Annotated in this window: 40 protein-coding genes; 20 read left to right on the forward strand and 20 right to left on the reverse strand. The window is 57.5% G+C overall.

Going from position 1 to position 44,263, the window contains the following annotated elements; all coding sequences use genetic code 11:
- Both VEG30_14585 and VEG30_14590 read right to left on the reverse strand, forming a co-directional pair.
- Positions 1 to 461: YceI family protein (locus VEG30_14585; protein HXZ81153.1), on the reverse strand; the 461-nt coding region annotated here is incomplete at its 3' end.
- The gene (locus VEG30_14590) at positions 461 to 1,300 is read right to left on the reverse strand and encodes a hypothetical protein (protein ID HXZ81154.1); all 840 of its coding nucleotides are present in this window, start codon (positions 1,298 to 1,300) and stop codon (positions 461 to 463) included. The genes VEG30_14590 and VEG30_14585, both read right to left, overlap by 1 nt.
- 168 nt (positions 1,301 to 1,468) lie before the next feature.
- On the opposite strand from VEG30_14590, the gene VEG30_14595 reads away from it, so the two are divergent.
- Complete coding sequence (locus tag VEG30_14595; GenBank protein HXZ81155.1) at positions 1,469 to 1,858, forward strand: MGMT family protein; 390 nt, start codon at positions 1,469 to 1,471, stop codon at positions 1,856 to 1,858.
- Here the strand turns inward: VEG30_14595 and VEG30_14600 are convergent.
- Both VEG30_14600 and VEG30_14605 read right to left on the reverse strand, forming a co-directional pair.
- Positions 1,835 to 2,266 (reverse strand): ribonuclease HI family protein, encoded by a 432-nt coding sequence (locus VEG30_14600; protein HXZ81156.1) that lies wholly within the window; start codon positions 2,264 to 2,266, stop codon positions 1,835 to 1,837. The genes VEG30_14595 and VEG30_14600 overlap by 24 nt on opposite strands.
- Before the next feature lie 560 nt (positions 2,267 to 2,826).
- Entirely contained in the window at positions 2,827 to 4,212 is a 1,386-nt protein-coding gene (locus tag VEG30_14605) for an ABC transporter permease (GenBank protein HXZ81157.1), read from the reverse strand.
- Positions 4,213 to 4,655: 443 nt separating this feature from the next.
- Between VEG30_14605 and VEG30_14610 the strand changes: the two genes are divergently transcribed.
- From VEG30_14610 to VEG30_14625, 4 genes are read left to right on the forward strand one after another with little or no spacing between them, the layout of a single operon-like run.
- The gene (locus tag VEG30_14610) at positions 4,656 to 5,807 is read left to right on the forward strand and encodes an FtsX-like permease family protein (GenBank protein ID HXZ81158.1); all 1,152 of its coding nucleotides are present in this window, start codon (positions 4,656 to 4,658) and stop codon (positions 5,805 to 5,807) included.
- A gap of 34 nt (positions 5,808 to 5,841) precedes the next feature.
- Positions 5,842 to 7,002, forward strand: coding sequence for an ABC transporter permease (locus tag VEG30_14615; protein ID HXZ81159.1), 1,161 nt, complete (start codon positions 5,842 to 5,844; stop codon positions 7,000 to 7,002).
- A gap of 22 nt (positions 7,003 to 7,024) precedes the next feature.
- Complete coding sequence (locus VEG30_14620; protein HXZ81160.1) at positions 7,025 to 8,374, forward strand: efflux RND transporter periplasmic adaptor subunit; 1,350 nt, start codon at positions 7,025 to 7,027, stop codon at positions 8,372 to 8,374.
- 21 nt (positions 8,375 to 8,395) lie between these two features.
- Complete coding sequence (locus VEG30_14625) at positions 8,396 to 9,103, forward strand: ABC transporter ATP-binding protein (GenBank protein HXZ81161.1); 708 nt, start codon at positions 8,396 to 8,398, stop codon at positions 9,101 to 9,103.
- Positions 9,104 to 9,147: 44 nt separating this feature from the next.
- Here VEG30_14625 and VEG30_14630 read toward each other — a convergent pair whose 3' ends face one another.
- Positions 9,148 to 10,281 (reverse strand): potassium channel family protein, encoded by a 1,134-nt coding sequence (locus tag VEG30_14630; protein HXZ81162.1) that lies wholly within the window; start codon positions 10,279 to 10,281, stop codon positions 9,148 to 9,150.
- Between the two features lie 147 nt (positions 10,282 to 10,428).
- On the opposite strand from VEG30_14630, the gene VEG30_14635 reads away from it, so the two are divergent.
- Positions 10,429 to 10,746 carry a YtxH domain-containing protein gene (locus VEG30_14635; GenBank protein HXZ81163.1) on the forward strand — a complete coding sequence of 106 codons (318 nt, stop codon included), beginning with the start codon at positions 10,429 to 10,431 and terminating at the stop codon, positions 10,744 to 10,746.
- Positions 10,747 to 10,779: 33 nt separating this feature from the next.
- Here VEG30_14635 and VEG30_14640 read toward each other — a convergent pair whose 3' ends face one another.
- From VEG30_14640 to trpE, 6 genes are all read right to left on the reverse strand, one after another.
- Positions 10,780 to 11,601 carry an energy transducer TonB gene (locus tag VEG30_14640; protein ID HXZ81164.1) on the reverse strand — a complete coding sequence of 274 codons (822 nt, stop codon included), beginning with the start codon at positions 11,599 to 11,601 and terminating at the stop codon, positions 10,780 to 10,782.
- A 335-nt stretch (positions 11,602 to 11,936) separates the two neighbouring features.
- Positions 11,937 to 12,785, reverse strand: a complete 849-nt coding sequence (locus tag VEG30_14645) for an energy transducer TonB (GenBank protein ID HXZ81165.1) — start codon at positions 12,783 to 12,785, stop codon at positions 11,937 to 11,939.
- A gap of 141 nt (positions 12,786 to 12,926) precedes the next feature.
- Positions 12,927 to 13,859, reverse strand: coding sequence for a hypothetical protein (locus VEG30_14650; GenBank protein HXZ81166.1), 933 nt, complete (start codon positions 13,857 to 13,859; stop codon positions 12,927 to 12,929).
- A gap of 96 nt (positions 13,860 to 13,955) precedes the next feature.
- Positions 13,956 to 14,276 (reverse strand): PilZ domain-containing protein, encoded by a 321-nt coding sequence (locus VEG30_14655; protein ID HXZ81167.1) that lies wholly within the window; start codon positions 14,274 to 14,276, stop codon positions 13,956 to 13,958.
- A 255-nt stretch (positions 14,277 to 14,531) separates the two neighbouring features.
- Entirely contained in the window at positions 14,532 to 15,107 is a 576-nt protein-coding gene (locus VEG30_14660) for an aminodeoxychorismate/anthranilate synthase component II (protein HXZ81168.1), read from the reverse strand.
- Between the two features lie 6 nt (positions 15,108 to 15,113).
- On the reverse strand, positions 15,114 to 16,595 hold the full coding sequence (gene trpE / locus VEG30_14665) for an anthranilate synthase component I (protein HXZ81169.1): 1,482 nt from the start codon (positions 16,593 to 16,595) through the stop codon (positions 15,114 to 15,116).
- A gap of 235 nt (positions 16,596 to 16,830) precedes the next feature.
- Between trpE and VEG30_14670 the strand changes: the two genes are divergently transcribed.
- From VEG30_14670 to VEG30_14685, 4 genes are all read left to right on the forward strand, one after another.
- The gene (locus VEG30_14670; GenBank protein HXZ81170.1) at positions 16,831 to 17,655 is read left to right on the forward strand and encodes an MBL fold metallo-hydrolase; all 825 of its coding nucleotides are present in this window, start codon (positions 16,831 to 16,833) and stop codon (positions 17,653 to 17,655) included.
- 200 nt (positions 17,656 to 17,855) lie between these two features.
- Positions 17,856 to 19,130 carry a Glu/Leu/Phe/Val dehydrogenase gene (locus VEG30_14675; protein HXZ81171.1) on the forward strand — a complete coding sequence of 425 codons (1,275 nt, stop codon included), beginning with the start codon at positions 17,856 to 17,858 and terminating at the stop codon, positions 19,128 to 19,130.
- Positions 19,131 to 19,260: 130 nt separating this feature from the next.
- Positions 19,261 to 21,849: a SpoIIE family protein phosphatase gene (locus VEG30_14680; GenBank protein HXZ81172.1), complete on the forward strand. Its 2,589-nt coding sequence runs from the start codon at positions 19,261 to 19,263 to the stop codon at positions 21,847 to 21,849.
- Positions 21,850 to 21,973: 124 nt separating this feature from the next.
- Entirely contained in the window at positions 21,974 to 23,803 is a 1,830-nt protein-coding gene (locus tag VEG30_14685) for a DUF885 domain-containing protein (GenBank protein ID HXZ81173.1), read from the forward strand.
- Between the two features lie 597 nt (positions 23,804 to 24,400).
- On the opposite strand, the gene VEG30_14690 is transcribed toward VEG30_14685, so the two are convergent.
- Positions 24,401 to 24,622 (reverse strand): hypothetical protein, encoded by a 222-nt coding sequence (locus VEG30_14690; protein HXZ81174.1) that lies wholly within the window; start codon positions 24,620 to 24,622, stop codon positions 24,401 to 24,403.
- Positions 24,623 to 25,121: 499 nt separating this feature from the next.
- On the opposite strand from VEG30_14690, the gene VEG30_14695 reads away from it, so the two are divergent.
- From VEG30_14695 to VEG30_14705, 3 genes are all read left to right on the forward strand, one after another.
- Positions 25,122 to 25,412: an energy transducer TonB gene (locus tag VEG30_14695; protein ID HXZ81175.1), complete on the forward strand. Its 291-nt coding sequence runs from the start codon at positions 25,122 to 25,124 to the stop codon at positions 25,410 to 25,412.
- Between the two features lie 58 nt (positions 25,413 to 25,470).
- Positions 25,471 to 26,289, forward strand: a complete 819-nt coding sequence (locus tag VEG30_14700; GenBank protein ID HXZ81176.1) for an alpha/beta fold hydrolase — start codon at positions 25,471 to 25,473, stop codon at positions 26,287 to 26,289.
- A 63-nt stretch (positions 26,290 to 26,352) separates the two neighbouring features.
- Positions 26,353 to 26,547: a hypothetical protein gene (locus tag VEG30_14705; protein ID HXZ81177.1), complete on the forward strand. Its 195-nt coding sequence runs from the start codon at positions 26,353 to 26,355 to the stop codon at positions 26,545 to 26,547.
- A 22-nt stretch (positions 26,548 to 26,569) separates the two neighbouring features.
- Here the strand turns inward: VEG30_14705 and VEG30_14710 are convergent, their stop codons facing one another.
- Together VEG30_14710 and VEG30_14715 are read right to left on the reverse strand one after the other, a co-directional pair.
- On the reverse strand, positions 26,570 to 28,366 hold the full coding sequence (locus tag VEG30_14710) for a CHASE3 domain-containing protein (protein ID HXZ81178.1): 1,797 nt from the start codon (positions 28,364 to 28,366) through the stop codon (positions 26,570 to 26,572).
- 203 nt (positions 28,367 to 28,569) lie between these two features.
- Positions 28,570 to 29,061 (reverse strand): response regulator transcription factor, encoded by a 492-nt coding sequence (locus tag VEG30_14715; protein ID HXZ81179.1) that lies wholly within the window; start codon positions 29,059 to 29,061, stop codon positions 28,570 to 28,572.
- Positions 29,062 to 29,272: 211 nt separating this feature from the next.
- Here VEG30_14715 and VEG30_14720 point away from each other — a divergent pair, with 211 nt between their 5' ends.
- The gene (locus tag VEG30_14720) at positions 29,273 to 30,016 is read left to right on the forward strand and encodes a Crp/Fnr family transcriptional regulator (protein HXZ81180.1); all 744 of its coding nucleotides are present in this window, start codon (positions 29,273 to 29,275) and stop codon (positions 30,014 to 30,016) included.
- 93 nt (positions 30,017 to 30,109) lie between these two features.
- On the opposite strand, the gene VEG30_14725 is transcribed toward VEG30_14720, so the two are convergent.
- The 3 genes from VEG30_14725 to VEG30_14735 form a co-directional block, all read right to left on the reverse strand.
- Positions 30,110 to 30,367, reverse strand: coding sequence for a hypothetical protein (locus VEG30_14725; protein HXZ81181.1), 258 nt, complete (start codon positions 30,365 to 30,367; stop codon positions 30,110 to 30,112).
- A 286-nt stretch (positions 30,368 to 30,653) separates the two neighbouring features.
- Entirely contained in the window at positions 30,654 to 31,598 is a 945-nt protein-coding gene (locus VEG30_14730) for a branched-chain amino acid transaminase (GenBank protein ID HXZ81182.1), read from the reverse strand.
- 283 nt (positions 31,599 to 31,881) lie between these two features.
- Complete coding sequence (locus VEG30_14735) at positions 31,882 to 33,381, reverse strand: putative glycoside hydrolase (protein HXZ81183.1); 1,500 nt, start codon at positions 33,379 to 33,381, stop codon at positions 31,882 to 31,884.
- A 318-nt stretch (positions 33,382 to 33,699) separates the two neighbouring features.
- On the opposite strand from VEG30_14735, the gene VEG30_14740 reads away from it, so the two are divergent.
- On the forward strand, positions 33,700 to 35,106 hold the full coding sequence (locus tag VEG30_14740) for a M48 family metallopeptidase (GenBank protein ID HXZ81184.1): 1,407 nt from the start codon (positions 33,700 to 33,702) through the stop codon (positions 35,104 to 35,106).
- Between the two features lie 59 nt (positions 35,107 to 35,165).
- On the opposite strand, the gene VEG30_14745 is transcribed toward VEG30_14740, so the two are convergent.
- On the reverse strand, positions 35,166 to 35,708 hold the full coding sequence (locus VEG30_14745; GenBank protein HXZ81185.1) for a hypothetical protein: 543 nt from the start codon (positions 35,706 to 35,708) through the stop codon (positions 35,166 to 35,168).
- 256 nt (positions 35,709 to 35,964) lie between these two features.
- Here VEG30_14745 and VEG30_14750 point away from each other — a divergent pair, with 256 nt between their 5' ends.
- Positions 35,965 to 36,840 (forward strand): DUF3365 domain-containing protein, encoded by an 876-nt coding sequence (locus VEG30_14750; GenBank protein ID HXZ81186.1) that lies wholly within the window; start codon positions 35,965 to 35,967, stop codon positions 36,838 to 36,840.
- An 8-nt stretch (positions 36,841 to 36,848) separates the two neighbouring features.
- On the opposite strand, the gene VEG30_14755 is transcribed toward VEG30_14750, so the two are convergent.
- Both VEG30_14755 and VEG30_14760 read right to left on the reverse strand, forming a co-directional pair.
- Positions 36,849 to 37,952, reverse strand: a complete 1,104-nt coding sequence (locus VEG30_14755) for a serine/threonine-protein kinase (protein HXZ81187.1) — start codon at positions 37,950 to 37,952, stop codon at positions 36,849 to 36,851.
- A 365-nt stretch (positions 37,953 to 38,317) separates the two neighbouring features.
- The gene (locus tag VEG30_14760; protein ID HXZ81188.1) at positions 38,318 to 39,991 is read right to left on the reverse strand and encodes an alpha/beta hydrolase-fold protein; all 1,674 of its coding nucleotides are present in this window, start codon (positions 39,989 to 39,991) and stop codon (positions 38,318 to 38,320) included.
- Between the two features lie 129 nt (positions 39,992 to 40,120).
- Here VEG30_14760 and cdd point away from each other — a divergent pair, with 129 nt between their 5' ends.
- Genes cdd through VEG30_14780 form a run of 4 tightly spaced genes read left to right on the forward strand, consistent with a single transcriptional unit; the run spans position 40,121 to position 44,004 of the window.
- Entirely contained in the window at positions 40,121 to 40,528 is a 408-nt protein-coding gene (cdd, locus tag VEG30_14765; protein ID HXZ81189.1) for a cytidine deaminase, read from the forward strand.
- 13 nt (positions 40,529 to 40,541) lie between these two features.
- Positions 40,542 to 41,849, forward strand: coding sequence for a thymidine phosphorylase (locus tag VEG30_14770; protein ID HXZ81190.1), 1,308 nt, complete (start codon positions 40,542 to 40,544; stop codon positions 41,847 to 41,849).
- A 23-nt stretch (positions 41,850 to 41,872) separates the two neighbouring features.
- On the forward strand, positions 41,873 to 43,135 hold the full coding sequence (locus VEG30_14775) for a nucleoside transporter C-terminal domain-containing protein (protein ID HXZ81191.1): 1,263 nt from the start codon (positions 41,873 to 41,875) through the stop codon (positions 43,133 to 43,135).
- Positions 43,132 to 44,004 (forward strand): purine-nucleoside phosphorylase, encoded by an 873-nt coding sequence (locus VEG30_14780; GenBank protein HXZ81192.1) that lies wholly within the window; start codon positions 43,132 to 43,134, stop codon positions 44,002 to 44,004. The genes VEG30_14775 and VEG30_14780 overlap by 4 nt, the downstream gene beginning before the upstream one ends.
- The last annotated feature ends 259 nt before the right edge of the window (positions 44,005 to 44,263 follow it).

Here is a 44,263-nt window from a genome sequence, read left to right on the forward strand (position 1 = left end):
CTCTCGGTGACATGAAGGGACAAAGGCCGGGTCTGCCCATGGAGAGTCAACTCCCCCTGCACCAGCCACTCTCGTTTGTCTCCGCTGTCCCCACGTGGCTCCACGGATCGGGAAGTAAAGCGGATTTCAGGATAGTGCTCAACGTCCAGGACCTCGGGGCCCACCATTCTGGTCTGCACTTCTTGGCGCTTGGCCGGATCCAGACTCAAGTCAATGACCTTGAGGTCCGCGGAACGAATGGTCAGTTCGACCTTTCTGGCATCCTGATCCAGGCGGCCCGAAGCAATCGTGCCCGAAATGTCATGATTGTCTGCAAACGCAGAGAACAAGCCTGACTTGAAGACGCGAATAGTGATGGTAGAACGCTCGGTATCAATAGCTCGAGGCGCAGCGAAGAGGGAATTCGCCGCCAACAGCAAAACAACTACAAAAGGCAGTTGGGGCCTGCGCCAGAATGTCATTACTGGCCGGAATCGAGGCGTGCCAGTTCGCGTGCGAACAGGGGATTTCCGGGAAAGTCGTCTCGCAAGCTTGCAAGCAACACTCGCGCGGATTGGGGTTGCTTATCCCGTAAATAAGCGATGGCAAGAAGTATGCGCGCAAACGGAGCCAGGTAGTGACCTTTTTCTGCCGCCAGCCGCAACTCTGAAATTCCCTGCTGCTTATCGCCGGCAAAGCCACCCAGCCGCAACATCCACCGGAAAGGCGCCGAGAGGCTGCCGATCAGATACTGACTGATACCAGTCGCGACGTATGCGTCGTAGCAGTCCGGGCATACTTTCAGCAGACGCTGTGCAGACTCAGTGGCCTGCTTGGTGTAAGTCAGCGATGCCGTATTTTTCTTTTCGATGAGTGCCGAGTAATCGGCATTCAGCCCCGAAGTCAAGGTAGAGGCGAATAATGCACCCTGATCATTAGCGTTGGTCTTTAGCCGCTGGTCAGCCAGGGTCTGAGCGCGTTGCAGAGCCGCATGGAATCGCTCACGGATCATTGGATCCGGAGTCAGTTTGCTCCTTGAGCTAAAGCTGGAATCCTTGACGAACATCTGCGCCTGCAAAATCCCCAGGCGATTCATCTCGGAGAACAAGCAGCCTGCGGCTTCGGAAACTGGACCTAGCGGGTCATCGGGATGTTGATGCTGATAATCACTGAATTGCTGTTGCGCCGAGTCGAAATCCAGGTTGTACAGAAGGCGAAAGCCCTGGTCCAGGAGCGGGACATAGGTATCGACCGCCAGCGCGGGCAGGGCCGCCATCAGCATGCCAAGCAAGGAAAGGAGAAAGATTCGTTTTGCGGCCATAAAGTAAGAATCCAGCGTCACCCTGGACTTCTCAGGATCCCCACGTTACATACTTAAACCCGGCCAACGGTACAGAGACTCTAAGCTATCTCTGACCTCTGCGCAACTAGCTTCTCGTATCGGTTAGGCACCGTCGTACTGGCGGGGGTGCTGCTAAAGTAATCTGCAATGTTTGATGCGTTTCGACGCACGATCCGTCAGATCCCCAAGGGAAAAGTGTCCAGTTACGGCGCCATTGCCCATGCAGCAGGATATCCCGGTTCCGCGCGGCAGGTTGCTTGGGCGCTCCATGTCTCCGATGGCCTGCCCTGGCATCGCGTTGTCGGGTCGGGTGGAAAAATTTTGCTTACCGGCCATTCCGCACAGGAACAACGCCTGCGGCTGGAGATGGAAGGCGTAGTTTTTGCTGGTGCCCGTATCCCTATGAAAATGTATGAGTTCAAATTCCTCAGCGGGCAGCAACAGAAGAAGAAGAGGAAGAGGAAATCCAAGGGGAAGAAACAAGGGTCAATCGGGAGTGGGCCTGGGCGAAGCTTACGGTCCGGCCGGAGCCTCTAGAAGTCCTGCCCCTTGGCGGGATCGAACGGCATGATTCGCCAGAAGATTGGCTTCCCGGTTCAACTCGCGGGGAATATGAGTTATGTAGAACTCCAGGAACCGAGCCAGCCTGCGGCAGGTCCAATTCAGGGAATATAGGCGTGGGCTGTTGCAGGCGTACTCGCCGGTCATTTGCTTTACTACCAGTTCCGAATCCGAAAACACCCGCAGGACGGTTGCTCTAAGCACAAGGGCGTGCTGCAAAACCTCCAGCAGCGCTACGTATTCAGCGACGTTGTTGTCCTGGTGACCAATCCACTTGGAGATGCGGAGGCGCTCGCCGCCGGGATGCTCAATGACGATTCCGATACCGGAAGGCCCCGGGCTCCCGTGCGAACCGCCATCGATGTACGCCGTTAAATCTGACATACGGCTCGTTCTGCACACAATGCAGTAAGCGCGTCGCTGGGTCAAGAGATTCGTTTGTTGATATCTGGGTTTCATGATTGTGCAAATCGTTGTGGATAATCAGGTAAATACAATTTCCCATTCTGGCAAGCCTGTATTTTTGTGTGAATTGCACAGCACGGATGGCATCCACAAACAATTGCCATTTGCACAAATCTTGGGTCTTGACATCGCGTCACGATGAATTAGGATTCGGCGCGTCGACGGTCGAAAGGGTCAGCTTCAATAAACAGTAGCTGGTCCGAAGTAGACTGAGTGATTCGGTGCGGTGGAGCAATCCACTGGACGCCCAAACCCGAAAAAACCGACGGCTCTGCGAGGAGACCGTTGGGGTTGGGGACTGCGAAAGCGGTGATCGCATCAGGGGCTGTGACGGTACATGTCTCCACGTTGTTGACTCCCTCGCAGGAGTTGGCGGCTAGAGCATAACCAATGTCACAGCCTTTCTAATTTTTCCCGCCTTTTTCTGATCCTGACCGCTTACGACTACGATTTAACCCGATTATCAGTTCCCTCTGATGCTACTCGTAGCGAAGAGCCTGTATTGGATCCAGCCTCGCCGCCCGCGCCGCCGGATACACTCCCGCCACCAGGCTCACAATGATCGCGAAACCTATTGCACCCGCAACCAGCCACCACGGTACCGCCCAGAAGGTGTCGCCAGTGAGATCGCGGCTGCGCAAATAGGCATTGGTTCCAGCATTGATGAGCCGGCCAATTGCCCATCCGAAGGCTACCCCGATCACCCCGCCAATGAATCCCATGGCTCCTGCCTCGGCAAAGAACAAGCGACGCACGTCGGCCTGGCTGGCGCCCACGGCTTTCATCACGCCGATCTCATGGCGTCTCTCGAGGATCGCCATAACCAGCGTGTTGACAATCCCCAACGAAGCTACCGCCAGCGCCAGGCTTCCGAAAATGCCTAGAAACAGGTCTACTACGGTAAAGAAGCGCCGCAAGCTGCGGCTCGCGTCCAGCATGGAGAAGGCGGAAAAGCCCATCTTCTTGACCGCGTCTTCCACCGCTTCCACTTGAGAGGGTTTGCCAACTCGCGCGGTGAGCGCGAGAAACGTCATGCCACTGGAGGTTGAGCGTGCGATCTCTCGCAAGTCCGATCCCAGCATAATGTTCATGCTTTGGGCGAGCTGAGTCGGTATGAAGACCCGCGCGCGATTTGTGCCTCGCAGGGCTGGCTCGGGTTCCCCTTCCATCACACCTACGATCTTCAACCGCTGCTGCTTTCTGACAATGGAGAACCCGGACGAGAACAACTGCTCCGTTGCCTCACCCGAGCCACTATTCTTCGAACCCGGGGAATCGCCGGCGGTCATTCGCTGCGCATAATTCAGAACCAATTCTTTGCCGATCAGCGCTGATGTGTCCTTACCCAGTTGCTTGGCGAAATCGTTATGCAGGATGACCTCTTCAGCCTGCGGCCCGGAAAAGAATTTCCCCTTCAGGTTGTCGAATACCTCGCGTTCCCGCGAAGACTGAGGAAGCGCCGCGACGGGAGCAAAATGTGATTGCTCTCCGAATCGCATTTCAGCCATAAAACGGATCTCGGGATAGACCTCAGTGACATTAGGAAGCGTTGCGATCTCCTGCTGCGCCTTGATATCCAGCGCCCTGACTTCTTTTGGCTGCGTGTCGGGCCGGCTGCCCATGCTGTTGAACTGATCCCACTCCCGGGATGTAATGATCACGGAGTCGAACAGACCGGAGCGGTTCAGGCGTTTCGTGGCTAGCTGCTGCAGTCCAATTCCCAGCGACAGCATCGCCACCAGCGAAGCCACACCCACCGAAACCCCGAGGGTGGTTAAAGAGTTTCGCAGAAGCGAATCGCGCAGATGTTGGACCGCGAAACCCAGGAGATCGCCAATTCGCAGGACTGGCTTGCCGTTAGCCATACGAGTAGGACTTTCAGTCTATACTGAGCATTAACAGCTTAGACTTTCGAGCCAGACCAGGGTTCACCTCAAACGGGTTGTAACCAGCTAGCACGTGTGTACCTCTTCGTGTACGTAACCGTTCCTTCCCACGGCAGTTTCTAAATAGGAGGGATGTGTCCTTCCAACGCTTTACCGACACCGACCAGGGCCGAAAATGGCTAACCCAGCCCTGGATTCGGAGTCTAATTCGGGAGGGAGGCGTACAAGCTGATATGAAAGTTCTGTTAAAAGGGCTGACGTTAGTCGAGTAGGGCGATAATCTCCAGTAGTTCGGTTAAACCCTGTGTAACTGGTCGCTTGGCTCTTCCCATGTTTGACACGAGGCGATTCTCCTTATTGGGGAACCTTCAGCACGGGACCCTCGTAGCTATTGCAGGGCTGGCCCGTAATTTGGAGTCGCGATGACCCTCACGCAGTTCGTTGCCAAGAACACGTTTCGGAATCGCCGCCGCAGCATTCTCACGATTATCAGTATCAGTGTTTCCCTCCTGCTGCTTACGCTGATGATGACCATCTGGCGAGCCTTTTACATAGACAGCGGCCCACCGGAATCGGCCCTGCGCCTGATCACGCGCCATCGGGTGTCGCTGACTTTCGCTCTGCCCATGGCCTACCGTGAGAAGATTCGCGCCATTCCTGGTGTGGTCAACGTCGCTCCCGAGAACTGGTTTGGCGGCAGGTGGAAGGACGACAAGCCAGAAAACTTCTTTCCTCAGTTCGGAACCGATCCGGAAGAGATCACCAAGGTCTACACCGAATGGAGAATTCCCCCTGATCAGTTTCAGACCTGGATCCACGATCGGACCGGCGCGCTGGTCGGCCGCACGTTGGCGAATAAACATGGCTGGAAGCTTGGCGACCGCATCGTGCTGCAGGGAACGATTTTCCCGACCAACCTGGAACTTAGCATTCGCGCCATCTATGACACCGACGACCCCGACGCTGCAAATGTTGTGTATTTCAATCAGAAGTATGTTTATGAATCGGTCAAATACATGAAAGATCAGGTCGGAGTCTTCGCCATTCGCGTGGATTCTCCAGAAGCCGTTCCCAGGGTGGCCAAAGCCGTCGACGATATGTTCCGCAACTCGCCCCAGCCTACGAAGACCGAAACCGAGAAGGCATTCGGTCTGAGTTTTGTTGCCATGCTGGGAAATGTAAAGGCGTTCATCCTGGGGATTTCGCTGGCGGTGGTGTTCGCGATTCTGCTGGTTTCCGCCAATACTATGGCGATGTCAATCCGCGAGCGGGTACGCGAAGTGGCGGTGCTTAAGACACTCGGATTCACGCGTGGCGGCATCCTGGCATTGTTTGTGGGTGAGGCGATCTCGCTGGCGCTGGTGGGCGGTATTTTAGGAGCGCTGCTCGCCACATTTCTAGTGAGAGCAATTGCCGAGAGTGGACAGTTTTTCGGCCCTGGTCTTAGGGTGACATTTCCCACAATGGTGGTCGCCCTGCTGGTCGCCGCTTTTGTGGGCTTCGCCAGCGCGTTTCTGCCTTCTTACCGGGCGTCTTCGCTGAATATTGCCGAGGGACTGCGGCATTTGGGCTAGAACACTGAGAACAGAGGAACGGGAGCAATTTTGCATGGCGATTCCGATTTCCTACAACATCCGTAATCTGCGTTTGCGGCTGGGAGCAACTGTGATGACCGCGCTCGGCATTGCCCTGACGGTCGCGATTGCCATCTTCATCATGGCGCTGCTGAGCGGACTCAAGCAGGCGTTTGCGAGTACCGGCAATGCGCTGAACGTCATGGCGATGCGCAAGGGATCCGACTCCGAACTCTCCAGCATTATCAGCCGCGAGCAGTTTGGCGTGATCAAGGATCTACCCGGAATCGCGAAGGATTCCCACGGTGATCCCCTGGCTTCAGGCGAGATGATGGTGGCGATCGTGCTGCCGCGCTCGGACGGAACCGGCGAAACCAACGTCAGCGTTCGAGGCATGAATCCTGTGGGCTTTGAGATGCGCCCCGAAATCAAACTCGTCGAGGGTCGCTGGTTCGCAACCGGACAACGCGAAGTCGTCGTCAGCAGGTCGATCAGCAAACGCTTCGCGAATGCCAACATTGGCAATACTCTGCAGTTTGGTAAAGGATTGTGGACGGTGGTAGGGGTCTTTGACGGTGCCGGCTCTGCCCACGATTCTGAAATTTGGGCTGACGTCAATCAGATGGCTTCCGATTTTGATCGCCCAGTCTTTTCCTCGGTCGTCTTGCAGGCTAGTGATGCGGTCGCGGCCGATGCGCTCGCCAATCGCTTGAGCGATGACCAGCGGCTTAAGCTGGACGGCATGTCAGAGAACAGCTACTTCGACAAGCAAACCCGGAGCGGCGCCGCGATCAAATTTGTAGGGACGCTGGTGGCCATCATCATGGCGATTGGCTCCTGCTTCGCAGCTATGAACACGATGTATGCGGCGGTGGCCTATCGGGGGCGGGAAATTGCCACGCTGCGTGTTCTTGGTTTCTCGCGGCCAAGCATCCTCACGTCTTTTGTCTTCGAAGCGTTGTTAATTTCGCTGGTCGGGGCCGTAATAGCGGTGATTCTGATGCTCCCATTCAACGGCCTGACCACCGGCACCTCGAACCAGGTGACCTTCAGCGAGGTAATTTTTCAGATGAGGATGACTCCGGCCGTGATTGCGACGGCCATTCTGTTTGCAGCCCTTATGGGAGTGCTGGGCGGTCTGGCGCCGGCCTGGCATGCGGCAAGGCAGAATATTCTGGCAGCCTTGCGAGGATAAGCACGGCTAGAATTGAAAGGCAATGTCCACCAAGCTTGACGAACTCAAATCGCTGCGGATCGAAGACTCGCACCGCACGGGGGCGAGCGAGCCGAAGTGGTCCAAGCGTTGGATCCTTACCGGCATCGGCATACTCGTGCTCCTCGGAATCGCCGCCACCGTCTACCGCATTACCGCCTCTACCGCGCCGGAAGTGGAAGTCACGCGTGCCGTTGCCGAGAGCAGTTCGGCGCCCGGGGTAATCTTGAATGCCTCCGGCTACATCGTGGCCCACCACAAAATCAACGTGAACTCCAAAGTCACCGGCCGCGTAGCCTGGGTGGGGGTAGAGAAGGGCGACAAAGTCAAGGAGGGCCAGGTAGTTGTCCGGCTCGAAGACCAGGAATTTCGCGCTCAATATGAGCAGGCGCGGGGTAATTTGGAGTACGCCAAGGCCCGGCTGGCGGAGCTTGAGGCGGGCTCTCGTCCGCAGGAAATTGAGCGTGCCCGGCACGATCTCGAACAAGCCAAGGCCACGCTGATCGATGACAAAGCCAATCTGGACCGCACGCGCCCGCTGGTGGCTGAGGGCGTCATGTCCCGCCAGGCGCTCGACGATGCCCTGGCCCGCTACGAAGCGTCCGCGCAGCGGGTGAACTCGCTGCAGCGCACCTATGATCTGGCCAAAATTGGTCCGCGGATCGAGCAGATCGATCAGGCCCGGGCCCAGGTCATCCAGGCGCGGGGGCAACTCGACTACGCACAATCTCAGCTGGACGCCACCCAGATCCGGGCTCCTGTCACTGGAACAATCCTGGAGCGTACAGCCGAGAAGGGGGAACTGATCACGGCACAATTCGCCAGCACCGCCGAAGGCGGACCGCAAGGGTCGGTAGTCGCTCTGGCTGACTTGAACGATCTCCAGGTCGAACTCGACATCGCTCAGCAGGATTTTGCCAAGCTTGGCCCCAAGCAGAAGGGAATCGTGACTACCGACGCGTTTCCCGATCGCAAGTACGACGGCGTCATTGCCGAGATTTCTCCCGAAGCCAACCGCCAGAAGGCGACGGTGCAAGTCAAAGTGCAGGTCTTGAATCCCGATGGCTTCCTGCGCCCGGACATGAACGCCAATGTGCAGTTCCTGTCTGAGGAAAAACCCGGAGAAGTCACGACCGGCAGCGTGGTGCCTACGAATGCGCTGCGCGATCGGTCAGGCAAGAAGGTGGTTTTCGTGGCCTACAACGGCAAGGCTGTAGTTCGGGAAGTGAAAGTTCTCGGCCAGCGCAGCAACGGCTATTTGGTGGATGGACTCACCGGAGGCGAGCTGTTGCTGTCCAACCCGCCGGCCGATTTGAAAGATGGCGACAGAATTCGCATCAAGAGCAGCAAGTAATTTATTGCATTCGAGGTGAGGATGAGCTCCCAGGAAACCGCAACCGCAACCCGCACCAAGGTAGTGGAGACCCGGCACGTCAGCAAAATCTTTCGCCGCGACAGCTTCGAGGTCAAAGCCCTGGACGATGTCTCCATCGACATCATGGAAGGCGAGTTCATTGCCTTGATGGGGCCCTCCGGCTCCGGCAAGACCACCCTGCTTAATATGATTGCCGCCATCGACCGGCCCAGCTCCGGCCAGATGCTGGTCATGAACGAGGATGTTTTCAAGTTGAACGATCAGCAGGCCGCGCAGTGGCGCAACCACAAGATCGGGTACGTCTTCCAGACGTTCAATCTAATCCCCGTGCTCACCGCTTTCGAGAATGTGGAACTGCCGCTCTTGCTCACCAAACTGAACAAGCAGCAGCGGCGCGATCACGTGATGACCGCACTAAAGCTGGTTGGGCTCGAAGACCGGGTGAATCATCTCCCCAAACAGCTTTCGGGCGGACAGGAACAGCGCGTCGCCATTGCTCGCGCCATCGTGACCGATCCCAAGATCATTCTAGCCGACGAGCCCACCGGCGACCTCGACAGCCACTCGGCCACCGAGATTCTGGAGATTCTCAAGAAGTTGAATGAAGAAGACAGCAAGACCATCGTGATGGTTACTCACGATCCGCACGCCGCGGCCTACTCACACGTGACACGCCACCTGGAGAAGGGCATGCTATTGCCGTTGTGAGCGAAATTACGATTTCTTTCAGTCCGATGCCCACTGCAGACTGCTTACACCTCATCCGGCAGCCTAGCCAGTACCTTGCGCGAAGTTTCCGGCAACGCCACCTTCCCCCACTGACTGGTCTGCCAGTTGTCAGCCTTAAGTTTGTCCGGTAACCACTGCGGCAGCGGGAAAAGCAGCCTTTCCGACAGCGCATTCACATACGGTTCATACATGCTGCGCAATTTATTCAATTTGTCTGTTACCTCCGGTCCACGCTTAGAGGCCAAGCCGGCAGCGGACAACACATTCTGGAAGTGCTCCAGTTCCGCCGGTGGAAGCCGGTCTTGTGGGGGTGAACTGGGCGTGGTCCGAAACACTGCTGCGAGATCGACCGCCGCATGCCGGCCTAGGGCAAACGTCAACTCCGCCTGATATGTGCACTCTTCCGAAAGCGCTGCCATGGCAAATGCGCTCGCATCCAACACTGTGGTCAGCGCCGCCAGCCACGACTGGTTGTCGTGCTGCGAGCGGAAGAATGCCAACACCGGATAAGACAAATGGCTCTCCAGCAGCCTCGCTGACCAGCTTTCCCAGTCAGCGAACAATTGGCGCAGTTGTCCGCTGGGTGCTTGGCGTCGCAGGAATTCTCCCGCAGTCGGCGGTGAACCGGCGCGCGCATCCAGCAGTGTGATATTTGCTTCCCGGATGGAAAATGCGTTGTACAGCACCGGCAGGTATCCCAAAATCAGCGCCAGGAACCCGAATCCCATTCCTCCCTCCATGACCGTCAGGAAACGCGACAGGCCGCTGGCGGGGCTTATATCTCCCAGGCCGAGCGTAAAGAACGTGGTGCCGGAAAAGTAAAGCACGATGGAAAAATCCAGGGCGTGGTCGGATACATGTATCTGCTCACCTGCCGCCCACTGCAGGAGAGCAAACGCGAAGACCAGCCCCAGGGCCCACAGGGTCAACAGCATCGGCAACGACAGTGGCCCGTAGTAGCCGATAAAGCTCTCACGTCGTTTCTTGGTTTCGATCTTCTGCGCCGCTGCAGCTACTGGCTTCCAGGTGAGGCGGTAAAAGGCGGTTGCCAGACGAAAGCGGCGGGTGACACGCCTGGGCAAAATGACCGTTTCGAAGGCGTCCCACAGGATGATCCACATGATCAGGAGCCCCAGGATTGCAGCCAGCACTCTCATGGCTTCTCCTCGCACCTCGATGTCGCTGGTCGGGTGCTCGCGCGCATACCCAGCCTACAGGAAAATCCCAGCAGAGGCTGCCGACCGAAGGGATAGAATACTGGCTGGCGCCGTGGGTTGTGAATCTGGGGCGCAGGAGGGATGAAGATGTTTGGGGATTCCGATGATCGCAACAGTGTTGGAATTGCGCTTACTTTCCTGTTTATCGGATTGGGCATTGGCGCCCTATCCGCTCTCCTGTTCGCTCCGTCCTCCGGGAAGCAAATGCGCAAGAATTTGCGCCGCAAATACGAGGGCGCCCGCGAAGCTCTCGATGAATGGACCGATCAGGCTTCGGACATGATCGACCGGGGCAGCGATATCGCCAACAAGGTTCGGGATCGTGGCCGCGACTGGGCAGGCAAGGCTGCGGAAAAAGCCCGTGACCGGGTCGCCCCAGTTACCCGCGCGCTCAACCGCGATTAGCCGAAGTTATTCATCGCCGATTTTCAAGAGCGATTAGCGCCCACGGAAATGTACCGTCAGCGCCACTTCGTGGGCATCGGGTTTGCCATTGCACATTGCCGGCGCAAAGGACCACTGGCTCACTGTAGCCAGCGCCTCGGGGTTCAGGTCCGGCCGCTCAGAGGTCTGTACCACAGGCTGGAACAGTTTCCCACTCACCCCGACTATGCCGCGCACCACGATATCGACACTCTCTCCGCCATTGCCGGCCTTGGGTTGAGGCATGTAGACCCCGAACGGGCGGCGGAAGGTCGTACAGAGTCCATGAATCTCAGCGTTGGGAGGTGCAGCGAGAACGTTAGGGCTGGGATTGTCCAGGACAGTCATAGTCTGCGCGACTTCCATTTTCCGCGCTTCGCCGAAGGAGTAGCTGATTTTTCCCGGCATCAATGCCCCCGCAAACGGAAAGAAGTCGCTGTATTCGATCAACTCGGGACCTAATTTTTCCAATATCAGGATCCCGTTCGCACGATCCATGCAAAGTTCGTTGCGGTCCGTTTTCTCGCCCCGGATGGTATCGAACTCGATACAGCGAGCCGCATGCCCGCTCACATCTCGATCGCTGATCGAGTGGATGACATCTTCGCCATCGAAACTCACGCGATAGATGGGCGCGATTCGCATTAAAGTCTCAATTTCTGGCGGAGCCACGGCGGGTGTTCCCACGACCGCCACCTGCCTCTGCGACCACACGTTCAGCAAATGGAAACTGCCGAACGTGTATTCATCGCGCCGTCCTGTGCCCTGAATGACCACGCGGCTAAAGCTGCACTCCCGCACCCCAGCTTCGGCATCGAACACGCGAAATGTGTCCACACGTTCCAGGTTAGGAGGTCAGGGGAAGTGCTAAGGGCGTCGGCCCGCTCCAGCATATGAACAGCTTCTTCCCTGACCTTCACATCCTGGGCGGAACACTGCAGACGCAGCAAGGCAAGCATGAGGAGCGTCAGCGTCAGTTTCATCTGCATGGCCTCCAAAAGACTGGCCCGAATCGCAGACCGCTTTGGGTTGCATAGTGTATCGCTCGTTGTGAGCTGGTCACGAATTTTCCAGGAACGTTAACGGATTGCGGAATCGCTGTCCCCGAGCTTCCAGAAAAGACAAAGGCCAAGCATTCGCGCTTGGCCTTCAAACCCGAAATCTCCGAATATCTAATACAGCCGGAAGTTCACTTCCACGTTGATCTGGACTGCCACTGGTTGTCCATCTTTGCGCGCGGGCTCGAATTTCCAGTTGCGCACTGCTTCCATCGCTTTCTCATCCAGCCCCAGGCCCAGGGTGCGTTGCACGCGGATGTCGTGCACGCGTCCATCCGGTCCCACGACCACCCACAGCACGCAGGTCCCCTGATATTTGGCTTTGCGCGCTTCTTCTGAATACTCAGGATCAGGAGAATACAAGACGCGCGGCGCCGACACCCCACCGCCTACGCGGAAAGCTCCACCGCCGATGCCGCCACCCCATCCCGGCCCAACTCCCGGCCCGCGACCGGAACCAACGCCGCCACCGCTGCCGCTGCCAATACCACCACCAGAGCCGGTGCCGTTGGACGACGGCCCTAGTACGGCGGAAAGGGGATCGCCTAGCTGACCCGATTGCGGCAGCTTGATCTCAGGTGGAACCACCACCGTCGGCTCTACGGCCAGCTTGGGATTCGGGTTGCGGATTACGACCGCGGGAGGCGTAATCTGTTCCCAGGCAGATTTTGGCAGAGCACCCTTAGGCGCCTGCAGCTTGTCACGGTCGCCGCCGCCGCCACCGCCGCCGGCCCGGGTGGCCGCAGGCGGCAGAATATAAGGACTGATATCCGTAACCAGGTTGGACACCTGGAGCTTGATTTCCTGCTTGTGTTGCACCATCCAGTAGCCTGAGGTCAACAGCAGGATCGCCGCGAGGGTGTGCACTAAGAAAGATAAGATGAAGTTCTTGGAATCGGCCTTGTAGGTTCCGTAGCCCGCACCAAATAGCGTAGGCAGAATCTCAGGTTCTTCCCGGCGCACAACAGCTGGGGACTCGGATGTTCGAACAACTTCCCCGGTGGACATAATTCTTGCCTTAAAAGTATAGACCCGAACTCAGCCGAAAAACGGGGAAAAGTTCGTCGCCTGAGGAATTCATTCGTTCCCACTGATTGATGCAGGCTATTTGAATACCGCTGCGAAGAATGAGCGAACCTTCCCGAAAAGGCCCTTCTTGGGGGGTGCTTCCTTGGGAGTGCTTGAGGCGGTTACCGTAGTCCCCTGATTCGCGTTTGCGCTGGCAGTTGTGGGCGGCGACCCCACGGGGGTCGGCAGCTGCGACCCGGAGGTCAGCCTCAGTTTCGCAACCCCTTGAGCGATTTCCTCGTCCTGATTTCCCGCCTTGAACACGAACGGGGCGTCCACCTGAACATGAACATCCTGCGCGGGAGGCCTGGACGTGGGAACTACCGCTGGAGGCTCCGCCGGCTTGGGTTGGGGACGGGGCGCGGGCTTTGCCTCGGCCAGGCTCACCGGAGGCGGCGGAGGGCATCCACATCCTGGCGGGGTGAGATGGTCATACTCGCTCACCTGCCCATTCTTGAAGAAAATTTGCTCATTCGGCTTGACCTGGTACGCACCGGCGCCGGCCAATTCCGATACGATCAGCGATGCCGTATTCGAAGCCAGCGCCTTGACACATGCGTTGCCGCGAGCATCAGCACTGATCGCGAAATGGAATATACCCGGCCCGGCGAGCAGAATTCGAAAGTCAGGAGTGAGCACGGTGTCGGCCGAGGCTTGCAATTGATAATGCGCCTCAATGGCGCCGGTATTCATCGCCAGCATCAATTCTCGGCCGTTTCCCGAGGATGTGACGGACAACTGCGTGCCTGGGCACACTCGTACTTCTCCGCCCCTCACTAGAGACAGCGTGGCGGGAATTTCTCCGGCGGTTACCGTCGAGCCGCTGGTGATTTTCGTGCCGCTGCTGGCAAACAGCACCGACCCGCGCACGCTGGCGTCGCTGGCAAACAATTCTCCCACTGGTGCCTGGGCTAGCGCCGAGGTCTCCAACAGGATGAGCAGCAAGGATAGAAGCCCGATTGACCGCATTCGGTAAAGGATACCGCCTTTGACGTTGGGATGTTGTTAAAACCCGGAGGGAGAGTGCCTCACGAAAGCCGCCACAGGTCCATCACCAACGGAGATCTAAGTATCAGAAAGAAACTCGTAGCGCTCAATAATGGCGGCGATCCCGACACGCCCCGGCGCATGCTGCTCGACCCTGACCACCCGGCCCTTGCAGTGCACCCGAATGCTCTCGGTGAGGGTGATCTCTGGAGGCAGCGTCAGAGTGAACTCAATGGGAGAACCTTCGGCTACGACGTTATCAATAAAAAATGAAATTCCCCGCGCGCTGACGTCGCGGGTTTGTGCTTCCTTTTCTTCCCCGTGAGCGAATTTCACGGTTAGGGGCAGTCGCAACGCAAACCGCCGTGTCGCCCGCTGCTCCTGCTGCGGCTCGCCCATGCCTGATCCTCCGTGAGGGGTGCCATAGCATCTACTTAAATCCTGTGAGGTGTCAACAACGTATTTAGTACGTGGTCCCTTCTGTGCCTGTCCCAGTTACTAGTACCCGACAGGCGAAACCAAAGTCAGGAAATGCTCCCGGAATGTGGTTTGTGCTGAGATGGGGCGGGAAGGGCTGGGCTGGTCGGGTATGCCACAGATGTAGCGTCCCAGCCCGCTACTGGGAAGTAAGCGGTGACTCTGAACTGTCTTTGCCTACAAGCTTAGGAAGTTCTTTAGTAGTTTCTTGCCTTCGCCAGTCAGGACACTCTCGGGGTGAAACTGGACACCTTCAATGGGGTATTTGCGGTGCCGCAGTCCCATGATCACACGATTTCCATCCTTGTCGCAGGTGGAGGCGCTCACTTCCAGGTCATCGGGAAGACCCTTTTCCGCCACGATCAAAGAGTGATAGCGGGTGGCCTCCATGGGGGAAGGGATGTCGCGGAAGATGGTCCTTCCGTCGTGCTCGATGTGGCTGGTCTTACCGTGCATCAACTGACGTGCGCGTACCACTTTGCCGCCGTAAGCTTCGCCAATTGCCTGATGCCCCAGACAAACTCCAAGAATGGGCATCTTTCCTGCAAAGTGGCGGATGAGCTCAACACTGATGCCAGCCTCCTGGGGCGTGCACGGCCCCGGCGAAATGACGATCCGCTCTGGGGCGAGGATGTCCAACTCGGGAATCGTAATCTGATCATTGCGCCGCACCACGACATCCTGCCCCATCTCCCCAAGGTATTGGACCAGGTTGTAAGTGAAAGAGTCGTAGTTATCGAGCACGAAGATCATAGGAACTCACAACCCATTGCGCGCGACCTCCACTGCTTTCATCAGAGCCTTGGCTTTGTTGAGGCACTCTTCGTATTCACGCTCCGGCACTGAGTCGGCAACAATGCCGGCGCCGGTCTGGAGGTAGGCGCGCTTTCCTTTGATCATCATGGTGCGGATGGCGATACAGGAATCCAGATTTCCCGCAAAGTCAGCATACAGTACAGATCCGCCATAGATCCCACGGCGCAGCGGTTCCAGCTCTTCGATGATCTCCATGGCTCGAACCTTAGGAGCACCGCTCAGCGTGCCCGCCGGGAAGCAGGCTACGAAGACATCGAGCGCATCCAGATTGGGGCGCAACTCGCCCTCGATCGCCGACACCAGGTGCATGACGTGCGAATAACGTTCCACATACATCAGGTCGCGCACTTTCACGCTGCCATATTTGCTTACCCGGCCCACGTCATTGCGGCCCAGGTCCACCAGCATGACGTGCTCGGCACGTTCTTTTTCGTCGTTGCGCATGGCCCGCTCGATCCCTTGGTCCTCGGCTTCTTCCTTTCCCCGAGGGTGGGTCCCAGCGATCGGCCGGTACTCCACTTTGCTTCCTGTAACTCGCACCAGCATCTCCGGCGAGGATCCCAGCACCACCATGTCATCCATGCGCAGGAAGTACATGTATGGCGAGGGATTCACCGCGCGCAGAGCGCGGTAGATGCTGAAGGGAGAAGTCGTGGGCTGGAAGTCAATTCGTTGCGATAACACCACCTGAAAGATATCTCCCGCCGCGATGTATTCTTTGGCCGCATTCACGCTGGCCATGAAGGTTTCCGGCGAGGTGGTGTGGTGTATGCGCATCCGGCCGCGGGTTGGCTTCGATAAGGCGGCCAGCTCCGCAGGTCTTACACCTGCCCGCAGCTTTTTCTCAATAGCCTCGATATCGGCTGCCGCGCGGTCATATGCCGATTTCGGCTTTTCATGCGCGACGTTCGCAGATGCCATGATGTGAATCTGGTGGCGCAGGTGATCGAAGGCCAGCAGGCGGTCGAAGAACATCAGCCCGCAATCGGGTATATGCAGGTCGTTTTTCGCTGTCTCCGGCAGCTTTTCGAACCTACGTACCATGTCATAGGCAAAGAATCCCACGGCGCCGGCGGTGAAGGGAGGTAGGCCGGGAACCTTAGCGGGCCGATGCGTGGACAGCAACTCTCGCAAGATTGCAACCGCGTCTCCGATGCGGGCCGCGCATTCGCCATCGCGCTCAATCTCGATTGCATTCCCCAGGGCGGTGACCCGCATGTAAGGACGCGACCCTAGAAAGGTGTAGCGCCCGATCTTTTCCCCGCCTTCCACCGACTCCAGCAGGAACGAACACGGCTCCTTTCCAGCAAACGCCAGGAAGGCCGAAACTGGGGTTAGCAGGTCGGCACTGATCGATTTGACCACTGGAATCAGAGTCGCATGACGGCTAAACTCCTGGAACTCTTTGAAGGTCGGGCGCAGCATGCAGTGATCTCAGAAAGCCCGATTATACGTGGCCTCTCGCTCTGCCCATTCCGCCGACCATTGAACGATCGTTTGCCGGTTCCTAGTTCGCAAATTGACGCATCACTGCGATCGTGGCTTATACTTCGTTCACTTGGAGACCCGACTCTCCTGCTTTAAGCCACAGTATTGCAGGGACCGGCAGCGATTGCGGCGGTTCGAATGCGGGCTTTAGCGGGGCGGTTAAGAGAGATACATGCACATTAGATTCTGGGGGGTCCGCGGATCTACTCCCACTCCCCAGCCCGAAAACATGCGCTACGGGGGCAATACCTCCTGCTTAGAAGTGCGCATCAACGGTCACCTGTACATCTTCGACTGCGGAACGGGATTCCGTAATCTGGGCAAGCACCTCTCGCGTCAATCGGAGGCCACGGGTCATCCCATTCAGGCGCACATATTCCTTTCGCATTTCCATTGGGACCATATTCAAGGGATCCCTTTCTTTACTCCTTTGTATGAAAACTCGGAAAATCGCTTTCTCTTCCACTCCTCCAGCCGCAGCCGCGGTTTGCAGCGCGCGCTGGAAGAGCAGATGACCGATCCGTATTTTCCCGTGGACATGAGCCAGATGGCAGCGCATCGTCACTTCTATGACATCGATGAGGCTCGTCTCGACTTCGATGACTGCACCATCCGGACGATGTGGCTCAATCATCCTCAAGGCTGCCTCGGCTTTCGCATGGAGACGCCGAGTGGCATTCTGGTTTACGCCACCGACAACGAACCTGGTCACACCCTCTTTGACCAGAACGTTCGGCGCCTGGCCGAAGGCGCAAATATTCTGATCTACGACGCCCAATACCTGCCGGAGGAATACGAAGCCAAGAAGCGTGGCTGGGGACACAGCCATTGGCGCGAAGCGGTGAACATCGCCATGGAAAGCGGAGCCCAGGAACTGGTCCTCTATCATCACGATCCGGATCACAGCGACGAGTGCATCGATTCCATCGTCCGCGAAGCGCGCAATTACTACCCGCGAGTGCGTGCCGCCGCCGAAGGCTTGGAAATGCAGCTGTGAATTCGCATTGCCAACAGTTGTCATCGTGAGGCGTGGCGCATTTTTGGCACTTCCGCTCAATCCACTAATCTTCGTGATCTTGCCTGCCTTCTCGCACGTGCATATACTCAAACTTCGCACCCGCCCTCATGGCGGGCTCAAGGTGCCACTATCAAGCAGCGGAATCATCCCCGACCAATCCGCTCTGCTCGGAGACATGCATGACTGTAACCAGTTCCATTCCTCTGGATCAGGAGACCAATCCGTGGGCAGCACAGGCGGCCCGCTTCGATGTGGCCGCCAAGAAATTGAATCTCGATGAAGGCCTGTGGAAGGTCCTTCGCTATCCCAACCGAGAGATTACGGTTCACATTCCGGTACAGATGGATGACGGTCACCTGGAAGTTTTCACCGGCTACCGCGTGCAGCACTCAATTGCTCGTGGTCCCGCCAAGGGGGGAATCCGCTACGCCCCCGATGTCACGCTGGACGAAGTCCGTGCCCTGGCCAGCTGGATGACCTGGAAGTGCGCGGTGGTGAATATTCCGTTTGGCGGCGCCAAGGGGGGCGTCATCTGTGACCCGAAAAAAATGTCGATGAGTGAACTGGAGCGGATGACCCGGCGCTACACGGCGGAACTGTTCGAGTTCATCGGACCGGAAAAAGATGTGCCCGCCCCTGACGTCAACACCAACGAGCAGATCATGGCGTGGATCATGGACACCTACTCCATGCACATGCGCCAGACCGTCACCGCGGTCGTCACCGGAAAGCCTTTGAACATGGGCGGATCGCGTGGGCGTCGCGAGGCCACGGGCCGGGGTGTAATGGTGGTCTGCGATGAGGCGCTGAAGCTCTTCAATATGCGGCGAGAGGATACCCGCGTGATCATCCAGGGATTCGGTAATGTCGGCTCAAACGCGGCCCGCCTCATGCATGAAGCTGGTTATCGCATCATTGGAATCGCCGAGTATGACGGCGGCCTCTACAACCAGAATGGCATTGATATCGATGCGCTGTGGGAGCACCGCTTCAAGGCCGGCACCATTCACGGTTTCGCCGGAGCTGAGAAGGCCAACTCCGATGAGCTGTTGATCTCCGACTGCGACATCCTGATCCCAGCCGCCACTGAAAATGTGATCACCAGCCGCAACGCCGACAAAGTGAAAGCCAGGATTCTATGCGAAGGCGCCAATGGTCCCACTACTGCCACTGCGGACGAGATCCTGTTCGACAAGAAGATCTTTGTGATTCCCGACATCCTGGCCAACGCCGGCGGCGTCACTACTTCCTATTTTGAGTGGGTGCAGGATCGCCAGGGTTACTTCTGGAAGGAGTCAGTGGTTAACGAGCAACTCGACCACATCATGCGTTCTTCCTTCGACGACGTGGTCGGCTACGCCAAGACCCACACTGTAAACAACCGCATTGCGGCTTACATGCTGGCGATCGACCGAGTGGCGTACACGATACGACAGCGCGGCATTTATGCCTAGCTGCGGGACATAGTAACGAGCTCCGAATCGCTCCACGGTATCTGGCGAGAGCGCACAACCAGCGGACTCGGCTTTCCCGCCGAGCTTTTTCTTTCTAGAATCACCAGCGACCGTCCTAAGACCACAATGTATGCGAAGTCTCGCCTCCATTCCGCGGCCCGTGCTGCTGACGACGGCTATCCTCTTTGCTGCGGCGACGGTTTTTTATTCCGCAGCCTGGATGTACTACATCCGCTGGCAACCACCTGTCGAGATAGGAGTTGAACTCGGCCCACTCCAGCCGAAAGGCTACCTCCAGATTGCGCGCATCATTCCCAACGGCCCCGCTGCCCAGGTTGGACTGCAAGCTGGTGACCGCGTGGTTGAGGTCAATGGCGAAAAGCTCTCCGGACTGAGTCTCCCTGATGCCGTAGCTCGCGGAAAGCCAGGCGAGGTGATTTCATTGCTGATAGAGCGTCCAGGAACCGGCCTGGTCCGTGCCTCCCTCGCGCTCATTGCCTATCAACAGTCCACCCTCTATACCTCTTCGCAGCGGTTAATGAATTCCATTTTGAGTCTTTACCCTGTGCTGTTTCTGGTAGTCGGGCTGCCAGTTCTGTTCCTTCGCCTCGAAAATCGCAACGCCTGGCTTCTCGCCATAATGTTTGCGGGCTTCATTGCCGCAGCTCCTCTCGCATTTTTGGAAGGGGCCATAAGCCCACCCCTTCGGCGATTCCTGTTCGCGTATATGGTTTTCTTTTATGGCTGGCTGCCGGCCATCTTCTATTGTTTCTTCGCCACTTTCCCTGCCTCCTCACCGATCGATCGCCGTATCCCTTGGTTGAAAACTGCGCTGGTCGTAGGCGGTGGCGCAGTAGCTCTAGCCTGCTCCGTGGTCGTGCTGGCGGGTGGAGGCATGTACTCCCTGTTGTTTGCAGTACTGCGGCCTGTGCCCGCGAAATTAGTGGTTATAGTGACCTCAATCTACAGTTTTGGAGGGTTTATTCTTGGCCTGGTTTCTTTGGTGTGGAACGACATTAGCGCACCAACTTCGGATGCTCGCCGCAAGACCCGCGTGATGGTTACGGGTACTGTGGTGGGAGTTGCGCCCATCCTTGTTATCCGGTTTGTTGGGCTTTCTTCTCCCCTGAGGCGGCCAACCAACATTCCGTATTGGGTGCTGAGCTTCGCCATTGCTGCCCTGTTTCTAATTCCATTGTCTTTCGCCTACGCCGTGGTGAAACATCGCGTGCTCGAAATTCCCGTACTCTTGCGGCGAAGTGCGCGATACGTTTTGGTGCAGCGCGGATTCGTCGTCTTGCTGTTTGCGGTGGCTGCCGCTGTCACTGCGTTGTTTACTCGCTTCTTTTCCCGCTTCTTCCAGGCCGAATCGAACGCCGGCATGATCGCCAGCGTCGCCCTGGGAGTCGTGATGGTCTGGAGCTTTGCCCCGGTAATCAAGCGGGGTACGGAGCGCATCGACAAGGCCTTCTTCCGCAGCACCTATGATGTACGGCTCATCTTGCAGGATCTGGCAGAGAAAACCCGCTCGGTTGCTGACCGTCACGAGCTCGCAGCTCTGCTGCAGAACCAGATCAACGGCGCCTTGCACCCGAAAACCTTCGCTTGCTTTTTTCGCAACGAAGATGGCGAGCTGACACAAGAGTCGGGGATTCCTGATGTCTCGATGACAATTCCTGAGACCCATCCCATCGTGCAGGAGTCGGCGAACCGCGGCCGCTCCTGGGATGTTCTCCCCTCCGGACCCAATGGTGAGGATATGGGACAACTTCGCAATCTCGCACCCGAGTGCGTGGTTCCGATTCTCGGCCGTGGCGGCCGCCTGATCGGGTTGCTGGCGCTTGGGGAGCGCCTGTCGGAAGAGCCTTATTCGCGAGAGGACAAGCGCCTGCTCGACTCGGTGGCCAGCCAGGCCGGCATGGCCCTCGAGAACATCCATCTAGCGGAGGAAATGGCGGCGCGCCTTGAGGCCGAGCATCGTGCGCATCAGGAAATGGAGTTCGCACGACAGGTTCAGAGCCGCCTGTTTCCTCAAAAGACGCCTCCTTTGGAGACGTTGGAGTACTCCGGAGTTTGTATCCAGGCGCGGCAAGTAGGTGGCGACTACTACGATTTTCTGGAACTGCGTCGCGGACGTCTAGCTCTGGTTCTGGCGGATATCGCAGGAAAGGGAATATCTGGGGCACTGCTGATGGCAAATCTCCAAGCCAACCTGCGCAGTCAATACGCCATGGCGCTGACGGACCTGGCTCAACTGCTGGTCTCGGCTAACCGCCTCTTTTACCAGAACACGGGCGACAGCAGTTACACCACCCTTTTCTTTGCCGACTACGATGATCACAGCCGCCGTTTGCGTTACGTGAATTGCGGGCATCTTCCTCCTCTGGTGGTGCGTGGCCGCGCCAGCCATGAGCCACAGGTAGAACGACTCGAGAGCACCGCCACAGTTATGGGATTGTTCGAGCAGTGGGAGTGCGGCATCGCCGAAATTGACATGCATCCCGGTGATGTCCTGGTGATGTACACCGACGGGGTCACGGAAGCTTCCAATAGCGCAGACGAAGAATTCGGTGAGCAGCGCCTGGCAAGAGTGATTGCCGCCAACCGCAGCCTGCCCGTTTCTGACATTCAGCAACACATTGTGGCTGCGGTCCAGCAATTTTCGGGCGGCGAGCAGGCCGACGACATTACCCTGGTGGTCGCGCGCTGCCGTCCATGAGTGGCCCTTCCGCTGGTCAGAATTTACAATCAAAAATGTTGAACCGCATCGCCAGCCTCTGCGTAACTATCGCCAGTCCTATGGGGGATTTCGGCCCAGTCTTCGCAATCCAAGGAGACATCTCTTGAACAAGAATTTTGTTGTTTCTTTCAGCCTGTGGCTGGCCTCGATCACGATAGCCGTGCCGCTGCTAGCGCAGTCCAAGCCCACTCAAGCAGTCAAGCCGGCGCCTAAGGCGTGGGTAGTGCGCAGCGATGAGAATGCACAGATTCTTATCCAAATCATGGCTCGCTTTACGCCGGAAGACGCGAGCTCTTTCGGCGCCGAGGGATTTGACGAGCAGATCATCGACCTGAAACCGAATTTTGTTGCGCGCGAGCATGTCGCGGTTGAGCAGGCCATACACGACTTGCAATCCCGTCTGGCTTCAGAGAAGGATCCGCTGGTCCGGCAGGATCTCGAGATCCTTATCGATGCTGCGCAGAGGCAGAATCGTGAACAAGAACTGGAGGAGAAATATCAGATCCCTTACCTGGATATGAGCCGGACCGTGTTTCTGGGCATGCGCTCGTTGCTGGATGATCAGGAACCACAGGAGCGGCGGCAGAAAGCATTAATTCGCCTCAAACGCTACGCCGGAACTGAGCCCGGATACGAACCCATTACGGTTCTGGCCGAGCGATACACACGCAGCCGCATGAACACACCTGGGCTGATTGGTCCCTACAAAGGCGAATTGGAGAAGGACCTGGCTCAGAGCCAATTCTTCGTCGACGGCATTGCGAGACTCCTGGCGAAATTCCAGATTTCCGGTTACGAACAGTCCTACGCCAAGCTCAAAGTGCAGCTCACGGCGTACAACGACTTCCTGCGCAAAGAAATTGCACCCAAGGCTCGCAACGATTTTCGTCTGCCAGCGGAACTCTATGCCTTCCGGCTGGAGGACGTCGGAGTCGACATCCCTCCTGCTGAGTTGGCGGGGTTAGCGCATGCTGCCTTTGACGGCATCCAGAAACAGATGCAGGCGCTTGCGCCGGCGGTGGCAAAGCAGCGCGGCTTCTCTTCCACAGATTACCGCGATGTCATTCGTGAGTTGAAGAAAGACCAGTTTCAGGGTGATGCCATTCTCGCCCATTATCAAAAACGAATTGCGGAAATCGAGCAGATCATCCGCAGGGAACACCTGGTCACCTTGCCCGACCGTCCTATGCGAATCCGCCTGGCCAGCGAAGCAGAGGCTGCCAATATTCCAGCCCCCAACATGCACATGCCGCGTTTGATCGGTAATACCGGTGAAGTGGGTGAATTCGTGCTGCCGCTGACCATCCCCTCTGCAGCCGGTGCTAAACCGGGCACGATGCAGAACTTCGACGACTTTACGTTTTCCGCCGCCTCCTGGACCCTGACCGCCCATGAGGGGCGCCCGGGACATGAACTCCAGTTCGACTCCATGATTGAGCGCGGTGTGTCTCTGGCTCGTGCCATCTTTGCTTTTAACAGCACCAATGTCGAAGGCTGGGGGCTCTATTCTGAGTACATCATGCAACCGTACATGCCGCCAGATGGCCAGCTGGTTTGCCTGCAACATCGCCTGCTGCGATCTGCTCGCGCTTTTCTCGACCCCGAACTGGAGTCGGGCAAGGTAACTCCGGAGCAGGCCAAACGAGTGCTTACGCAGGATGTGGTGTTATCAGATGTAATGGCCAATCAGGAAGTGGAGCGCTATATGTTCCGGGCCCCCGGCCAGGCGACTTCTTATTTCTACGGCTACACCAAGCTGGTTGAGCTTCGCAAAGATACGCAGCAGGCTCTGGGCAAGAACTTCGATCAGCAGAAATTTCACGACTTCATTCTTGCTCAGGGACTCCTTCCGCCAGCTCTGTTGCGCAAGGCAGTGATGGAGGAGTTCGTGCCCCGGGTGAGAGCGAAAACAAACGCCATAGCTTGGAACTAGCATTGTTGCGGCTGCTCCCTGCTGGCTTTCGGTCTTTGGGCATGGGGAGCATCTGACCTCTCGACCTTGATCTGGATCGGGTAAAAAATCATCAGGGCACAGTTACCGGCAACGGTCCAACAGTCGTAAAATCTTGCTACGGCCAGATTTTCAGACTCCCAGGGCCCGGCATTTCCGGGGAAATGGTTTTTGCATGTCGATCGCAAAAATTCGCGACGGCCTTGTCGAGATTTACTGCGATGGTGAATGCCGTTACGTCCGGCCTTCCTTCTGGGAGCGCTCCTATCTGCTGTGGGTTTTTCGTAATTTTCGCCGCTTGCCAGTGCAAGTTCTAAGCTCGGGGCAGCAACAAATGCTGGAACGGCTGGCGCGGCGCGCTCGCGCCCCCCTCCGCAGCGAGCGCATCGATCCCCTGCTAGTAATCGGGCGGGCAGAGTTCTCACGCTTGGGAAGGAAGCCCGTTTCGCGTCTCGCGCCCAAACCGGCTTTTGAGAAGCTGCTTGCGACGGGCTCCGGCCCGCAAGCGGTTTCCGCCCCCGTCCCAGATACGGCAAGTCCGCCGGCGAGTACTTCTCTTCCACCCAAGCCGGAGTCGCCTCACTTGCCGGTCTTGGTAAAGCCCACGCCAGCTCCCATTCTTTTGCCCGGCAAGAGCCGCGTGTCCAGACCTTCCGCTGATCGAAACCGCCTTGCCCATCCAGACTGGATCCCAATCTCTTCCCGTTCACGGGAATCAGCAGAACCGCGCTCGGCATCGCCGACAGATTCGAAATCGAACGTGCGATGGGCATGGCTAGCCATGGCAGCAGCCGCGGTCATTCTGTCCGCAGGGCTTGTCCTGCGGCTCCGTACCAGTCCAGACACCGTCCAGCAGGCCCGGCCTCAAGCGGCGAGTACTGCTTCCCCAGCTACGCATTCATCCTCCAAATCTCAGGGAGCGCCCACTGCGTCAAAAACCTCCTCTCCAATGAATGAGACCCGAAGTCAGGCATCGCAGCCCACACTAGCTTCACAGCCTATAGTCGACCCAGCTAGCAGATCCTCGCTTGCGACGCCCGGCCCAAACCGAATTTCCCCACGGAGTGCACCCAATACGGCGGTGACGCTTGCGCCGCCACCCGAGGCCGCGGCTCTTCCTAACGCTATTGCGGTTTCACCCAACCTTGGTTCTGTGCCCCTGGATGCACTGCCGGCTGATGCGTCCGGTATCGCCACAGGGTTCACCCAATCCCCTGGACCATCTTCAGACCCACTGTCCTCCGAGCGGATAAATACAGCGGCTGCCAACGGCACACCAATTACCCGGCCGCTCGGGGCTATGCTCGCTCCTCAACACGTGATTTATCCGGCCTTCCCCAAGTCTGAAAAGCTGGGAACCGGCAAGGAAGAAGTCATCGTCAGGGCTGTAGTGAGTGCAAAGGGAAGCGTGGAAAGCGTGCAAATTGTGAAGGGCGATCCAGCGCTGGCGTCAGCGGTTGCCAACGCGGTCCGACAATGGCGCTATTCGCCATACATTGCGAACGGCCATGCCGTCTCAGTCGAAACCACCACCGCTTTTACGATTCTTGGACCGGACGCGGTCACGGTCCGGTTCCTTCCCGCGCAATAGAATCGCACTTCGCGCCTCGCCTTGCTTCCCATCCCAAGCCCCAGTAAGCTCTCCGCCCATGAAAATACGCACTGGGCACCTGCTCTTCGCTTGCATTTTCCTGCTGAAGGTAATCGCGCTTTCCCAGGAGCCGCCCAAGCCCACCGAGGGCGATTTCGTCACTCGCAACTTCCGATTCCGCTCCGGCGAGGTCTTGCCAGAACTGTGGCTGCACTATGCCACCTATGGCAAGCCGGTGACCGACTCCTCCGGCCGTGTCACCAACGCCGTGATCGTCCTGCACGGCACCGGTGGCTCCGGACAGCAATTCACCGGCGCGCGCTTTGCGGGCGTGCTTTTCGGTCCCGGCCAACTGCTCGACGTCAGCCGCTACTTCATCATTCTTCCCGACTCCATCGGACACGGCCATTCCAGCAAGCCGAGCGATGGCCTGCATGCCCGCTTTCCACACTACGATTATGACGACATGGTTGCCGCTCAGCACCTGCTGCTTACCGAGGGACTCAAGGTCGACCATCTGCGTCTTGTGATGGGCACATCTATGGGCTGCATGCATTCCTGGGTTTGGGCGGAGACCTATCCCGATTTCATGGACGCGGTTATGCCTCTGGCTTGCCTGCCGGTGCAGATCGCTGGCCGAAACCGGATGATGCGCAAAATGATTATGGATTCCATCCACACCGATCCTGATTGGAAGAACGGCGAGTACCAGCAGCAGCCCCGCGGGCTAGAAACCGCCCTCTACGTTCTCCTGATCATGGGAAGCAGCCCGCTGCAGATGCAGAAGGAGTACGCCACGCGCGAACAGGCCGACAATTTTCTCAGCAATTTCGTGAACACCCGCATGGCTACGACGGACGCGAACGATCTCCTTTAGCAGGTCGACGCCTCGCGTGACTATGATCCTGCACCCCACCTGCAGGAGATCCGGGCACCAGTAATGTTCGTCAACTCGGGAGACGATCTCATCAACCCGCCGGAACTTGGAATCGCCGAACGGGAAATCAAGAAGGTCAAGAATGGACAATTCATCCTTCTACCCATCACTGACCAAACCCGCGGCCACGGCACGCACACTTATCCCGCGATCTGGAAAGAACACCTGGCAGAACTGCTGCAGGAAAGCCAGCGCTGAACTCGCATCCTGGGTTGACCTCTTATGCGGCGGGTGCTTTGTCCGATGCGGACTGGACAGCATACCCAGCGGTTGCCGGCTCGCCTAACGGGATGCGGATTGTGACACAAGTGCCGCTGGGGCTGGAATCGATCTCCACTGTCCCGCCGAGTTCATGCACGCGCTCGTGCATGCCCGCCAAGCCAACCCCTCCCTCACTGCCTGAAACTCGGAGGTGTGCCAGCAAGGCATCAGGAATCCCTTCTCCATAGTCCTGCACTTCGAGACCAACTGCATTGATGGGGCGCTTGATTCGAACATCGACCATGCCGCTGCCAGAATGGCGGTGAACGTTGGTCAAACATTCCTGCAAGGCGCGAAAGAGCGCCAACTCCACACCTTCGGGAAAGCGGCCCAGGTCAGGAGGAATCTCCAGATTCACGCGGATACCGCTGCGATTGCCGAAGCCTTCAACATACCAACGAGTCGCGGAAGCCAGTCCTGCTTCATCCAGCAGAGGCGGATGCAGCAGATGCGAGATCGTGCGCGTTTCTGCAAGAGCTTTCTGTAGCAGTTCGCGTGTTTCGGCCCATAGACTGACTCGGTCCTCCGAGGAGTCCATGGGCTCTTTTTCGCAACTCAGCCGCTCGATGAATATGCTCAAGGCGGTCAGATACTGACCCAAGCTGTCGTGCAGCTCGCGCGCCATCCTCCGGCGTTCTATATCCTGCATGTGCAGCAGACGACTGCTCAATCGGCGGGCCGCATCCTCGGCCCGTCGTAGCAGTGTGACGTCAAGAACTACCATGCCCACCTGATTGCACTGCCCCTGCTCGCGATATAAGGGGAAGTAATTAACGATCCATTCGCCGCGTGAGGAATCGTCAGTGGACGTGCGGCTTAACTCCTGGTTCAAGACCGGCTGTCCGGTGGCGAGCACCTGCCGGCACGGTGGTTCGATGGTGAAGCCAAGCTCTCCCCAGACCTCGTTGATCTTTCGTTCCGCATGTTGTGCGACAGCCAGATGGTTCATGTCCGCCAGAAAGGTGTTCACCTTCTGGAAGCGTAGATCAGAGTCAACAATCGCCAGCCCCACGGGAGATGAGGCGAAAAATGCGTTCAGCACATGTTCTTGCGATCGCGCGCTCTGTTCGGCCACTCTGCGGCGACGCAGCTCCTTGAGAAGGGCGTTAAAGCTGACGGCCAAAACCAGAACGGCAATTACGAACGCGGTGGTAAGCAGGAGCAATGTCCGGCTGTAGGTCGCACCCGATCGATTTTGTTGCTGGAGGAGCTGCCTGCCTTCCTCGCCGTCCATCTGGGCAAGTATTGCTACAATCTGGCCCATCAACTGAGTGCCGGCCTCGGTCAACCCGATTTGTCCTTCCATCCCGGGTTTGGCAGGCTCATTGCCAATCGACTGCCGGATCAACGTCAGCTCCCGCTGCACCAGCGGCTCAAGGCGATCCAAAGAGCGCTGCTGAGCAGGATTGTCGGCCGTCAGTTTTCTGAGATTCCTCAGCTCGCTGGGAATGATTTCCAGCAGAGGTCGGATGGGTCCGAGCTGAGTTGCTTCTCCGGTGATCGTGTATGCCCGGCGAGCACTTTGTGCGGTGAGAATATCGGCACGAAAATCCTGCAGGGCGGCTTGCACACTGTGACTATGTGCTACCTGCTTCTCACTAGTCACAAGGGCAACGATCGTGCGATACGCAGAGGCAAAGATCAAACACAGCAATATCAGGGCCAGGCCGACTACAGCCCAGGCAACTCGCTCCGGAAACTCCCGGCTTTTTTCCAGTGGTCCAAGACTGGCAGGGGGGAATGGTCCGCTGCTCAAACTCGCACGCTCCTGGTGGACCTTAACAAGTCTAACCATTAACACGCCGGAAGGGAAAAAGTTCCGAAAAAATCGTGCGGATCCAAGATGCTGATTTCAAAGGTTCTGTCGACATTGCGGAGCGGAGCCAGGTCTAAGATGAAGAACGATAGAAGTCTTTGAAAGTGGAAAACAGTAGAACGTCTTTATCAGTACTTCCGACTTCAACCGGCTTTCAGGCCGCTTGATCGCCCATAGCTCAGGTCATCAGTTGTGGTGCTAAGCCCGGTATCGGTGGCGGGTGCCGTTTCCCGCTGGTTCGACAATCTCTCACCGGCGGGTATTTTTTCGCTCAACAGTGATTCTATGGTGTGAATCAGGACCGCAGCACCGTCTGTTTTCGAGACGACGTTCTCCACTCCGACCTTGCGGGCCTCGATTTCGATCTCCGGGCCGTGATGCAGGGTGTGCATCACGATTCGTGTGCTCGGTGTGGCTTTTAAAATCTCGCGCGCGGCCTGCAATCCGTCACCCCCAGGCATCACCCAGTCGAGAATGATCAGGTCAGGATGTAGCTTTTGTGCCTTAGTCACAGCCTCACGACCGTCCCGCGCTTCCCCGCAAACCTCCCAGTCATGGGCGCAGCTTTCCAGGAGAACGCGCAGACTCCTGCGTACGAACTCATGATCGTCGGCTATGAGGATTCGAGTCGCCATTTTCTCCAGGCCTAACTGCGAGGCGCGCGACCCAAACCTTGCCTAAGTGACGCCCCCGAAGCGCTTACATCGAACATAGAAAAGCTACGCCTAGTGGTAAATACAGTGAAAGCCCTAGTTGGCAGGATTATTTCCCCCCAGCTCGCAAGTTACCAACAAATCTCTTCTTCCCTCGTGTGGTTTTGGGCATCCCAAGTGGGGAATTTGCACGATGATCGATCTCGGAACTGCAAAAGCCGGCGAGCGCACAAGCCCAGAAGGCAAAGCTATTCGCAACCTGATTCTGCTTGCTACCCCGAAGAGTGAATACGCCTACCTCCGGCCGCACCTGGAATTGGTGCCTTTGCCTCACCACAGCAGCCTGCACGAACCTCGCCAAGCTCCAGACCACGTTTACTTTCCTAACTCTGGATTAGTCTCCCTGGTGGTGGTCACCCGCGATGGTAGATCCGTGGAGACCGGTGTGATCGGAAGAGAGGGTATTGCCGGCCTCTCTTCGGCTTTCGGTTTTTCTCGAACCTCGCAACGCGCGGTGGTTCAAGTCTCCGGTGATGCTGCTCGCATCGGGGTGCAGTGGTTGTTACAGGCACTGCCGCTTACTCCTGGCCTTCAAATGCTGCTTGCCCGCTTTGCTGTGGCACAGGGTGTCCAAGCGGCCCAGACAGCGGCCTGCAATCGCCTTCACGATGTGCAACAGCGGCTTGCCCGCTGGCTCCTGATGAGCCAGGATCGGCTAAATTCGGGGTTTCTGCCCATCACCCACGACTTCCTGGCTACCATGCTGGGCACCGATCGGCCCAGCGTGAGCCTGGCTGCACGCGACCTGCAGAAAAAGCAGGTGATCGACTATAGCCGGGGCGACTTGCGGGTCATCGATCGCAAGGGGCTTGAGGGCCTGTCGTGCGAGTGCTACAGCGTCCTACAGCAGCTGAACGGTGAAGTCGGACTCACCTGACCACTGCCTCCCATCAGCCACAGACCCACGTGCATCTGTGGCTGAAGCGCTTGTCGATAGGAGCTGATTCCGCCGGGCGAATCGCGCCTTGGACTACTTGCGATCCGCGATCCGTTCATCCTTGCTCATGCGGGCGATGTTCGACTCATCCGCCTTCTTGCGGTTGGATGCCAGCTTGTCACTATCGGCCTTGCGAACCCGCACGCAGCTGTACTCGGGATGAACCGTGCAGACTTCTTCGGTGTTGTCCTGCTTCTGCAGGTTGCGTCCATTCCCCGGTACTTCCGCCGCGATCAGCGAAGAAGTCATCAACCCCAATGTCGCGAGTCCGAGCAGTATCTGCTTTTTCATAATGCCTCCTCAGGGGCCAGCCCCCCATCATCTTCGGAAGCGAGAAGAAGCACATCGACGGCCAATCCAGGTGCGATCAACGGAAAACTTCCGAGCCTTGGCTAAGTTGTTGAATTGACCGCGTAAGTCTGGGCGCTAAAAAGCTATCGAGTTGGAAAGAACGGCGTAGGAAATGGATAAGTGTAACCGGCAGGATAGACTGCTCTCACCACTCGGATAGGGCAAGGCCTTCGAACTGGCCCGTTGGGACCGCCGGGCAGGATATGGAACAGAAATGTCGATGCCGCTATACGCCCACAGTCTGCTTCGCGCTGACCGGAACCGCTGTGAACCAATTGTGCCGGTCGTGCTGGCGTCCTTCGACGATCCCGTAAAACTCCTTCTGAATCGTCTTAGTGATCGGCCCGATCATGCCCTTGCCCACTTGAATCTTATCCACGGAATGGATTGGCGTCACCTCTGCTGCCGTGCCGCTGAAGAACACTTCGTCGGCGATATAGAGCATTTCGCGCGGAATCATCTGTTCCATTACCGGGATCTTCAGGTCGCGTGCTAACTGCAGAACCGAATCGCGGGTGATGCCCGGCAGCACGGAATTGGCCAATGGAGCCGTGTAGAGGGTTCCCTGGCGGACAACAAAAAGATTTTCGCCTGAACCTTCGCTGACATAGCCGCCGGCATCAAGCGCAATGCCCTCGACATAGCCGTTGATGATGGCTTCCATCTTGATCAGCTGCGAGTTCATGTAATTGGCGCCTGACTTCGCCATCGCCGGCAAGGTGTTCGGCGCGATCCGGGTCCAGGAGGAGACGCAGACGTCCACGCCCTCGTCGCCCTTGGCAAGATATTTTCCCCAGGGATAATTACAGATATAGACCTCGGTCGGCGAGTTGAAGGGGTTCACGCCCGCTTCGCCATAGCCGCGCAGAACGATGGGCCGGATATAGCAGGGCCACACTCCATTGCTGCGGATCAGCTCCACCATGCCCTGCACCAGTTCGTCGCGGGTGAAGGAAACCTCGATGCGGTAGATCTTGGAAGAATCGAGCAAACGCTGCATGTGCTCGGCCGCACGGAAAATAGCGGGACCACTAGGCAGCTCATAACAACGGATACCCTCGAACACCGAAGAGCCGTAATTCACCACGTGCGACATGACGTGGATGTTCGCGTCATCCCAGCGGATGAGCTTTCCGTTGTGCCAGACATGCTCGGTCTTCTGAATGGGCATCCTCAATCCTCCAACGCCAGTTTACAGCATTAGAGGCTGATTCCAATGTGTGTGGCGCGGAGGCTCCTGTCCGCGGTCGCGGGTTACAAGCATGAACCTTGAGGGTGCCTCGTTCAAGAGCAGCTTGGCGGGATGGTTGATTGGTGTCGAAACTCAAACGGGGTTGCCTCACCTTGTCGCTCGGCTGTTGGAGACACAGGCTGGGCTGGCTGCTGCGATCTTTAGTGGGTGGTGGGTGGCCCAGGTTCGCGCCGTGCTCTTCGGCGCTAACCTGGGGTCTCCACTAACTGCTGGCCTTGATCTTCACCGCTGCCTTGGCTTGGTTTCCCGGCAACTCATCTCCGCGCAAAAATTTTCCATTCTTGTTGCTGCGCATATCAGGCATCGCGGCAAAAGGTTTGCTGTAATCGTTGCGGGCGTTCCAGAACAAGAAACCTATCCCGCCCTTATCCTTGGCCACGGCAACCTGCGTCTCGATGTAAACAGGTGAATAGGTCTTGGTCCGCCAGGCAAAGGCCTGCAACCACGGGCGCAGCACAACGCCGGAATCCTTGGTGATCAGGCCGAAGCGGTTCATAGACTCGGAGATGAAGTGCTCGGGCGCATCACCCGGCAGCTTGTAGCCATCCATGCCGAAGAAGTGAGAGGGGTAGATCATAGGCGATAGAATGTCGCACGCCTTCGCCATGCGCACGATGTCCTGTCCGGTATGCGAGAGATCGATCGGCCGCTGCCAGGCCATCACGCCGAAAACATCCAGCGAAACCAGCACGCCGTCCTGGTGCAGCTCAGCGTAAGCGCGAGTCAGGAAGTCGGCAATCACGTCCGCGCGCTTCCAATCCGGATGCGTCGCCTCAAAAGCAAACTTCGCGTCTTTCTGATCACCCTCGGCAGGGAAGCGCACGTAATCAAACTGAATCTCGTCTACGCCAGCTTCGGCCGCATGCCGAGCCAGCGCGATGATGTAATCCTGATAGTCCGGATTCGACGGATCCAGCCAGACCAGCTTTCCATTTTCTCGCCAGGGTTGGCCGGTGCGGCGCGAATGCACTGCCAGCTGACTGCGGTTCTCCGCCATCCATTGATCGCGGAAGATGGCAATACGGGCGATGGCATGCATGTGCAGCCCATGCAGGAAATGCGTGTACTTGGGAAGATTGCTGATCACCGGCTTATGCCCGGTGGGCGCCAGCTTGTGCTCGAATGGAATATTGATGATGCCGTCGCTGTCTTTCACGTCGAACACCACAGCATTGCCGCCCGCCTTACGCCACTCGCGCACCAGGTTAACGCCCTTCTGGCTGCCCGCCATCGTGCCGGTGAGATAGATGGCGCGTACTTCGTAATCCTTAGGTACCGGGATCGATTTTTCCGACCAGTTCGTGATGTCCATCCCAGGCACAATGATTTGCTCGTCCGCCTTGAAATAAGCGCTGTGCGCCAGGTTCGCATTGGCAGAGCGGACCGCCTCGCGGAACTCCGATCCGGTCATGAATGTGCTCTGCGACAGATAGAGGTGGACCAGAGTGTCCATGGTCTGTCCACGTTTGGCAGTGAAGAGAATGCTGCCCGGCGGTAGAACTGGAGCTGCCGGAGAGGCAGGAGTGGTCGTCGTCGCGGAAACGGTCTTGAACTCAGTAGAGTTGGCGCGTCCCGATCCTGCTTTGGCGGCCGGACTGGAAGCTGCTACCAGCCGGTAATGTGGTACCGCAATCACCAGTACAGCGATAAACAGTGAACAGATAAGGGCCGCAAGGGCCGACAGCCGTAGGGTCCTGGACATCGTAATCCTCGGAAAAACCGCAATTTATGGATTTTTCCGGATGCTACCACCTACATAGATGCGGGCTAGGTATCGGAAGGAGTACATCTTCAGGCGTGGGATATCCTCCACTGTGCCCATTTGGGCTTGCACTTCGGTAGATGAGTTTCCTATTGCCCCTCTACGAGCGGTGTGGCTGATACCTTTCGAACTCCACGGCCTGACTTGCATCTCGTTTCCTGAAGCTGGCATCTTTCAGTAGGGTGGTGTCTCCAGGCAAATAGTTGCCCTTAGGGCGGGGCGGACTTTGCTGTATTTCTAAGATCGAGGCCTCAAAGAATGAACACCCTGAAGCTGTGCAAGCCGTTATTGGCTCTGATTCTCGTGCTGTCATTAAGTTTCCCGGGTTGGGGACAAGCGCTGGTCTCCCTACCCAAGCCAACCGGGTTCAATGTCTTTTCCGCTGAGCAAGACGTTGAGCTGGGCAGGCAAAATGCGGCCCAGATACGAAAGCAGCTGCCGTTGCTCCCCGATTCCAATCCCGTTACGCAATACGTGCAGCAGATCGGTAGAAAGCTGGTGGCCACCATGCCCCAGCCGACCTGGCCTTACGAATTCCACGTTGTTCAGCAGAAAGATATCAATGCCTTCGCTCTGCCCGGCGGTCCGATCTTTGTGAATCTGGGCACAATTCAGGCAGCGGACAACGAAGCCCAATTGGCAGGTGTGATGGCGCATGAGATGTCGCACATCTATGAACGCCACTCCACCAAGCAAGCGTCTAAGCAGGCAGCTCTGCAGCTTCCGCTTGGAGTGCTGGGGGGGCTGCTGGGAGGCAGTGCGGTCGGACAGTTAGCAGCAGCCGGCATCGGGTTCGGTCTGGGGTCGGTTTTTCTCAAGTACTCCCGCGACGCTGAGGCTCAGGCCGACGCCGTTGGCGCTCGCATCATGTACAACGCTGGCTATAACCCAGTGGAGATGGCCAACTTCTTCCGCAAGCTGGAGGAAGAGGGCGGAGCGCGCGGTTCGCAATTCTTCAGCGATCACCCCAATCCGGGAAACCGCGTGCAGGCGGTGGAGAAGGAGATCGCCGAGTTCCCGCGCAAGAACTTTGTCACCACCAGCGCAGAATTCAGCCGCATTCATCAGCTCGCGCTGAACACGCGTGCTTATAGTGCGCAGGAAATTCAACAGCGGGCGCATTACGCCAGCGCCGGCTCGACGGCCGATAGTTCCGGCGGCACGATTTCAGCGAATTCAATTCGGCCCAGTGCGAATTTCACCAGCTTCCAGCATCAGGCCTACACACTTAACTATCCCGAGAATTGGCACGTATTCGGCGACTCCACCTCAGACGTTACCATCGCCCCGGAGGCGGGAGTCTCTCAGAATGTAGTGGCGTTCGGCGTAATCATCAGTGGCTTTCAGCCAGAAAGCTCCAATTCCATCGACGGAGCTACCCGTGAGCTGATCGATTCTCTGCGGCACTCCAGTCCTGATCTCCGGCCCGTAGGCACCGAGCAGGAGATTCGTGTGAACGGCATCACTGGACGCTCGGTGGACCTTATGGGCCGCTCCCCCTTGCGAGATAGTTCGGGCCAACCGGTTCAGGAGCACGACTGGCTCGTCATCCTACCGCGCGGGGACGGCACAGTTCTCTATGCCGTCTTCATATCTCCCGACAAGGACTTTACTGTGCTTCGCCCCACCTACGAGCGCATGCTCAAGAGCCTGCAGATGCGGTAGTCCGGCCCTGGGAGCCCAACCCTTCCGCCCTCTTTTGGCGGAGGGTGGCTATGAAATCGCTATTTCTTAGCCGAAACCGGAATCATTGCATGTTCGTATGGCGTACCCGCCCACATCATGTACGGCTTGGTGGGATCGGGGTCGGGAGCTTCTGTGTAACCCAGGGTCTTGCTGGGCGGACCGAAAACCATGATGTGGGGGCCGGTAACGATCCAATGATTGTCCGCAGTCTTGCCCGTGGCGTAGGGATCGGTATTGCTCGCACCCTCGTCGCCAGCCAGCATGTAGGAAATGCCGACCTTATTTGGCGGTGGCTCGTGCCTCATCATGGCATGGATGAATTCCATGCTGTTAGCGTCGTTGCACATCTTGTCCGTGCCCATAACCATGCATGTGAACCCGTTCTTTCCCTCCCGCAGGGTGCGCATGCTCCCATCGCTTTCGACCCGGACCACTGCGGCGCCATCGGCAACGCCCTTCGGTGCAGCGGAGAGAGCCTGCGTGGTGTATTCGGAGTCCGATAGTTTTTTCTGAGCCCCTGCCGTGCACGCGATCGCCACCAGCGATACGGTAGTCATGAGCATCGTCCTCACCCTTGGCATGTTTTCCTCCACAGCTTCGCGCTGAACCTCAAGTTGCACTCAAGCAGGCGGCATTTTACAGCCGCTGTTCCCGACGTCAAGTTGAGGCCGGTTTGCGGGCGTGAGCGAAGCGGGAACCCGCTGGCGAAATCCCGAGTGTAGCGAGGGATCTGTTGTTGCAGAATGCTCCGACGGCAAGGGTATCGGTTTCATTTGGCGAGGCTTTTGAGGAGAACTGTGCTCGGATTATTCTTACCTCAGGTCAAGGAGCAAGCGCATGAAGCTGGTTGCCAAATTTAACTTGATACTCGTGATTTTATTCGGCGTTGGTCTTGCCGTGATCGCGTACATGTCCTACAGCTTCCTCATGTCGAACGCGCGCGATCAGGTTCTGCAACAGGCTCAGTTGATGGTCGAGAGTGCCAGTTCGACTCGCGAATACACAGCGCAGGAGCTGACGCCGCTTCTGGAAGAAAATCCGCGGCACCTAACGACCTTCTTGCCGCAAACGATTCCTTTCTATGCTGCGACGGTGACTTTTGCTCGCCTGCACGGGAAATATCCGGACTACACATACAAGGAAGCCGCACTTAATCCTTCCAATCCCCGCGACCGGGCCGTGGAATGGGAGTCAGACTTGATTCAGTATTTCCGCAATCATCCCGGGCAAAGGGAACTTGTAGGTGAACGCGAAACCCCGACAGGACGCTCTCTGTACCTGGCTCACCCTATTGCAGTTGGGAAGGAATGTCTGGACTGTCACGATCGTCCAGAAACCGCTCCGGCAACGATTGTGCAAACCTATGGCACTGCCAACGGTTTTGGCTGGAAGCTGAATGAGATCAACGCTGCGCAAATCGTATCCGTGCCCATGACAGTTCCGGTAGGGATCGCAAATCGGGCATTCCGCCGTCTGATGACGTATCTAACCGTGATCTTCCTGCTGACGCTGGCGGCTATGGATGCAGCGCTGTACTACATGGTGATCCGGCCATTGCGCCGACTCTCGCACGCAGCGGACAAGATCAGCAAAGGGGACAAGGATTTACCCGAGTTGCCGGTTCACAGCACCGATGAGATAGGCACAGTGACTGCTTCTTTCAACCGCATGTGTGTGAGCTTGTCGAAGGCGCTGAAGATGCTGAATGAGTGATGCGGGTTCTAGGAACCGTTCACCGGCTTGGAACGCAAGAACCGCTCGCGCGCCTGGCTGGAGTCGATTTCCTCTGCCAGAGAGCGGTAAAGCTCGTCGAGGGTCGCATTCTTGACCGCGGCACGCTTTACGATCACCTTGGCAATAGGTCCCACGTACTCAGCAAGGTCTTTGCTGACACGCTCCAGCACAGCAGGCTCGAAAGCATGGTTGCCGGCTCTCGGGGATACTGGGCCTATCTGAGAAGTTGTCGCGCTCCCCCTGGAGAGAGGCGCGGGTTTTTGCAGACTTGCGGTTTGTGCCATGCGGACAGCGTCCAGTGCCTGCAGGAATTCCTCTGCCGACTGGAAACGTTCGCCCGGACTCTTAGCTAACGCTTTAAGAACGATTGCGGAGAGCTCAGCCGAAACGTCGGGGTTTAACTCTGAGGGCGGCCGCGGCGCCTCCTTCAGGTGAGCAGTCAGCAACGCATACTCGCCCTTGCCGTAAAACGGCACCCGTCCCGTAATTACTTCGTATAAGGTGACCCCCAGTGAATAGATGTCGGACCTCAGGTCTACCTTTTCACCGCTCACCTGCTCGGGCGACATGTAGTGAATCGACCCCAATACGGCTCCGGATGACGTGAGCCCGGCCTCGCGATTGCTGGCCGCCAACCCGAAGTCGAGTAGCTTCGCCTGCCCGTCCGCCGTGATCATGATGTTCGAGGGCTTGATATCCCGGTGCACTACGCCACGGCGATGGGCATAAGCCAATGATCCCAGCACCTGCGATATGTAGTCGAGGCCTTGCCACAAGCTGATGCGCCCTCTCTTGGCGCCCAAGGTCTCGCCTTCCACGAACTCCATGACCATGACCAACTGGTCCTGGTGTTGGAACGCAGTGTGAAGCAGCGCGATATTGGGGTGATGAAGGCTGGCGACGACTCGGACTTCGCGAGTGAATCGCTCTGCGAGTTCCTGGGTCTGTCGGAGGTCTGGCAGAAGGATCTTCAGTGCCTCGACACGCTGAGAGATACGATGGCGGACCTTGAAGATCTTGCCTATGCCACCTGCTCCCAGCTCCCCGATTACCTCGTATTCACCGATCAGATCTCCGACTGCAATCGACATAAGGCCTATGCTGTTACTTATAGATGCGGAGACAAGTAGGAAGGATTGAGTATCATCAGCTTGAAACTGGCGTGTTGAGAAGCTATCGGTGAAGGCCCGAATGTAAGAGGGTTTCAGAGCTGATCCGGATTATTTGTGATATGGCGATGGTACGACAGCTATCGGCGACGCCCGGCGGTTAGACGCTCTCGAACTGCTCCGCATTTTCGTCTGGTCTCTCACCCCGAGAGAGATGTTTGCACCCAAACCCACAGTGACCTTCGGAATTCCGAGCGCGGATGCCAACGCTCCGTGCCTCCCGACGGAACGTGCCCTGTCGGCTGGGTCGGTGTATCGCCGTCCAGTGCAATTCCAGGTCGAAATCCTTAGTATTGCTGCGCCACTGTCTTCTCGGCGGCGGGCAGGTGCTTGGTTACGTGGTCTGCCATCATCCTGACTAAGTCGGCGTTCGTCATCGGCTGCCAGCCGTGTCCTTTCATCGGGCGTCCGTAGGCGAACGTGGCATGCGCCGGGGGGCTTATATTCGTCAGGAAGTCTTCCATCCTGTACACCGCAAGATTCAGGTAGTAGTCATCCATATCGCCGCAATAGATGTGGATTTTGCCGTCGAGCTGGTTGCCGATCTCCGACCAGTGTTTTTCCAGGTAGGCGCGCAGATCGTAGCCGTGATCGCGCATGTAGGTGGCAACCGCGTGATCGATCTCGCCGGTCTCCTTGTTCCAGACCGGCTTTGGATAGCCATCCTCATCGATAGGACCATAGACAGCTTCCCAGGCCTCGAGTTGCTGGGCGGAGCGCCCATGGGAACCGAGCGCAGCTTCAAACTGGCTCATCTGGCGCATTGTGAGGGTGACCTGACCTTCTGGGGTGCGCATCAGGGGACGCTCTGGTGCGGGCGGGGCAAACCCCGGTACTTCAAAAGCGCTTTCATCTTCATAGATGTCCACCATGCCATAGCGGTGGAAGTCGATGGGATCAGGATAGAAGGTCCAGGCGCCGCCGAAAAAATCAGGGTGGAAAACTTCGAGCGCCAGCGACTCCCATCCTCCTGTCGAACCTCCGGTCAGCAGGCGCGCATACGGCTGGCGCAAGATGCGGAAGTGATCCTCCAGATACGGGATCAACTCCTGCATGATGGCGTCGCCATAAGGGCCGTTGTTGGCCGAGTTCACGGCATAGGAATCATCGAAGAAAGGCGTGGGATGTTGAAGAGTGACAGCGATCATGCGCGGGAAGTTGTCCGAGCGCCAGGCATGGGCCAGAGAAGCATCGGCGGGAAGTCCGCCGTCGTCGCCTTCCTTGTCTGGAAAGCTGAATGGCGCTCTCAGGCTGAAGTGACCCTGTATGTAGATGACGGGATAGCGCACGTCCGGGTGCTGCTCGTAATCCTTGGGAAGGAGGACAGTGGCGCCGAGATAAATTGGCGTTCCCCAGAAATGCGTGAGCATCTGGCTTTGAATTCTGATGTGCTTGACCCAGCTTGTGTCCGCCGGGAGTTCAATGGGCGGAATGACTTTACTCAGAGAGAGCTTGAATGTCTGCGATGAGCTTGAATCGAGGTGAACTCTCTGGACTTCGCTGTAGAGATTCCCGGGAGAGCGGGTGAAGTCCTGCCCCTCCCACTGATCCAGGTGCACCCACAGGGTCTTGCCGTCAGCGCGTTGCACGCGCGTATAAACACTCATTAATGCCTGCACGAAATAATCGCCTTCGGGAAGGTCTTTCAGGCCGGCCAGGGGAAACCCGGAAGCGGTGCTCTGCAGCAGGATTCGCTGTCCGGGTTTGATCTCGCTGACATCCAGGCCGAAGAAGGGGGTCCGCTGATACCATGCGCCGATTTGCAAGCGCGGCTCCTTATTATTCTTTTTCGCCAGGATGACGAATACCCGGCCGGTGATCGGCTGCTCGTGAACCGAGGCAAGAAAGGAAATCTCGAATCGGGGGCCGCGTGCCCAAGCCGCTTGGGTTGCGCAGAATAAGACTTCGCAAAAAAGAACCAGGAGTTGAGCGATGAGAACTCTTGACGCACGCCTTCTCATCGCCTTTAATCCCCCTTTCAGTTTGCGGCAGGACATTTTTTCCATTTTGCCAGTCTAGCAAGCCTCCGGCAGCGGCAAGAGGTTGTGGCTGCTCAGGAGAACTTTTATGTCCGCGAATCCGGGAAGCCGATGTCCGTAGCGCCTCTCACTGCGGAGGAGAGCCGCAATCTCATTGAAGCAGCCCGCAAGGCGCTGGACAACGCTTATGCACCGTACTCCAAGTTTCACGTCGGGGCGGCCATTCTCACTGAGGCTGGCAATATTTATACCGGCGGAAACGTGGAGAACGCCTCTTACGGTCTGACGATTTGTGCTGAGCGCTCGGCGATCGTGGCGGCGGTTGCGGCAGAGGGGCCGGGAATGCGACTGCGCGGCGTGGCCGTTCTCAATGGCAACGACGTGCCGTGTTCGCCCTGCGGGGCCTGCCGGCAGGTGATTTTCGAGTTCGGTCCACATGCCGCGGTTCTGTTTCAGGGGAAAGACGGTATAGAAGAATCCACCGCCGAACGCATGCTGCCGGCAGGATTTTCGTTTTGAGAGATAGAACGTTATGCGCGTTGTCGATCTGATTCGCAAGAAACGCGATGGTGGCGAACATAGCTGGGAGGAGATCCAGCAGATCGTCAATGGCTACACTGCAGGCACGATTCCTGACTACCAGATGGCGGCCTGGCTCATGGCGGTGCTGCTGCGCGGCATGAGCCAGGCCGAATCCGCTGCCCTCACTGACATCATGCTGCACTCCGGTGAGGTGCTGGATTTTTCCGAGCTTCCCGCCAAGAAAGTAGATAAGCACTCGACCGGCGGCGTTGGAGATAAGACATCGTTGGTCATTGCCCCCATTGCGGCCGCTGCTGGCGTGTACGTCCCGATGATCAGCGGACGCGGGCTCGGCCATACCGGCGGCACTCTGGACAAGCTGGAATCGATTGCCGGATTCAACGTCAACTTGTCGCTGGACGATTTCCGCAAGGTGCTGAAGAAATGTGGATGCGCGCTGATTGGCCAGACAGCGGAGGTCGCTCCCGCCGACAAACGCATTTACGCCCTGCGCGATGTGACTGGCACAGTGGAGAGCCCCTACCTGGTTTGCGCCTCGATCATGAGCAAGAAGCTCGCCGAGGGCATCGATGCTCTGGTTCTGGATGTGAAGACTGGCACCGGCGCCTTCATGAAGAAGGAGGAAGACGCGGTCAACGTGGCCCGTCTGATGGTGGATACCGGGAAACGAATGGGCAAAAGAGTGGTCGCGCTCATCACCGACATGAACCAGCCTTTGGGCCGCTATGTCGGCCATGCACTCGAGGTCGAGGAGAGCGTGCACATCCTGGAAGGCGGCGGCTCGGAAGACTTGCGCGATTTATGCCTGGAGCTGGCGGGTTGGATGATTTATCTCGGAGAGCGAGCCGACAGTGTGGAGGAGGGGCGGAAGATTGCGGCGGACACGATCCGCTCCGGCGCGGCAAAAGAAAAGCTGCGGCAGATTATCAGCCTGCAGGGAGGAGATCCAGGAGTAGTGGATGACCTGAAGCGCCTGCCACGCCCTCGCACGCAACTGGAATTCAAGAGTTCCACGAGCGGATACGTGGCCGGGATGCAGGCTGAGTGGATCGGAACGGCGTGTGTGGTTCTGGGCGGCGGCCGGGAGAAAAAGGAAGACACCATCGATCACGCTGCGGGCCTGATTCTGCACAAGAAGCTCGGAGATTGGGTGAATGCGGGCGAATCACTTTGCACTGTCGGCTTCAACTCCGATGCCCGCCTGGATGAGGCTCAGGAATTGTTGCGCAATGCGTATCAGATTCGGGAGAAGCCGCCGGCGGGCGAGCGCAAGCTGGTCCATCAGATCATTGAATAGCGCGGCTCACCTAAGGAGAACGAGTGCGATTCATTGGACTTCTGGGTATGGTGGTTCTGCTGGCGCTGGCTTATGCCTTTTCCACCAACCGTCGCGCCATCCGTGTCAAGACGGTTGCCTGGGGACTGGCGCTGCAGGTTATGTTCGCGATCTTTGTGCTGCGCTTTCGAATCGGAAAAATAATCTTTCAAGCCGCTGGCAACGCAGTAGACAAGCTGCTGGGCTACTCTTACGTCGGTTCCGGGTTCGTGTTTGGCGAAATCGGCAAGAGGGTCTCGAACATGGGATTTTCCTTCGCCTTCCAGGTCTTGCCCACGATTATCTTTATTGCCGCTTTTTTTGGCTTGCTCTACTACTGGGGCATCATGCAGTTCATCATTCACCAGCTAGCTAAAGTGATGGTGCGGTTTCTGGGCGCCAGCGGAGCGGAATCGCTGAACGTAGCCGCCAGCATTTTCATGGGACAAACCGAGGCTCCGCTGACCATCCGCCCATTTCTGCCTGTGATGACTCGCTCGGAGCTGATGACCATTATGACTGCGGGCATGGCGCACGTTTCCGGCGGCATTATGGCTGCATACATCGCGTTCGGAATCAAAGCCGAACATCTGCTGAGCGCCGTAATCATGACGGCTCCGGGAACCATTCTCATGGCCAAAATGCTGGTGCCTGAGACCGAGCAGCCAGTCACCGCGCCTCAGGCAGGCAAGATCAGCGAAGCGGAGCACAAAGTCGAACTGGAGGTAGAGAAGAAGGATGGCAACGCGCTCGACGCTATCGCGCGCGGCACCATTGACGGCCTTCACCTGGCGCTAAACGTCGCCGCCATCCTGATCTCGTTTATCGCACTCATTGCTCTTCTTAATGGCATTCTCGGCGGCACACACAACTGGCTCGCCGCGCACGGCTTCCCATGGTTCCCCTCCAGCCTGGAAAGGATCTTTGGCGTCATCTTCGCTCCCGTCGCTTTTCTCATTGGAGTGCCATGGCGAGACTGCGTCAGCGTTGGCGATCTGCTGGGCACGCGCATGGTGATCAACGAACTGGTTGCGTTCTCTAAGCTGGGTCTGGAAAAGAGCGCGCTCGATCCTCGCTCCGTGACCATCTCCACCTTCGCCCTGTGCGGCTTTGCCAACTTCAGCTCCATTGGAATTCAGATTGGCGGCATCAGCGCGCTGGCTCCCAATAAGCGCACTGAACTTGCCAAGCTCGGGATTCGCGCCATGATTGCGGGCACCATGGCCAACCTGATGTCGGCCTCTATCGTTGGACTACTGATGCGATGAAGCCAACTGCAAAGAAAAAAGAGCTGCATGATTACGAGCTCGCTGGTGAGGCGGCAAAGTTCATCCGCGCGCGCACCAAGCTTGCTCCCAAAATCGCGGTCGTACTGGGCTCCGGCCTGGGATCGTTCGCTGACGATCTCCCCAACGCGGTGCGTATTCCCTACGCAAAAATCCCGCACTTTCCGCGCTCGACAGCCATCGGTCACGCTGGGCAGCTCGTAATGGCGAGAGTCGGCCAGGTTGCAGTGGCGCTTATGCAGGGCCGCGTTCATTTCTACGAAGGCTATTCGCTGCCGGAAGTGGTTTTTCCGATCCGCGTGCTGGGCAGGTTCGGTGTGAAGGCTGTCATCCTCACCAACGCGGCGGGCGGCATTAACACGAGCTATAAGCAGGGTGCGCTGGTGGTGCTGTCGGACCACATCAACCTGCAGGGATCGAATCCGCTGATCGGCGATAACGATGAGAGATTCGGTCTCCGCTTTCCCGACCTCACCATGGCCTACGACCGCAAATTCCGCAAAATCGCGCTGGAGCAGGCAAAGAAGATCAATCTTGATGTGTACGAGGGCGTGTACGTCGCGGTGTCCGGCCCCTCGTATGAAACTCCGGCGGAGATTCGCGCCTTTCGCGTGCTCGGCGCTGATGTTGTTGGCATGTCGACGGTGCCGGAGGTGATTACCGCGCGCCACATCGGCATGCGCGTGCTAGCGATCTCGTGCGTGACCAACATGGCGGCCGGTATGCTCGACCAGCCGCTCCATCACAAAGAAGTGCTTGAGACTGGAGAGAGGGTGAAGGGCCAATTCGTTGCCTTGCTGGAGGCCGTGATTCCGCAGATCGCAAAAGAGCTGGAGCCGGCTGAAACCTGATTGCGCTTCGACGGGTGGAGCAGGCCTTTAGGCGGGCATCCAGGCGCATAGCTTTAGCCTCTGAGAGTCTGATTCAGTACAGAGCGAGCTTCCCTCAGCGGCTGAAGCCTGGGTTATCATGCATTGCACAAAGGCAGGGCTGAAGCCCTGCTCCACTCCAAGTCTCGCCGCCCGGGTACGCGCGCCTGGTCGGTGCCTGACCTGAGTTACAACGAACCGCGTCTTTCACGGCTTTGTAATAAAGACTCTCTATGTTGAA

It is taken from the genome of Terriglobales bacterium (genome assembly GCA_035624455.1).
In the GTDB taxonomy this organism is placed as follows: domain Bacteria; phylum Acidobacteriota; class Terriglobia; order Terriglobales; family Acidobacteriaceae; genus DASPRM01.

Bases quoted from the DNA above. Each gene is read 5' to 3' on its own strand.
- VEG30_14635 (HXZ81163.1), top strand. From the start codon at position 10,429: ATGTTTGGGGATTCCGATGATCGCAACAGTGTTGGAATTGCGCTTACT.
- VEG30_14690 (HXZ81174.1), bottom strand. From the start codon at position 24,622: ATGACCGCGGCTGCTGCCATGGCTAGCCATGCCCATCGCACGTTCGAT.
- VEG30_14730 (HXZ81182.1), bottom strand. From the start codon at position 31,598: ATGCCCATTCAGAAGACCGAGCATGTCTGGCACAACGGAAAGCTCATC.
- VEG30_14725 (HXZ81181.1), bottom strand. From the start codon at position 30,367: ATGAAAAAGCAGATACTGCTCGGACTCGCGACATTGGGGTTGATGACT.
- VEG30_14605 (HXZ81157.1), bottom strand. From the start codon at position 4,212: ATGGCTAACGGCAAGCCAGTCCTGCGAATTGGCGATCTCCTGGGTTTC.
- VEG30_14615 (HXZ81159.1), top strand. From the start codon at position 5,842: ATGGCGATTCCGATTTCCTACAACATCCGTAATCTGCGTTTGCGGCTG.
- VEG30_14780 (HXZ81192.1), top strand. From the start codon at position 43,132: ATGAAGCCAACTGCAAAGAAAAAAGAGCTGCATGATTACGAGCTCGCT.
- VEG30_14620 (HXZ81160.1), top strand. From the start codon at position 7,025: ATGTCCACCAAGCTTGACGAACTCAAATCGCTGCGGATCGAAGACTCG.
- VEG30_14740 (HXZ81184.1), top strand. From the start codon at position 33,700: ATGAACACCCTGAAGCTGTGCAAGCCGTTATTGGCTCTGATTCTCGTG.
- VEG30_14700 (HXZ81176.1), top strand. From the start codon at position 25,471: ATGAAAATACGCACTGGGCACCTGCTCTTCGCTTGCATTTTCCTGCTG.
- VEG30_14595 (HXZ81155.1), top strand. From the start codon at position 1,469: ATGTTTGATGCGTTTCGACGCACGATCCGTCAGATCCCCAAGGGAAAA.
- VEG30_14590 (HXZ81154.1), bottom strand. From the start codon at position 1,300: ATGGCCGCAAAACGAATCTTTCTCCTTTCCTTGCTTGGCATGCTGATG.
- VEG30_14650 (HXZ81166.1), bottom strand. From the start codon at position 13,859: ATGCGGTCAATCGGGCTTCTATCCTTGCTGCTCATCCTGTTGGAGACC.
- VEG30_14625 (HXZ81161.1), top strand. From the start codon at position 8,396: ATGAGCTCCCAGGAAACCGCAACCGCAACCCGCACCAAGGTAGTGGAG.
- VEG30_14630 (HXZ81162.1), bottom strand. From the start codon at position 10,281: ATGAGAGTGCTGGCTGCAATCCTGGGGCTCCTGATCATGTGGATCATC.
- VEG30_14670 (HXZ81170.1), top strand. From the start codon at position 16,831: ATGCACATTAGATTCTGGGGGGTCCGCGGATCTACTCCCACTCCCCAG.
- VEG30_14745 (HXZ81185.1), bottom strand. From the start codon at position 35,708: ATGCCAAGGGTGAGGACGATGCTCATGACTACCGTATCGCTGGTGGCG.
- VEG30_14610 (HXZ81158.1), top strand. From the start codon at position 4,656: ATGACCCTCACGCAGTTCGTTGCCAAGAACACGTTTCGGAATCGCCGC.
- trpE (HXZ81169.1), bottom strand. From the start codon at position 16,595: ATGCTGCGCCCGACCTTCAAAGAGTTCCAGGAGTTTAGCCGTCATGCG.
- VEG30_14720 (HXZ81180.1), top strand. From the start codon at position 29,273: ATGATCGATCTCGGAACTGCAAAAGCCGGCGAGCGCACAAGCCCAGAA.
- VEG30_14735 (HXZ81183.1), bottom strand. From the start codon at position 33,381: ATGTCCAGGACCCTACGGCTGTCGGCCCTTGCGGCCCTTATCTGTTCA.
- VEG30_14755 (HXZ81187.1), bottom strand. From the start codon at position 37,952: ATGTCGATTGCAGTCGGAGATCTGATCGGTGAATACGAGGTAATCGGG.
- VEG30_14750 (HXZ81186.1), top strand. From the start codon at position 35,965: ATGAAGCTGGTTGCCAAATTTAACTTGATACTCGTGATTTTATTCGGC.
- VEG30_14715 (HXZ81179.1), bottom strand. From the start codon at position 29,061: ATGGCGACTCGAATCCTCATAGCCGACGATCATGAGTTCGTACGCAGG.
- VEG30_14660 (HXZ81168.1), bottom strand. From the start codon at position 15,107: ATGATCTTCGTGCTCGATAACTACGACTCTTTCACTTACAACCTGGTC.
- VEG30_14705 (HXZ81177.1), top strand. From the start codon at position 26,353: ATGTTCGTCAACTCGGGAGACGATCTCATCAACCCGCCGGAACTTGGA.
- VEG30_14760 (HXZ81188.1), bottom strand. From the start codon at position 39,991: ATGAGAAGGCGTGCGTCAAGAGTTCTCATCGCTCAACTCCTGGTTCTT.
- VEG30_14675 (HXZ81171.1), top strand. From the start codon at position 17,856: ATGACTGTAACCAGTTCCATTCCTCTGGATCAGGAGACCAATCCGTGG.
- VEG30_14600 (HXZ81156.1), bottom strand. From the start codon at position 2,266: ATGTCAGATTTAACGGCGTACATCGATGGCGGTTCGCACGGGAGCCCG.
- VEG30_14655 (HXZ81167.1), bottom strand. From the start codon at position 14,276: ATGGGCGAGCCGCAGCAGGAGCAGCGGGCGACACGGCGGTTTGCGTTG.
- VEG30_14770 (HXZ81190.1), top strand. From the start codon at position 40,542: ATGCGCGTTGTCGATCTGATTCGCAAGAAACGCGATGGTGGCGAACAT.
- VEG30_14680 (HXZ81172.1), top strand. From the start codon at position 19,261: ATGCGAAGTCTCGCCTCCATTCCGCGGCCCGTGCTGCTGACGACGGCT.
- VEG30_14695 (HXZ81175.1), top strand. From the start codon at position 25,122: ATGCTCGCTCCTCAACACGTGATTTATCCGGCCTTCCCCAAGTCTGAA.
- cdd (HXZ81189.1), top strand. From the start codon at position 40,121: ATGTCCGTAGCGCCTCTCACTGCGGAGGAGAGCCGCAATCTCATTGAA.